This is a genomic window from Plesiocystis pacifica SIR-1 (assembly GCF_000170895.1).
GTDB classification, from domain to species: Bacteria; Myxococcota_A; Polyangia; order Nannocystales; family Nannocystaceae; genus Plesiocystis; species Plesiocystis pacifica.
The window spans coordinates 1-56,602 of the sequence record NZ_ABCS01000051.1 but is presented as its reverse complement, the minus strand read 5'-3'; the positions used below and the strand labels follow the sequence as shown (position 1 = coordinate 56,602).

At 70.2% G+C, this 56,602-nt stretch carries 48 protein-coding genes and 1 tRNA gene (1 of these 49 cut by a window edge); 20 read left to right on the top strand and 29 right to left on the bottom strand.

Annotated features, from left to right (window positions below; translation table 11 throughout):
- On the top strand, nt 1-243 hold the 3' end of the coding sequence (locus tag PPSIR1_RS23790; RefSeq protein WP_006973718.1) for an MBL fold metallo-hydrolase. The gene continues 552 nt to the left of window position 1, outside the view; the window shows 243 of its 795 coding nt (coding positions 553-795); the start codon falls outside the window, past its left edge; its stop codon occupies nt 241-243.
- A gap of 116 nt (nt 244-359) precedes the next feature.
- Nucleotides 360-1,223, top strand: coding sequence for a hypothetical protein (locus tag PPSIR1_RS23785; RefSeq protein WP_006973717.1), 864 nt, complete (start codon nt 360-362; stop codon nt 1,221-1,223).
- 17 nt (nt 1,224-1,240) lie between these two features.
- Here the strand turns inward: PPSIR1_RS23785 and PPSIR1_RS23780 are convergent, their stop codons facing one another.
- Both PPSIR1_RS23780 and PPSIR1_RS23775 read right to left on the bottom strand, forming a co-directional pair.
- On the bottom strand, nt 1,241-1,996 hold the full coding sequence (locus PPSIR1_RS23780) for an SDR family NAD(P)-dependent oxidoreductase (RefSeq protein WP_006973716.1): 756 nt from the start codon (nt 1,994-1,996) through the stop codon (nt 1,241-1,243).
- A gap of 27 nt (nt 1,997-2,023) precedes the next feature.
- A complete protein-coding gene (locus PPSIR1_RS23775; protein WP_006973715.1) occupies nt 2,024-2,338 on the bottom strand; it encodes a YhbY family RNA-binding protein in 315 nt (104 codons plus the stop codon).
- Nucleotides 2,339-2,444: 106 nt separating this feature from the next.
- On the opposite strand from PPSIR1_RS23775, the gene PPSIR1_RS23770 reads away from it, so the two are divergent.
- Both PPSIR1_RS23770 and PPSIR1_RS23765 read left to right on the top strand, forming a co-directional pair.
- On the top strand, nt 2,445-3,527 hold the full coding sequence (locus tag PPSIR1_RS23770) for a hypothetical protein (protein ID WP_006973714.1): 1,083 nt from the start codon (nt 2,445-2,447) through the stop codon (nt 3,525-3,527).
- Nucleotides 3,528-3,903: 376 nt separating this feature from the next.
- Nucleotides 3,904-5,361 (top strand): hypothetical protein, encoded by a 1,458-nt coding sequence (locus PPSIR1_RS23765; protein WP_006973713.1) that lies wholly within the window; start codon nt 3,904-3,906, stop codon nt 5,359-5,361.
- A 90-nt stretch (nt 5,362-5,451) separates the two neighbouring features.
- Here PPSIR1_RS23765 and PPSIR1_RS23760 read toward each other — a convergent pair whose 3' ends face one another.
- The 3 genes from PPSIR1_RS23760 to PPSIR1_RS23750 form a co-directional block, all read right to left on the bottom strand.
- Nucleotides 5,452-6,393, bottom strand: coding sequence for a Bpu10I family restriction endonuclease (locus PPSIR1_RS23760; RefSeq protein ID WP_006973712.1), 942 nt, complete (start codon nt 6,391-6,393; stop codon nt 5,452-5,454).
- Nucleotides 6,383-7,669, bottom strand: coding sequence for a DNA methyltransferase (locus PPSIR1_RS23755; RefSeq protein WP_086001644.1), 1,287 nt, complete (start codon nt 7,667-7,669; stop codon nt 6,383-6,385). Before PPSIR1_RS23755 ends, PPSIR1_RS23760 begins: the two co-directional genes overlap by 11 nt.
- 215 nt (nt 7,670-7,884) lie before the next feature.
- A tRNA-Phe gene (locus PPSIR1_RS23750) sits at nt 7,885-7,957 on the bottom strand.
- Between the two features lie 724 nt (nt 7,958-8,681).
- Here PPSIR1_RS23750 and PPSIR1_RS23745 point away from each other — a divergent pair.
- The 4 genes from PPSIR1_RS23745 to PPSIR1_RS23730 all read left to right on the top strand — a co-directional run bounded on the left by PPSIR1_RS23745 (nt 8,682) and on the right by PPSIR1_RS23730 (nt 11,623).
- On the top strand, nt 8,682-9,806 hold the full coding sequence (locus PPSIR1_RS23745; RefSeq protein ID WP_157595900.1) for a hypothetical protein: 1,125 nt from the start codon (nt 8,682-8,684) through the stop codon (nt 9,804-9,806).
- Nucleotides 9,803-10,168, top strand: a complete 366-nt coding sequence (locus PPSIR1_RS23740; RefSeq protein WP_086001643.1) for a helix-turn-helix domain-containing protein — start codon at nt 9,803-9,805, stop codon at nt 10,166-10,168. Before PPSIR1_RS23745 ends, PPSIR1_RS23740 begins: the two co-directional genes overlap by 4 nt.
- A gap of 190 nt (nt 10,169-10,358) precedes the next feature.
- The gene (locus PPSIR1_RS23735) at nt 10,359-11,198 is read left to right on the top strand and encodes an AraC family transcriptional regulator (protein ID WP_006973708.1); all 840 of its coding nucleotides are present in this window, start codon (nt 10,359-10,361) and stop codon (nt 11,196-11,198) included.
- On the top strand, nt 11,195-11,623 hold the full coding sequence (locus PPSIR1_RS23730) for a VOC family protein (RefSeq protein WP_006973707.1): 429 nt from the start codon (nt 11,195-11,197) through the stop codon (nt 11,621-11,623). Before PPSIR1_RS23735 ends, PPSIR1_RS23730 begins: the two co-directional genes overlap by 4 nt.
- Nucleotides 11,624-11,626: 3 nt before the next feature.
- Here PPSIR1_RS23730 and PPSIR1_RS43630 read toward each other — a convergent pair whose 3' ends face one another.
- Entirely contained in the window at nt 11,627-12,589 is a 963-nt protein-coding gene (locus PPSIR1_RS43630) for a hypothetical protein (protein ID WP_006973706.1), read from the bottom strand.
- A gap of 282 nt (nt 12,590-12,871) precedes the next feature.
- Between PPSIR1_RS43630 and trxB the strand changes: the two genes are divergently transcribed.
- Complete coding sequence (trxB, locus tag PPSIR1_RS23720; protein ID WP_006973705.1) at nt 12,872-13,807, top strand: thioredoxin-disulfide reductase; 936 nt, start codon at nt 12,872-12,874, stop codon at nt 13,805-13,807.
- Nucleotides 13,808-14,357: 550 nt separating this feature from the next.
- Here trxB and PPSIR1_RS23715 read toward each other — a convergent pair.
- Nucleotides 14,358-15,857 (bottom strand): hybrid sensor histidine kinase/response regulator, encoded by a 1,500-nt coding sequence (locus PPSIR1_RS23715; RefSeq protein WP_269744729.1) that lies wholly within the window; start codon nt 15,855-15,857, stop codon nt 14,358-14,360.
- Between the two features lie 67 nt (nt 15,858-15,924).
- Here PPSIR1_RS23715 and PPSIR1_RS43625 point away from each other — a divergent pair, with 67 nt between their 5' ends.
- On the top strand, nt 15,925-17,169 hold the full coding sequence (locus PPSIR1_RS43625; RefSeq protein WP_157595899.1) for a styrene monooxygenase/indole monooxygenase family protein: 1,245 nt from the start codon (nt 15,925-15,927) through the stop codon (nt 17,167-17,169).
- Between the two features lie 137 nt (nt 17,170-17,306).
- On the opposite strand, the gene PPSIR1_RS23705 is transcribed toward PPSIR1_RS43625, so the two are convergent.
- From PPSIR1_RS23705 to PPSIR1_RS23680, 6 genes are all read right to left on the bottom strand, one after another.
- Nucleotides 17,307-19,241: a hypothetical protein gene (locus PPSIR1_RS23705; RefSeq protein WP_157595898.1), complete on the bottom strand. Its 1,935-nt coding sequence runs from the start codon at nt 19,239-19,241 to the stop codon at nt 17,307-17,309.
- A 123-nt stretch (nt 19,242-19,364) separates the two neighbouring features.
- A complete protein-coding gene (locus PPSIR1_RS23700; protein WP_006973701.1) occupies nt 19,365-19,700 on the bottom strand; it encodes an ATP synthase F0 subunit C in 336 nt (111 codons plus the stop codon).
- A gap of 47 nt (nt 19,701-19,747) precedes the next feature.
- Entirely contained in the window at nt 19,748-20,566 is an 819-nt protein-coding gene (gene atpB / locus PPSIR1_RS23695; RefSeq protein ID WP_006973700.1) for a F0F1 ATP synthase subunit A, read from the bottom strand.
- Between the two features lie 375 nt (nt 20,567-20,941).
- Nucleotides 20,942-21,439 (bottom strand): DUF3329 domain-containing protein, encoded by a 498-nt coding sequence (locus PPSIR1_RS23690; RefSeq protein WP_006973699.1) that lies wholly within the window; start codon nt 21,437-21,439, stop codon nt 20,942-20,944.
- Nucleotides 21,436-21,840 (bottom strand): AtpZ/AtpI family protein, encoded by a 405-nt coding sequence (locus tag PPSIR1_RS23685; protein WP_006973698.1) that lies wholly within the window; start codon nt 21,838-21,840, stop codon nt 21,436-21,438. Before PPSIR1_RS23685 ends, PPSIR1_RS23690 begins: the two co-directional genes overlap by 4 nt.
- 34 nt (nt 21,841-21,874) lie before the next feature.
- Nucleotides 21,875-23,164, bottom strand: a complete 1,290-nt coding sequence (locus PPSIR1_RS23680) for a hypothetical protein (RefSeq protein ID WP_006973697.1) — start codon at nt 23,162-23,164, stop codon at nt 21,875-21,877.
- A gap of 116 nt (nt 23,165-23,280) precedes the next feature.
- On the opposite strand from PPSIR1_RS23680, the gene PPSIR1_RS23675 reads away from it, so the two are divergent.
- Nucleotides 23,281-23,730 (top strand): hypothetical protein, encoded by a 450-nt coding sequence (locus PPSIR1_RS23675; protein WP_006973696.1) that lies wholly within the window; start codon nt 23,281-23,283, stop codon nt 23,728-23,730.
- On the opposite strand, the gene PPSIR1_RS23670 is transcribed toward PPSIR1_RS23675, so the two are convergent.
- Nucleotides 23,724-24,359 carry a glutathione S-transferase family protein gene (locus PPSIR1_RS23670; RefSeq protein WP_006973695.1) on the bottom strand — a complete coding sequence of 212 codons (636 nt, stop codon included), beginning with the start codon at nt 24,357-24,359 and terminating at the stop codon, nt 23,724-23,726. The genes PPSIR1_RS23675 and PPSIR1_RS23670 overlap by 7 nt on opposite strands.
- A gap of 62 nt (nt 24,360-24,421) precedes the next feature.
- Here PPSIR1_RS23670 and PPSIR1_RS49535 point away from each other — a divergent pair, with 62 nt between their 5' ends.
- Nucleotides 24,422-25,381 (top strand): helix-turn-helix transcriptional regulator, encoded by a 960-nt coding sequence (locus tag PPSIR1_RS49535; protein WP_006973694.1) that lies wholly within the window; start codon nt 24,422-24,424, stop codon nt 25,379-25,381.
- Here the strand turns inward: PPSIR1_RS49535 and PPSIR1_RS23660 are convergent.
- The gene (locus PPSIR1_RS23660; protein ID WP_232296538.1) at nt 25,378-26,367 is read right to left on the bottom strand and encodes a tRNA threonylcarbamoyladenosine dehydratase; all 990 of its coding nucleotides are present in this window, start codon (nt 26,365-26,367) and stop codon (nt 25,378-25,380) included. The genes PPSIR1_RS49535 and PPSIR1_RS23660 overlap by 4 nt on opposite strands.
- 244 nt (nt 26,368-26,611) lie before the next feature.
- Between PPSIR1_RS23660 and PPSIR1_RS23655 the strand changes: the two genes are divergently transcribed.
- The 3 genes from PPSIR1_RS23655 to PPSIR1_RS48215 are packed head-to-tail and all read left to right on the top strand — an operon-like array spanning nt 26,612 to nt 33,443.
- Entirely contained in the window at nt 26,612-30,967 is a 4,356-nt protein-coding gene (locus tag PPSIR1_RS23655; RefSeq protein WP_006973692.1) for a VWA domain-containing protein, read from the top strand.
- A gap of 40 nt (nt 30,968-31,007) precedes the next feature.
- The gene (locus PPSIR1_RS23650) at nt 31,008-32,918 is read left to right on the top strand and encodes an IgGFc-binding protein (protein WP_157595896.1); all 1,911 of its coding nucleotides are present in this window, start codon (nt 31,008-31,010) and stop codon (nt 32,916-32,918) included.
- A gap of 30 nt (nt 32,919-32,948) precedes the next feature.
- Nucleotides 32,949-33,443 carry a hypothetical protein gene (locus PPSIR1_RS48215; RefSeq protein ID WP_157595895.1) on the top strand — a complete coding sequence of 165 codons (495 nt, stop codon included), beginning with the start codon at nt 32,949-32,951 and terminating at the stop codon, nt 33,441-33,443.
- Here PPSIR1_RS48215 and PPSIR1_RS23645 read toward each other — a convergent pair.
- From PPSIR1_RS23645 to PPSIR1_RS23635, 3 genes are all read right to left on the bottom strand, one after another.
- Nucleotides 33,421-34,428: a hypothetical protein gene (locus tag PPSIR1_RS23645; RefSeq protein ID WP_006973689.1), complete on the bottom strand. Its 1,008-nt coding sequence runs from the start codon at nt 34,426-34,428 to the stop codon at nt 33,421-33,423. The genes PPSIR1_RS48215 and PPSIR1_RS23645 overlap by 23 nt on opposite strands.
- Nucleotides 34,429-34,621: 193 nt before the next feature.
- Nucleotides 34,622-35,461 carry an alpha/beta hydrolase gene (locus PPSIR1_RS23640; protein WP_006973688.1) on the bottom strand — a complete coding sequence of 280 codons (840 nt, stop codon included), beginning with the start codon at nt 35,459-35,461 and terminating at the stop codon, nt 34,622-34,624.
- On the bottom strand, nt 35,458-36,243 hold the full coding sequence (locus tag PPSIR1_RS23635; RefSeq protein WP_086001640.1) for an aspartyl/asparaginyl beta-hydroxylase domain-containing protein: 786 nt from the start codon (nt 36,241-36,243) through the stop codon (nt 35,458-35,460). Before PPSIR1_RS23635 ends, PPSIR1_RS23640 begins: the two co-directional genes overlap by 4 nt.
- A 160-nt stretch (nt 36,244-36,403) precedes the next feature.
- Between PPSIR1_RS23635 and PPSIR1_RS23630 the strand changes: the two genes are divergently transcribed.
- The 3 genes from PPSIR1_RS23630 to PPSIR1_RS23620 all read left to right on the top strand — a co-directional run bounded on the left by PPSIR1_RS23630 (nt 36,404) and on the right by PPSIR1_RS23620 (nt 40,950).
- Nucleotides 36,404-37,192: a class I SAM-dependent methyltransferase gene (locus PPSIR1_RS23630; protein WP_006973686.1), complete on the top strand. Its 789-nt coding sequence runs from the start codon at nt 36,404-36,406 to the stop codon at nt 37,190-37,192.
- Nucleotides 37,193-37,262: 70 nt separating this feature from the next.
- Nucleotides 37,263-39,185, top strand: a complete 1,923-nt coding sequence (locus PPSIR1_RS23625) for a TlpA family protein disulfide reductase (RefSeq protein WP_157595894.1) — start codon at nt 37,263-37,265, stop codon at nt 39,183-39,185.
- 58 nt (nt 39,186-39,243) lie between these two features.
- Nucleotides 39,244-40,950 (top strand): peptide chain release factor 3, encoded by a 1,707-nt coding sequence (locus PPSIR1_RS23620; protein WP_006973684.1) that lies wholly within the window; start codon nt 39,244-39,246, stop codon nt 40,948-40,950.
- 254 nt (nt 40,951-41,204) lie between these two features.
- Here the strand turns inward: PPSIR1_RS23620 and PPSIR1_RS23615 are convergent, their stop codons facing one another.
- From PPSIR1_RS23615 to PPSIR1_RS23570, 10 genes are all read right to left on the bottom strand, one after another.
- The gene (locus PPSIR1_RS23615) at nt 41,205-43,289 is read right to left on the bottom strand and encodes a LamG-like jellyroll fold domain-containing protein (protein WP_006973683.1); all 2,085 of its coding nucleotides are present in this window, start codon (nt 43,287-43,289) and stop codon (nt 41,205-41,207) included.
- A 257-nt stretch (nt 43,290-43,546) separates the two neighbouring features.
- Nucleotides 43,547-44,605, bottom strand: a complete 1,059-nt coding sequence (locus PPSIR1_RS43620) for an STAS domain-containing protein (protein WP_006973682.1) — start codon at nt 44,603-44,605, stop codon at nt 43,547-43,549.
- A gap of 2 nt (nt 44,606-44,607) precedes the next feature.
- Entirely contained in the window at nt 44,608-45,273 is a 666-nt protein-coding gene (locus PPSIR1_RS23605; protein WP_006973681.1) for a XylR N-terminal domain-containing protein, read from the bottom strand.
- A gap of 731 nt (nt 45,274-46,004) precedes the next feature.
- Complete coding sequence (locus tag PPSIR1_RS23600) at nt 46,005-47,444, bottom strand: hypothetical protein (RefSeq protein ID WP_157595893.1); 1,440 nt, start codon at nt 47,442-47,444, stop codon at nt 46,005-46,007.
- Between the two features lie 39 nt (nt 47,445-47,483).
- Complete coding sequence (locus tag PPSIR1_RS23595) at nt 47,484-48,365, bottom strand: gamma-glutamylcyclotransferase family protein (protein WP_006973679.1); 882 nt, start codon at nt 48,363-48,365, stop codon at nt 47,484-47,486.
- 5 nt (nt 48,366-48,370) lie between these two features.
- Nucleotides 48,371-49,441, bottom strand: a complete 1,071-nt coding sequence (locus tag PPSIR1_RS23590) for an MlaD family protein (RefSeq protein WP_006973678.1) — start codon at nt 49,439-49,441, stop codon at nt 48,371-48,373.
- Nucleotides 49,442-49,472: 31 nt separating this feature from the next.
- On the bottom strand, nt 49,473-50,270 hold the full coding sequence (locus tag PPSIR1_RS23585; RefSeq protein ID WP_006973677.1) for an ABC transporter ATP-binding protein: 798 nt from the start codon (nt 50,268-50,270) through the stop codon (nt 49,473-49,475).
- An 18-nt stretch (nt 50,271-50,288) separates the two neighbouring features.
- On the bottom strand, nt 50,289-51,068 hold the full coding sequence (locus tag PPSIR1_RS23580) for an MlaE family ABC transporter permease (protein WP_006973676.1): 780 nt from the start codon (nt 51,066-51,068) through the stop codon (nt 50,289-50,291).
- On the bottom strand, nt 51,065-51,820 hold the full coding sequence (locus PPSIR1_RS23575; RefSeq protein WP_006973675.1) for an MlaE family ABC transporter permease: 756 nt from the start codon (nt 51,818-51,820) through the stop codon (nt 51,065-51,067). The genes PPSIR1_RS23580 and PPSIR1_RS23575 overlap by 4 nt, the downstream gene beginning before the upstream one ends.
- Before the next feature lie 12 nt (nt 51,821-51,832).
- The gene (locus tag PPSIR1_RS23570; RefSeq protein WP_006973674.1) at nt 51,833-52,429 is read right to left on the bottom strand and encodes a methylated-DNA--[protein]-cysteine S-methyltransferase; all 597 of its coding nucleotides are present in this window, start codon (nt 52,427-52,429) and stop codon (nt 51,833-51,835) included.
- A gap of 111 nt (nt 52,430-52,540) precedes the next feature.
- Here PPSIR1_RS23570 and PPSIR1_RS23565 point away from each other — a divergent pair, with 111 nt between their 5' ends.
- A complete protein-coding gene (locus PPSIR1_RS23565) occupies nt 52,541-54,193 on the top strand; it encodes a GDSL-type esterase/lipase family protein (RefSeq protein WP_006973673.1) in 1,653 nt (550 codons plus the stop codon).
- Nucleotide 54,194: 1 nt separating this feature from the next.
- Here PPSIR1_RS23565 and PPSIR1_RS23560 read toward each other — a convergent pair whose 3' ends face one another.
- The gene (locus PPSIR1_RS23560; RefSeq protein ID WP_006973672.1) at nt 54,195-54,761 is read right to left on the bottom strand and encodes a hypothetical protein; all 567 of its coding nucleotides are present in this window, start codon (nt 54,759-54,761) and stop codon (nt 54,195-54,197) included.
- Between the two features lie 133 nt (nt 54,762-54,894).
- Between PPSIR1_RS23560 and PPSIR1_RS48210 the strand changes: the two genes are divergently transcribed.
- Nucleotides 54,895-56,265 carry a DUF4215 domain-containing protein gene (locus PPSIR1_RS48210; protein WP_198154596.1) on the top strand — a complete coding sequence of 457 codons (1,371 nt, stop codon included), beginning with the start codon at nt 54,895-54,897 and terminating at the stop codon, nt 56,263-56,265.
- Nucleotides 56,266-56,602: the final 337 nt, after the last annotated feature.

Genomic DNA, 56,602 nt, shown 5'->3' with positions numbered 1-56,602 from the left:
TTGCTGGGGTTGCCGATCGTCATGGGCGGGGCGCGGAGCCTCGAAGCCGTGACTGCCCTCGAGCCGCGCTGGGTGCTGCCCACGGGCCTCGAACCCCAGAACACTCGGGGCTTGCTCGGGGCGTTACTGAGCACGGCCGGGAGCGCTCGCGACTTTGCTGATCGACTACGCGAGAGCGAGTCGAATGTGGAATTCGTCGAGCTCGAACCGGGTGCCAGCTTCACCGTGCCGGCGCGGGTTTAGGCCCCTGCAGCGCGGGTTCGCATTTGCGCGAGCGGCTGGTACCTTGCGCCGGCATGAGCGAGAGCCCTCCAAAATCCCGCGCTGCCCGTCGTCGTGAGAAGCTCCGCGACGAGGGCGTGAATCGTGAATTCCTGGTCGACAAGGCCGTCGACTTCGTCCTCATCTTCGTCGGCCTCTACGCCGCGACGGCGGTCCAGGGCCTGCAAGACAAGCGGGCCGAGCGCGACGAGTACGTGTCGATGCTCAAGGACTTCAAGCGCGAGCTGACGACCAACCTCGAGCAGGAGTCCTCGATCGTCAAGGATCTGGGCCCGATCACCGTCGACCAGGATCCGCCCGAGATCGGGGGCATGCGCGACACCTTCGACGCTTACTTCAAGGAGCTCCACGAGGACGAGGACATCGTCCACTGCCTCCACTCGGAGTTCACGGTCGAGGGCGGCCTCGACGAGGCGGGCAGGGCCAAGTGCCACGAGCTCTACTCGACCTTCCTCCACCACCACGAGCAGCCCGACGCCAACTTCGACTTCACGCCCGTGGTGCTCACGCCCTTTTACCGCTACGAGGTCTGGCAGATGTACCTCGCCAACGGCGTGCGCATCTTCCAGAACAAGGAGCTGGCTGTGAAGATCGGCGAGATCTACAACAACGCGCGGCTCATCGAGAAGCAGGTCGCCGAGATCGAGTCGGTCTACAACGACCAGTTCATGAAGCAGGTCGGCAAGACCGCGGCCACGGACCTCCAGCTCGCCGAGCTCGTCGAGGACGAGGAGGCGGAGCACGGCCTCTCGCCCCAGCGCAAGCAGCTGCTCGACCGCGTCGAGGAGCACATCAAGGACGAGCACTACGAGGTCAAGGAGATCAAGCTCGTGCTCGAGATGAACGTCGAGCGGATGAAGTCGACGGTCCTGCTGATGCGCGGGGAGATCGAGGCGGTCCAGGCCGAGATCGACGCCGAGCTGGCGGCGGTCGAGCGCTAGCCGTCCGAGCGGGTCCGCTACTTCTTGGTCTGGCGCATCATCGGCTCGAGCAGGGCCGAGGGCATCGCGCCCATGATCGGGCCGAACACGGTCATGGGCACGGGGAAGATGAACACGCCGCGGCCGCGGTGGATGGCTCGAACCACGCGCTGAGCCGCGTCCGCGGCCGTGACCTCGAAGGGCTTGTTGGGGATGCCGGCGGTCATCTCGGTCTCCACGAAGCCGGGCCGGATGTCGGTGACGCGGATCCCCGCGTGGTGCAGGTCGACGCGCAGGCTCTCGAGGAAGGTGCTCAGGAAGGCCTTGGACGCGCAGTAGGCCGCGCTGCTCGGCAGCCCGCGGTACTTGGCCACGCTCGACACGCCCACGAGGTGCCCGGCCCCGCGCTCGACCATGCCCGGGAGCGCGCCGGTGAGCGTGGCCACGGCCCCGCACACGTTGACGGACACGACCGTCTCCACGGCCTTCCAGCTCAGCTTGGGGCCCGGGGTGCTCTTGCTGACGCCGGCGTTGGCGATGACCAGGTCGAAGGCCAGCTCGCCGTCGAGCTCGCGGACGGTCGCCTCGGTGCGCTCGGGGTCGCTGACGTCGAGGACCTGGACGCGGACCTTGTCGGCGCCGTGGGCCTTGGCGATGGACTCGGCGACCTCGGCGAGCTTGTCCTCGCGCCGGGCCGCGAGCACGACGGAGCTGCCCTCGGCGGCGAGCGTGTGGGCGATGGCGGCTCCGATGCCGCTCGAGGCTCCGGTGATCAGGGCGCTGCGGAAGGCCACGGTCTGACTCCTTCGGGTTCGGGAGGCTCAGGGGAGCTGGATGCGCGGCTTGTCCGGGAGGTCCTTGCCGCGGGGCTTGTAGATCACCGCCACGCGCCCGAGCAGGGCCACGCGCAGGGCCTCGCTGCCCTCGATCAGGGTGTCGTAGAGCGCGTGGCGCTCCGCCGCGCTGTCGACCTTGGGCAGCTTGACCTTGATGAGCTCGTGGCGGCGCAGGGCCTCGGAGACCGCGGCGAACACCGACTCGGTCAGGCCGGCGGCGCCGACTTGGACCACGGGCGAGAGCGAGTGCGCCATCCCGCTGAGGAACTTGCGCTGCTTGGGACTGAGCTCGTAGGCCATGGCGGCGGAGTGTGGACCCGATCGGCCCGGGAGGCCAGCCCAGGGCGTTGCTTTTCCGAGCTTTTCGGGGCTCCGGCGGCGGGCGCGACGTTGGTATGATCCGGCCATGAACGAGCTCGTCACGCTGCACACGCAGTCCTTGCACGGCCCGATCGTTCCGACTTACCTCGACCTCCTGAACCGGGCCATGCGCACCGCCCGGCTCAACAACACCTTCCCCGACCGTCGCCGCCTCCAGGGCAGCATGGACACGATGAAGCGGTCGATGGAGGCCGAGCAGTACACCCAGGTCTACGTCGACTCCCGGGCCGGGCTGCCGAACATGGCGAGCTTCACCCGCGTGGTCACGGACCACGAGCTCGCCGAGGGCTCCCTCTCGCGCATGAGCGACCTGGCCCACTACGAGGCCAAGCAGGACGAGGCCGAGGTCTACGCGCGCATGCTCGTCAAGCGCCGCTACCTCGAGGCGATCAAGGACCAGCCCTACGCGCCCCTCGACGAGCACCGCGTCCAGCTGCGCCGCCACGATCCGAGCACGGGCACGGCCGAGTTCCGCATCGACCTGACCAAGCTCGACGCGACCGGCGTGTACATCCGCATCACCATCGAGCTGACCCAGGTGTCCTCGACCTGGCGGCGCAAGGTCATCGACCTCGACGCCGACGGCGAGAGCGCCGAGGCCAACCAGGCCTTCCACGCGACGGTCTACCGCAACGCCAGCTTCGACGCCGAGCACCTGTTCATCCACATGCACGACATCGAGGGCGTGAGCGTCGACCGGGTCCAGCGCGGCGTGGTCGGCCCGGCCGTGTTCGCCCTGACCACCCCCGACGGCCTGCGCGTGGTCCCGGCCGAGCCCCAAAAGGGCAACAGCCGCCTGGCCCACGCCTGGCGCCGGTGGCTCGACAGCCCCGCGGGCAACACCGGCAAGCCTGAGCTGCTCGTCACCTTCCAGACCGACATCGCCGCCCGCGACGTCCGGGAGGAGCGCAGCAACGATCCCCTCGAGGACCTGCTGTCCGCGAACATCCAGGACAGCGAGCGGGCCCGCTACAACCACACCCGCGAGCGCTTCCCCTTCAAGGTGTTCAAGGACCGCAAGTTCGTGGCGACCCGGGGGCTCGAGCCGCTGGCAAAGGCGCTGGGGCAGGCGGCGGGGACCAAGAACCTGGTCTACCGCCTGCGCTGAGTCTCTGCTTTGCCCCCACAGGCATCGGGGGACCGGGGGCGCTTCGTCGCTGCGCTCCTCCGCTTTGGCTTGGTGGGCAATGGGGTTCGTGCCTTCGAGAAGGCATGTGGTCGCCCCCGCTCGCGGGGGCGTAGTCTATCCCCACGGGGAGCTGGGGATTGGGGGCACTCTGGCTTGCATGGCGCCATTCACGACGGTCTGAGTCGTGGACGTGGGGCAGGGAGGGCGTGGCGTCGTCCACGACGGTCTGAGTCGTGGACGTGGGGCAGGGAGGGCGTGGCGTCGTCCACGACGGCGAAAATAGACAGAGGGACGGACAGGACTTGTTCTGGCCGACGCTCTGAGGTGCTTTGGCGGTTGGTTTACACTGAGCGCCATGAACCTGCGTGCCTCGAAGCTTCGCCTCGCCCATGTCGCTCTCGCCCTCGCCAGCGCGAGCCTGGCCGTGGCGTGCACGAGTCCGCCCGACGGGGATGGTGACGGCGACGGGCAGGACGAGGTCGGCGAGGACGAGGACGGCACCGACGACGCCGCGGATCAGAGCGAGGACGAGGGCGGCGAAGACCTGCGCCCGAACTGGCACCAGGACGTCGCGCCCTTGGTGGCCGAGGCCTGCGGCGGCTGTCACCTGGCTGGCGGCATCGCGCCCTTTTCCCTCGAGGACTACGCCAGCGCCTCGCCCTGGGCCGGGCTCATGGCCGACGCCGTCGAGGACCGGCGCATGCCGCCGTGGCACGCCGCCGAGACCGACGAGTGCGAGCCCGTCGCCCCCTACCGCCACGACCCGCGCCTGAGCGACGAACAGATCACCATGCTCCGCGACTGGTCCGAGCTCGGCGCGCCCGAGGGGGACCCCGAGCTCGCCGCGCCCTTGCCCGAGCCGCCCCTGCTCGAGCTCGCCAACCCGACCACGACGGTGCTCAACCCGACGCCCGTGGAGGTCGAGGCCCAGGGCAACGTGCTCGACTTCACCCACTGCTTGAGCTTCGACCCCGGCAACGACGAGGAGGTCTACCTCGACGGCCTGCAGGTCGTGCCCGGCAATCGCAAGGTGCTCCACCACGTGCTCATGTACGTCGACGAGAGCGCCGAGTCGGCCAGCTGGGAGGGCGGGGTCAAGTACGACTGCGGCGGCGGCTCGGGGCTCAGCGGCAGCGCGCCCTTGGTCGGCGCCTGGGTCCCCGGCAGCTTGCCCATCGAGACCCCAGACGGCGTCGCCGTGCCCCTGCCCGCGGGCGCGCGCATCGTCTACAACGTCCACTACCACGCCACCGGCGCGGGCCCAGAGACCGACATGAACACCGGCCTGGCCCTGCGCTGGACCGATCAGGCCCCGGAGTACACCGCCTTGTTCGCGCTCATCGGCGCCCCCGGCATCGGCGATCCGCTCACCGGCTTGCTGCACATCCCGCCCTACGCCGAAGGCCACGTCGAGGAGTACGAGTGGCCCGTGGAGGTCAACGGCCAGGGCATCCCCGCCATCCTCGACGTGCGCGTGTGGACCGTGGCCGCGCACATGCACAAGGTCGGCGTGGACATGCGCGTGTGGGTTGAAGACGGCCAGGGCGAGGACCACTGCCTCGTGCACACGCCCAGCTGGGACTTCAACTGGCAGCGCTTTTACACCTACGACCAGCCCATCGAGGACGACTACCGGATCACCAACGGCGACGTCGTGCGGCTGCGCTGCGAGTACGACAACACCCTGGACAACCCGGGGGTGGTGTCGGCGCTGTCGGAGCTGGGGTTGACCGAGCCGATCGACGTGTTCGTGGGCGAGGGGACCCTGGACGAGATGTGCCTGGCGGCGGTCGGGGTGGGCTACAAGTTCTGAGCCCAGATCAGGACTGTGAATGATTCACAGTCTCTGTCTTCTTTAGCCGTCGTGGACGACGCCACGCCCTCCCTGCCCCACGTCCACGACTCAGAAGAACCCGTCTGAGAGCGCCTTGTTGGTGTCCAGTCCGTCCGCTCTGACGACTTGTTCAATGTGAGACAGGAGGCGCTCAAAGACCTTGGATGAGAAGGGGTTGCCGTCCAGGTACTCGATGAAAGTCCCTCGGTTAGCTTTGCGGTCCGCGGCCTTTGAGAACGACTTCCTCGCGCTCGAGGGCAACCGCTTTGCCCGGCGCATGAGCAGTATCTCGTCAATTGGAGTCACGCTGGTCGAGATGGGCGTCATGTCGAGCCATTCGCAGAGTAGAAAGTACTTGGCGCCTGGCACGGCGGTCTTCACGTCCTGGGCAGTGGCCGCCGCCTCCTGAAACATGGTCTTGTCGAGGTTCGTCTTGCACTCGGCGGCGACATACGCGATGCGAGTTTCATGGGTGGTCGCATTTCGGAAGTCTTTATGGTGCGATGTCTTGAGGAATACGGGGCGCGAGATTGCGAAGTCTTGGTCCTTCGACTTCACCGCTGCGCCAGCGCCCTTCGACAGCTCGACGATGCTGGACTCAAAGCGCAGGTTCGAGAAGCAGGTCGTTGGACCGAGCTCGAAGATGTCGTCAGCCAAATCCTCGCCAAACACCGAGGTGACGAGGATTGGGAGAAACTCTTCGATGATCGAGTTGTCGAGTTTCGTCTGCCCCTTTTGTCGGTAGAGCCAGTCTGCGGGGCTGTCGAAGATGAGCTCAAGATCGATGTATCTCTTGTACTGTTGGAGCTGGGCGACGAGGGCCTGGATAACTTGCTCTCGTGTCCCCGAAACGCAGAGGCAGCTCTCGCGCCACATCTCGTAGACCTTGCGGGCTTTGTCGACGCGCTCTCTGTCAACCTCGGGGAGCTTTGAATTCTCGCGGAGCGCGGCGAGCTTCTCTCCGTGAGGCGTCGGCAGCTTCGGAAGACTCATTCCCATCTCACTCATCATGTTCGGCGGCCATCGGTGATGGTTGCACCGTCTCCAGCCGTATCAAGGCGCTGCCAATGTCTGCCCGACTCTCATCAGGGCAGCTTCGAAGCGCATCTTCGAGGACCCGCTTCGCAACACTACGGGCGTGCTCATGTCGGCGGCCGCGCGGCAGTACCTTGGAGCGCCGGGGGCGGGAGAGGTGGAGAATGTCCTCGTAGATATGCTGCCCGAAGCGGTTCAGGAACACGCGCTCTTGACGAAGGCATAGCTTCAGCCCCGTGGCTGTAGAGGCGACTTCGGCGAGCATCTCCCCGTTGAAGAAGCGGGTCTTTCGGACCATCGACTCGCGACCGACGACGACGACTGCGGACCCCCCAGGCTTCAAGACCCGTTCCATCTCGGCGAACACGTCCGCCATGTCCATGCAGAATTGAATCACCGTGAGGACCCGGTTCCCGCGGTGTTTCCGGTTGGACCCAATCTCGGAGCGCGCAGCCGCGAGTACATCCCAGCCCATGCTCTCCACCGAGCCGCGGTATTTTTGGTGGTAGTTGTAGACGTTCACGTACGGAGGTGATGTGACGATGAGATCGACGGAGCGGCTCTCGACTCCAGTCGCCCTCGCATCACCGAGCCTCACCCGAACATCGCAGTTCGGCCGGAAGGGGAGCGTGTTGAGGAGGCTGGACAGATGGGTGTGCGCCTTGCGCAAGCGATCGACCTTTAGCTCTCCCTTGGAGATGTCACAGAGGACGAGCAGGGCAGCGAGGTAGCGCGACAAGCCTCCTCCAGGCTCCGCATCTTTGGCCCGTGCCCACGCGCTCCGGAGCACGTGCGCAGGTGACGATGACGGGTGTTGAACCGAGGCGAACAGCGGTCCTTGGGTCCCAGTCATGCGGGCCACGAGCTCGCGGGCCGTGCCGAGGATGGCGTCGCGTTCGGGACCTGGGGTTCGAACCAGCTCATAGAAGGCCGCGAGATGATAGGCCGCCGGGTTCACCTCGACCCCTAGGGGAACCAGCCCCCGCCTCGCGGTCTCGAGCAAAACGGTCCCGCTGCCAACGAATGGGTCGAGTACCGTCGTCGCTCCGTCGGAGTAGAAGCCCAGAATCGCCTCGACGAGTTGAGGCGAGAACTGTCCCTTCCACTCCAGAGGGTTGGAGCGTTCTTTGTCTCGGATATCCAGGATATCCTGCGGGATGCTCACGCGGTCGAGAGGGAGTGAGTGGAGCGCTCCGTCCGGAAGGTGGCCCCGGCAGCTCTGGGGAGATCGGGTCTGTTCGGCGGTCTGCATCGGCCTGATTCGATCGCTTCGCGGCCCGAGAACGGCTCAACGTGCGCGAGCTGAGTTTCGGCCACGAGCGCACGCCCTCGCAAGCCCACGGGTGTCACAGCTTCAGCCCTGGGGAGACGGCGCGGAGCTCGGCGTTGGAGCGGTCGAGCGGCCAGCAGAGCGATGGAGGGCTGCCCCAATGAAAAACCCGCAGGAAGCTTTCCTGCGGGTTTAGGTGCCCAGAGACGGAATCGAACCGCCGACACGGGGATTTTCAGTCCCCTGCTCTACCGACTGAGCTATCTGGGCGTGCTCGTTGGCGGGCGGTAGTCCTAACCCCTTCCCCCAGCGGCGTCAAGCGAGGCTCCGGGAAGGGCTCCGGCGGGCCAAAGAAGGGCCAGGGGGCTGTGGGCGTTGGGCTCGGGCTGGGTTGGCGGGCGGCCGGGACCCGTGTCGGCGGTGGGCTCGAGGCGGGGCCCAGGCGCTGAATTGCCTGGACCGAGGGTTGGCTCACGTCCCGACGTGAGTGCTGCGCGCTTCCCGTGGGGGCATGGAGCCACCGAACTCCAGGGTCGACCCCCGGCGGGGATCGATGCGGGCGCGCCCGCGTTGCAAAGGGCCCTCGGCCGCAGTCGAGGGGGCGCCGTCACGGACAGCGTCACCAGTGCTCGAGGCTTCCAGGGAGCGCGGGCGCGCAGCGGGCCTTCGGGCGCGCGATCCGAGGATCGCCAGCCGCGTCGCGCGGCGTCGAGGCGCGCCCTCAAAGTGATCGCATTTCCCCAACGCGAGAATGTGATCACTCGAAGCGCGTGGTTCGCTGGGGTTGCGTCGGCGACGAGAACCCCAACCGGGGCGTGGGCGGGGGGCGAGCGCGGAAGAAAAACGGCTCTGGCGTCGTCTTGGGCGCTGTAATCGACTCCGTTCGGAACGGTTCGTTGGTTCGCGTAACCGTCCCTTCAGGTGATCACGCCGTGACTGCGAGGTCCCTGACCGTCAGCAGGGGGAGGCGACATATTGATGACGGTTGATAGCCATGCTGTTGCGATTGCCAAGCCCCGCCCAAGCCGCCGCCGCCGCGGCCAGTGTCCCAGCGACGCCCCCGCCTTCCGTCGAGCCCCACGCGGGGACGGCCACGGACGTCCAGGCGTCCCCGGAGCCCTCGCCTCGAGATCCGGGCGCTGAGGACGACCATGATCTCGGCGCCGCGATGCTGCGCGAGCGCGAGCTCGCGGTGCAGCTGGTCGGCTGCTTCGAGGGCTGGAGCCTGATCACCGTGGCCTGCAACCACGAGCCGACCTGGATGGCCAGCGAGCTCGCGCGCATCCTCGGCTTTGCGACGCCCCTCGAGCTGCTCGGGATCCTCGCCAAGCGCTGGTACGAGCGCTGCCCCGCCGGCGCGATCCACTACCTCGAGCACGGCGATCGCCGCGAGCTGCTCGAGCGCCTCGATCGGGCCCACGTCGTGCTCGCGCCGGACCACCGCCGCCGGCCGATCGTGCTGCTCAGCGCGGTCGCGGTCTACGAGCTCGTCAGCGCCCTCGACAGCGCCGTCGCTCGCAGCTTCGCCCGTCACCTGCGCGAGCAGGTCATCCCCGAGTTCCACGCCCACGAGCGCGCGGCCACGGCTCTCGAGCGGCCGCTGCTGTCGATCGACGCCGTGACCATCGCCGGCAACCGCCTCGAGTTCGAGCAGCGCTGCTTCGAGGCCGCGGTGCTCGAGCGCCTGCTCGATCGCCTCGAGCGGGCCGGGACCATCGACGCCGATCAGCTCATCGCCCACCGCGTCGTCGCCAGCGAGATCGCCCTCGGGGCGCGCCTGGTCGACTTCGAAGAGGAGCTCGCCCACGGCTGGATGACGCCCACGCAGGTCGCCGAGCGCTGGTGCGACATGACCCCGCTGCGCGTCGGTCGGCTCATCGCGCACTTGGGCCTCAAGGGCAGCCGCGCCCACTCGCGCGCCTTCCTGACCAAGGCCCGCGGCCAGCAGCGCACGGTGCTCGGCTACGTCTACAGCCCCAGCGCCGTCGCCCTGATCGAGCGAGAGCTGCGAAGCCGCGGGCTTCGGCGCTGCACCTGCGCCGAGGACTACGAGGCCGAGCTCGCCCAATCCCACCCCCCCCAAGCCCACACCCAAGCCCCCCAGGGAGGCCGGCGATGATGCTCACCCTCGGACCCCGCACGCACATCCAGCTGTCGATCGAAGACGACGAGCAGGCCGATCGCGTGATGACCCTGCTCGACGCCCTCGGCTACGAGGTCGAGCGCGCGCCCCACTTCGACTCGCGCCAGGCCCGGCTGCAGCTGCGCGTCGACGCGATCGTCGAGAAGGACTCGCTGACGCCGCGCGAGGCCGAGGTCCTCGGCCTGTTCGTCCACGGCGGCCTGCTCAACATCGAGATCGCCAAGGAGCTCGGCGTCGAGCTGTCGACGGTGAAGTGGCACATGCACAACATCTTCACCAAGACGGACACGAAGAACCGCGAGGCGCTGCTGCGCGCCGTGATCGGCGACTGGTTCTAGACATGCCCCCACAGGCGCCCCGAACCGGGGACGCCTCGTCGCTGTCCGCTCCTCCGCTCAGGCTGGTGGGCAATGGCGTTCGTACCTTCGAGGGGGCGTGTGGTCGCCCCCGGGGGGGGCGTTCGATCAGGGCCTGCTAGAGAGCACGGACGGTCAAGCGGGGCGCCGAGGTCCCCGCTAGGCTGGGTCCATGTCCAAGCGCGACCCTTGGGGCCAACGCATCCTCCGCGTCGTCGACCACGTCCAGGCCCACCTCGACGAGGACGTGGATCCCGAGACCCTCGCCGACATCGCCGGGCTCTCGCTGCACCACTTTCACCGGGTGTTCCGCGGGCTCACGGGCGAGTCGGTGATGGGCTTCGTCCGCCGCCTGCGGCTCGAGCGGGCGGCGATGCAGCTCAAGCTCGGGGAGGCCCCGGTCACCCAGGTCGCGCTCGAAGCGGGCTACGGCAGCCACGAGGCCTTCACCCGGGCCTTTCGCAACCGCTTCGGCGTGCCGCCCAGGGCCTACCGGGAGCAGACCCGGGTCGAGGTCGAGGTCGGCGTGCCGCGGGTCGAGCTTCGCGACGATCCTGCGCTGACTTGCATCGGGCTGCGCCACACGGGGTCTTACTCCGAGTGCGGGCAGACCTGGGGCGAGCTCATGGCCCACGCCGCGAAGGCGGGCTGGATGCCCCACGTGCTCGGCAGCGTCGGCCTGGCCTACGACGACCCCGACATCACGGCGGCCGAGCGGCTGCGCTACGACGCGTGCATGGTCATGGAGCCGGCCCGGGCCCGCGCGCTGTGTCGGCCGCCCTTCGTGCTCCGCGAGCTGCCCGCGGGGCGCTACGCCATCACCCTCCACCGGGGCGACTTCGAGTCCATCCTCGAGACCTACGTCGGCTTGATCGGCCGCGCGCTGCCCTTTCGCGGCGTCGAGCTGGCCAACGAGCCCGTCATCGAGCGCTACCTCGACGACCCCGCGACCGTGCCCCTCCACGAGCTGCGCACCGAGATCTGCGTGCGCATCGAGACGAGACCCTCATGACCCACCAAGACGTCCCCACGATCATCAACCACCTCTCGCTGGGCACCAACGACTTCGAGTCCGCGTGCGCCTTCTACGACGGGGTGCTCGCCACCCTCGGGGCCCGGCGCGTGCTCGAGCACCCCGGCGTCGTCGCCTACGGCCGCGCCTTCCCGGAGTTTTGGGTCCACGCCCCCTACGACGGCCAGCCGGCGACCGTCGGCAACGGAGCCCACGTCGCCTTCTTCGCCACCAGCAAGGCCCAGGTCCAGGCCTTCCACGCCAAGGCCATCGAGCTCGGCGGTCGAGACGACGGGCCGCCGGGTCCGCGCCCGGACTACGGCGACCCCTACTACGGCTGCTTCATCCGCGATCCCGACGGCCACAAGATCGAGGCGACCTTTTGGGACGCCCCGCCTCCGCCGCTGCCGTCGTCGGCGAGCTGAGCCTCACTGGCAGCTCAGGTGCAGGTCGACCAGCTCGCCCACGCCGCCGGCGTGGCCGAAGCTCGAGCGCTCGACCGCGCAGTTGCCCCGCTCGTCGCAGGTCGGCGCGTCGACGTGGCGCACGCTCAGGGCGTCGACCCCCGCCGCGCTCAGGGGCTCGAGCTCGGCCGGCGTCGAGCGGCGGTCCGCGTCGAGGTCCCGCCAGACCAGCAGCTCGCCGAAGCGGGGGTCCCGGCCGTCGACGAGGCCGTCGCCGTTGCCGTCGAACTCGGCCAGGGCGAGGAAGCCGTCGCTCGCCCGGGCGCCCGAGCGCAGCACCGTGCCCGAGCCGAACAGCTCGTGGCCGCCGTCGATGCTGCCGTTGCCGTCGAGGTCGACCGCCAGCCAGGGCGTGTCGGCGCTGGGCCAGTCCGTGGAGATGCAGCTGCTGTGGTCGTCGGCCATGGCGATGTCGAAGCTCGCCGCCGGGGTCGACTCGGCGGCGATCATGGTGATCGGCGCGTCGTCGAAGCGCAGCACCAGGGGCGTGTCGCCGCCTTCGTCCTCGCAGGAGGTCTGGGTCCAAAAGGGCCCGCTGTCGACGAGCACGCAGCTCGAGATCAGCGTCCCGCACCAGTCGTCGATCTCGCGGGTGTCGCCGGGGACACACTCGACCTCGGCGGCGGGCATGCACTCGCCAAAGTTGAACTCGAGGTCGTCGTTGGCCCAGTCGAACTGGCAAAAGGCGATGGACTCGCCGTCGAGGCAGGGCGCGGCCATGCCGTACTCGAGCTGGTCGCAGCTTTGGTCCGTGGGCTCGAGGTCGGGGTCGGGGGCGTCGATGAGCTCACCCTCGTACTCGAGCGCGCCGGCCTCTTGCTCGCCCGAGTGGATCGGGCCGGGGTCGCAAGCGGTGACCAGACCGGCCGCGGCCAGGGCGAGGAGGGAGAGGACGGTGACGCGGGGGGAGCGGGGGGAGATGGACATGACAGCCTCGCTCTATCCGTGCCACTCGCGCGGAGGATCGATCACCGGGAGCCTCCGTCGGCCCCGGAGCGAGGGCTGATCCAATGACCACGCGCGTTCCCCGTGATTCTGCCCACATCGGGTCTGGAGGTCTGAAAACGCCGCACAACCGCGGTTTTCAATCCCCCACGGAGAGCCGTGAAACATCCGTCGCGGGCACGCGAAGTTCCGCCCGACGCAACCCCCCGACGCGCCCGCGAGCGCGTCGACACCTCCGCCCACCCTGACTATTCTTCCCGACTCATGAGCGAGCCCCAACACCGCAAGGTCATCATCCTCGGCTCCGGCCCCTCCGGCTACACCGCGGCCATCTACGCCGCCCGAGCCAACCTCTCGCCCCTGGTGATCACCGGCAACGAGCCCGGCGGGCAGCTCATGACCACCACGGACGTCGAGAACTACCCCGGCTACCCCAAGGGCGTGACCGGCCCCGACATGATGGACGAGCTGCGCGAGCAGGCCGAGCGCTTCGGGACCGAGGTCCACTACGACATGGCGGTCGAGGCCCACCTCGGCGAGCGACCCTTCCGCCTCGTCGTCGACGGCGGCGAGGTGTTCACCTGCGACGCGCTGATCATCTCGACCGGCGCGAGCGCCCGCTACCTCGGCCTGCCCAGCGAGCAGCGCCTGCGCAACAAGGGCGTCACCGCCTGCGCGACCTGTGACGGGCACTTCTACAAGGACATGGAGGTCGCGGTCGTCGGCGGCGGCGACACGGCCATGGAGGAGGCCCAGTACCTCACGCGCATGTGCACGAAGGTCCACCTCATCCACCGCCGGGACAGCTTCCGCGCCAGCCAGATCATGCAGCAGCGGACCCTCGACAACGACAAGATCGAGGTCCACTGGAACCGCGTCGTCGACGAGGTCCTGGGCGCCGAGAGCGTCGAGGGCGTGCGCGTCAAGAGCACCGTCGACGACGCCGTGGAGGACATCGCCGTCAAGGGCTTCTTCCTCGCCATCGGCCACGTGCCCAACTCGCAGATCTTCAAGGGCCAGCTCGACATGGACGACGCGGGCTACCTGGTTGTCCAGCCCGGGACCACGCGGACCAACATCGAGGGCGTCTACGCGGCGGGTGACGTGGCGGACAAGATGTACCGCCAAGCGATCACGGCCGCGGGCACGGGCTGCATGGCGGCCATCGACGCCGAGCGCTGGCTGGCCGAGCAAGAGTAGATCCTCGGTGTGCTGTGAGGACTGGGGCGACGAGGGCGCCCTGGCCTACTTCAGCCGCTGCCTCGAGCTCGCGCCCGCGTTCGAGCTGGCCCTCGCCAGCGAGTGCTCACCGTCGGCGCGATCTGGTGGCCCCGCTAGCCCAGCCAAGGCTCAGATCAGCCATCACCGAAGTCGAGGCTTCGGCCTACCAAGGATGAAACAGCCCCCCGCGGACTACCGAGCGGTCAGTTTCTTATCAGCCATCACCGAAGTCGAGGCTTCGGCCTACCAAGGATGAAACAGCCCCCCGCGGACTACCGAGCGGTCAGTTTCGTATCAGATCAGCCATCACCGAAGCGAGGCTTCGGCCTACCAAGGATGAAGCGAGCCCTCGCTGACTACCGAGTGGTCAGTTTCTTATCAGAGCCCGTCAACGAATCCACGCCCCCGCTTGCGGGGGCGACCACGAGCCTCCTCAAAGGCACGAACTCCATTGCCCACCAAGCCAAAGCGGAGGAGCGGAGCGACGAAGCGCCCCCGGTCCCAGACGCCTGTGGGGGCAAAACAGAGCTCAGTGGGCGAGCGCGCGGCAAATCGCGACGGCGAGCTCGCTGGCGCAAAAGGGCTTCGAGAGCACCTCGATGTCGGCGTCGAGCAAGCCGCCGCGCATCAAGTGCTCGGCGCTGTAGCCCGACAGGTAGAGCACGCGCAGCTCGGGGTAGTCCTTCAGCAAGCTCGCGTAGAGCTGGGTCCCCGTCTGACCGGGCATGATCACGTCGGTGATCAGCAGCGTCGCGCCGGACTGCCCGACGAGCTCCGCCGCGTTCGCGACCTCGGCCAGGACTGCGTTGGCGCCGAGGCTCTCGACCGTGCGCGTGACGACACCCCCGACGAGGGGGTCGTCGTCGACGATGACCACGTCGAGCGTGGTGAAGTCGGCCTCGGGCGGAGGGCGCTCGGCTTCGAGCTTGGACAGCGCCTGCGACTCGTCGCGGCAGGGAAGGAACACGCGAAAGCTCGTGCCGCACCCGGGCTCGCTGTAGACCACGATCTCGCCGCCGTGTTGCTTGACGATGCCGTAGGCGCTGGCGAGGCCGAGCCCGGTCCCGCCGCAGCCTTTGGTCGTGAAGAAGGGCTCGAAGATCCGGGCGCGCGTGGCCGCGTCCATCCCGATCCCGTCGTCCTCGACGAGGACCTCGACGTAGGCGCCCGGGGAGAGCCCGTGTTGACTCTCCCAGCCCTCGAGCGCGCGCCGGCGCATCTCGACCGCGATGTGTCCGCCTTCGGGCAGCGCGTCGCGGGCGTTGAGCACCAAGTTGACGAGGATCTGCTCGAGCGGCGAGGCCTCGCCCTCGACGAGCAGAGGCTCGTCCCCGAACACCGACTTCATCGTGATCGCCTTGGGTAGCAGCCGCTCGATGAGGGGCAGCACGCGGACGGCGAGCTCGCGCAGATCGACGAGCTGGCGGCGGATCGCCCGGCTGCGACTGAACGAGAGCAGCTGCGTGGTCAGATCTCGAGCTCGACTCGCGGCCGCGAGGATGTCCTCGAACGCCGCCTCGACCGCGGCCGGGTCGGAGGCGAGCTGGCCGAGCTCGGCGCTGCACATGACCACGGACAGCATGTTGTTGAAGTCGTGGGCGATGCCCCCGGCGAGGCGCCCGAGCGCGTCCATCCGCTGGGACTCCGCGAGCTTCTCGCGCAGCCGGACTTTCTCGGTGATGTCGGTCAGGCTCGAGCACGCGTAGGTCTCCCCGTCGAGCTCGATTCCAACCCCGTAGACCGCGACGTCGAAGCGCCCACCGTCGGCGCGCAGCCCCTGGGCCTCGCCCCAGTACTCTTCGCCACGAGCGAGCGCCGCCCGAAATGCGTCGAACACGTCGATCGACTCTGGCGCGATGAAGTCGTGCGGCGACATGTCGAGCATCTGCTCGCGGGACCAACCATGGAGTGCGCAGGCCGCAGGGTTGATGTCGACGAGCCGGCCTTCGAGCGAATACACAAACATCGCGCTCGAGGTCGCCTCAAACATCTGCGCATACCAGGCCGCTCTGGTGTGCTCGGTCGCCATGGCCGGCAAATTACCACGTAGGCGCGACCCATGGACATGCGCGGGCGCTCGCAAGACCATGGTCGACATGCGGAAGATCGCAATCATTGGTGCCGGCCAAGCCGGCCTGCAGTTGGGCTTCGGCCTGCTCCGTGCGGGCTACTCGGTCACGCTGTGCTCGGACAAGTCCGCGCGCGAGCTCGAACAAGCCGGGCCACGCCCGGTCACGATCCAGTTTGGTCCCTCGGTTCTGCTCGAGCAGGCCCTCGACCTGTGTCTGTGGCGCGTCAACCCCCTCGCCCGCGTCGACGAGGTCTACATGAGTGTGTTCGCGCCCGATGGCCAGCGTCTCATGCGGATCGAAGCCGAGCTCTCGGAGCCTGCCCAGAGCATGGATCTGCGCCTCAAATTCGGCCGCTGGCTGCGGCTGTTCGCCGATCAGGGTGGAGAGGTCGCGATCGGGCGCTGCGGAGTCGACGAGCTCGAGCGCTTGGCCCAGAGCCACGACTTGGTCGTGGTCTCGGCTGGGCGGGGGCAGTTCACCGAACTGTTCGCCCCCGATCCTTCGCGCTGCGAGTTCGATCAGCCCCAGCGCCAGGTGGCGATGTTCTACACCCGAGGTTGCGACATGCGGGTTGGCCTCGACGGGGTCGAAGGTCGGCAGGTCAGTCGCTACAGCATCGTCGCGGGCGTCGGCGAGGTGATCATGTCGCCCTTCCTCAGCCGCTCGGGCGAGGAGCACCACTATGTGCAGTTCGAGGCCATCCCCGACCAGGGGATGGACATGTTCGATCGCAAGGCCGACGTCGGCGAGCAATACGACCAGGCCAAGGCCTGGCTCGCGCAGCACCAGGCCGAGATCCACGCCCTCGTCGAGCGCTCGAGCCTGACGCCCGAGCGAGAGTGGGTCTGTGGACGGATCCAACCCAAGGTCCGCGAACCCGTCGGCGCGCTCCCGAGCGGCGCCGTGGTGATGGGCATCGGCGACGCGGTGATCGTCAACGACCCGGTCATGGCCCAGGGCCTCAACAGCGCGTCGAAGTGGGCGGCTCACGCTGTCCAGTCGATCCAGGCCCGCGGGGACGCGGCGTTTTCCGAGGCATGGATGCGCGAGAGCTTCGAGGCCTACTGGGCGCGGGCCCAGTTCAGCAACAAGCTGACCAACACGGTCTTGTGTCCGCTCGGGCCCGTTCAGCAACAGCTGCTCGGCTTCGCCAGCCAAAACCCCCGCTTCGCCAAGATGTTCGTCGAGGGGATCGGTCAGGCCGAGGTCTTCGACCCCTGGTTTTGGGACGAGGACGCGGCCAAGGCGATGATGGCTCGCTACGCCTGAGCGAGGCCGCTGAGTCGAGGACGTGGGGCAGGGAGGGCGTGGCGTCGTCCACGAAGAGGGGCGGACAGGACTTGCTCTGGCCGACCCGCTGAGGGCTCGGAGACGCCGACATTCCCGGCCCGGGCGGCGGCCCGGCTTCATCGAATCCTCAGCCGCAGCTGCGGTCCTTCAGCGGACTGCGACGCTTGAACTTGCAGTCCCCAATCCCCAAATAACCCCGCCGCGTCCCCAAGCTCTCGCTTCAGCTCTGGGACGCCCTCGATGGCCCGTCGGACGTTCGCAACCTCCAGATAAGCCAGCGGCGCCGCCCCATCGTCCCGGGGCTGCTCGAACAACCACCGCAGCCGCGCCTCGTCGTCCGCGAGCACGGCCCAGCCCCACTCGCCCGTGTCGGCCTTGGGGTCGTAGACGGCGTAGTAGCTGCCCTCGACCTCGTCGTTGGGCAGCTTGGTCGTCTCGATGCGTCCCGGGATCGCGTCGATCTCCAGCCCCTCGAGGCGCACGTCGATCAGGCCCATGAAGCCCGCGAGGGTGTTGAGGTCGAGGGCGGTGCTGCGAGCGTAGAGCAGCCACTGCTCGCCGAAGGGCTGGCCCTCGCCGGCGTCGCGGACGGACAGGCCAAAGCCCAGGGCGCGGTCGGTGACGCCGAGGGCGTTGCGGGCGACCATGGCTTCGGGGCCGGTCATGAGGCTGCCGGGGAGGTGCCCGGCGGCGCCGAGGAGGTTGGGCCAGGTCTCGAGGGCGGCGATGAGCAGGGCCGCGCGCTCGTGGTCTTCGAACAGCTCGCCGAGGACCTTGGGGTCGGTGTAGACGCCGGTGGCGAGCTCGGACAGGCGGTGGCGGTTGGGCAGGCCGCGGCCTCGGGCGCAGAGCAGGGCGCCCTCGCACAAGGCGGCGACGCTGGGGACGTCGGCGTCGACCTCGAGCAGCTCGAAGGCGGCGAGGCGCTCGCTGGTCTCGCCGCTGGCGATGGGCAGCCAGCGGACCAGGGCGGTGGTGCCGGCGTCGCCCTCGTCGTCGATCTCGAGGGCGAGGCCCTGGAAGACCCGGGCGGTGTCGCGGAGCTTGGCGAGGGCGTCGAGGGCTTCGGCCTCGGCGTCGACGGCGTCCAGGCCGAGGCGGGGGAGCGCGTCGACGCCCTCGCGGATCGCGAGGGCCTTGAGCAGCTCGACCGTCGCGGGGCCGTCGACGTAGACGTTGGCGTCGCCGCGCAGGCTGGTGAGGTAGGGGGTGGCGAAGGCGGCCGGCTCGGCGAGGACGCGGGCGAGCTCGGCCCGGCGGCGGTCGGTGTCGGGCTCGTCGACGTCCCCGAAGCTCAGGTAGAGGTCGATCTGCACGCCGTCCTCGAGCTCCCGGCCGATGGCGAGCTCCCCCCGGCCGCCGCCGCACAGGCGGACGTTGGACGCCCGCGCCTTCATGTCCGCGCAGGCGGTGCTCCACAGGTCGTCCTGCGCCAGGGCGCCGAGGGCCCACAGCGCGTCGAACTGCTCGGGGCCGACCTTGGGGATGTGGATCCGGACGTGGGCTCCGAGGGTGTTGGCCTGGTCGAGGAGGTGCCAGGCTTCGGAGGAGTAGATCGGGCGGCCCGTCTTGGGGTCGCGCTCGACGGGCTCGGCCCCGTCTTCGGTCAGCGCCGGCTCGCCGGCGAGCTCGCGGACCTCGGGGCCCCGGGCGCCGAGGGCTTTGTGCACGGCGGCGGCCTGGCCAAACACGGGCCGGGCCGAGACGCTCACCCGGGCGTCGCCGAGCGCCTGGCCCTTGCCGAGCACGACGTCGAGGCCGGCCAGGGCTTCGCCCACGCGCGGCGCGGTCTGCAGGTTCTCGAGTATGCGCTGCGCCACGCCGAGCTCCACGCTCGCGTAGACGAAGGCGTCGTTCATGTAGGCCGGCTGGATCGCCACGGGCTCGCCCGCGAAGGCGGGGATGCGATCGTCCGGGGCGGGGGCGCTGGGCGCCTTGGACGGGAGGACCTCCTCCTCGCCGCCGGCGTCCGCGGCCTCCTTTTTTGCCGGGCAGCCCGCGAGCCCCACGACCAAGCCAGCGAGCCCTGCGACCTTCGAAAGCCTGCGCACGGCGGGATTCTAAACCCCGCGGGTCGGAGCGAAGGGCAACCAAAAGCAAACCCCGAACCAGCATCGCTGGCTCGGGGTTCTAGGGATCCGAGTCCCGTCTTGCCTAGAGTCGGCTCGTGGGGCTCAGCCGCCCACCTTGCCGAGGAGCAGGAGGTCGACGACGAGGGCGAAGATGACCAGCGACTCGATGAAGGCCAGGCCGAGGATGAAGGGGGTGTTGACCTCCTTGGCCGAGCTGGGGTTGCGGCAGATGCCCTCGAAGGCGGCAGCCGCGGCGCGGCCCTGACCCAGGGCGCCACCGAGGGCGGCCAGGCCGATGCCGAGGCACATGGCGAGGGCCACGAGCTCGTTGACGGGCGCGGGGGCGGCACCCTCGGCGGCCGGAGCAGCCAGAGCGAGGGCCGGGAGCAGGAGGACGGTCGCCAGGGCGACGATGGGGGCGATGATGCGCTTGCTCATGATGATTCCTGAGTGGACTTGGAAGTCGGGATTCGGACAGGTGAGGCTCAGTGGTGCTCTTCGTCGTGTTCGAGAGCGAGAGCCAGGTAGATGACGGTCAGCAGGGTGAACACGAGGGTCTGAACGATGCAGACCAGCGTACCCAGCAGGAGGAAGGGGATCGGGAGGGCCAGCGGGACCAGCATCAGCATGGCGCCCACGACCTTGTGGTCGGCGACCATGTTGCCCATCAGGCGCAGCGACAGCGAGATCGGCCGGGCGATGTGGCTGGCGAGCTCGATGGGCAGCATCAGCGGGAACAGCCAGCGGAACTCGGGCAGGCCGAAGACGCTGAACTTGGGGCCGCACAGGTGCTGCACGTAGCCGACCAGGCCCTGCTCCTTGATCGCGACGACGTTGTAGACGAGGAAGACGAGCAGCGCGAGGGCGAGGTTCGTCTTGAGGGTGTCGGTCGCGGGCAGCAGGCCGGGGATCAGGCCCTGGATGTTGCAGCAGAAGATGAACAGCGCGAAGGTGCCGATGAAGGGCAGCCACTTCTTGGCGTTGTCTTCGCCCATGACGTCGGCCGTCAGGTTGAAGGTCGCGTTGACGAAGTTGCCGGTCATCGCCGCCAGGTTCCAGCTGCTCGGCGGGACGACGCCCTCGCTCTCATCCTGGAGGCTGTTGCGGTAGATCGACGCCGCGATGATGATGAAGACCGCGGCGAGCAGGGCCGCCACCACATGCGTGAGCGTGTAGTGGGTCTCCTGGAACATCAGCGCCTTCCAGTGACGCTCACCGATGACGGGGGTCTCTGCGGCGGTCCGCGTCAGCCGGGCCCAGAACTCGGGCATCAGCAGGGTGTAGAAGGTGTCGTGTTCGCCCATCTCGGCGGCTCTCGGAGCGGGGATTTGCGGCGCTTGGGCGCCTCAAACCGGCGATTTCGGGTCTGATTGGGGTCTTCGGACCCTTCGTCGCGCGGGCATGTACCAAAGGATTTCGGCGGTGGCAAGCCGGCCAAGGAGGGCTCCGATCGCGCTCTAACGCGGTCTCAGACCCCGCTGGGCGTCAATCGTGAGCAGGCTACCGCTCCTCGGGGGCCCCGCTGGACGGCGGCGGAGATCGGCCCAACGCGCCTGAGGCCCAACAGCAAAGCTTGCGCGCTCGATCAGGCTCGAGGGTCTTGATTCACAGCTCCGACTCGGGCGGGGCGCAGCTCGCTCCCCAGGCCCATCAAAGCCCCGAATCTGGCGGGGTCGGCATCAATGCGAGTTTCGTCGCATGGCGGCGACGGCCAGCCCGGCCAGGGACACGATCACCCCGATGGCGATGCCGCCTGGCTGCGCGGGCCGGAGCAGAAAGAGCCCCGCCGCGGCCGCCACGACCAGGCCCAGGCGGGTCAGGGCGCCGAAGCCCTTGGGCAGCTCGACCAGCTTGGGATCCGTCGCGCGCGGGTCTTCCGCGCCGATCTCCGTACCTTTTAGCTGGGCGTCGAGCTCGGCGAGGCTGGGCTCGCCCCGCTCGCGGCGGGAGGCGTCGATGCCCTCGAGGGTCTTGGAGATCCCCGCGCTGACGCCCCGGGCGAGCATGGCGATGTTGAGCCAGCCCAGCATCGCGCCGAGGGCCACGGCCAGGGCCCAGTCGAGCTGGGCAAAGGCGAGCAGGGCCACGCAGGGCAGGGCGAGCAGGGCCAGGGTCCAAATCAGGGCCGAGCGGGCGAGGTCACGGCCCTGGCCGGAAATCTCCGAGGGGTTGCTCACGATGGCTCCCCGGGCTCGTCTGGCCCCGCGTCGGCGGCTGCGGCCTCGGCCGCGGCCTTCTTGGCCTCCCGCTGGGCGATCTCGCGCTCCGTGTCCCGGATCGTGCGCGCGACGGCGTTGACCGCCGCGCCCATCCCGACGGCCAGGCCGATGAGCATCGTCCACGGCGACCAGTGGGTGTAGTTGTTCTCCAGCCACATCCCGAGCAGCGTGAACAGCACGATCGAGACGCAGATCTCGATGCCCACCGACGCCGAGTTGGAGTGGTGGAACCACGCCGCGCGGCCAAACTGGGCGCGGCGGTCGGGGTTGCCGTAGACGTGCTTTTTGACCAGCTCGGCGTGGCGCTCCTCGTCGATGGGCTCGGGCGTGTCGCCGGTCTTGGACTCGGGCTCGGTCACGGCCCGGGGAGGGTAGGTCCCCTCGCCCCGAGACTCAACAGGGGCAGAACCAGTCGGCGTCGACGCTGCCCTCGCTGACCACGAGCCAGCCCGGCCCCTCGTCGGGCCCCGCGCTGGGGAGCTCCTCGTAGACGGTCCAGCTCGGGCCCCACTCGTCCGCGTCGTCGTAGAAGAGCTCCCAGTTGCCGTCGAGGTCGCTGTCGAACACGGCCACGATCTGCGCGCTCATGCCGACGTCGACGAGCTCGGCGCCTCGGACCCGCTCGACCACGGAGTGGTAGCTGTCGAAGCCGTCGCCGCAGCTCTCCCCGGCGTAGCCGAACTCGAAGGCCGTGAGCACGGGGCGGCCCTTGGCGTCGCTCCACACCCGGGTGGAGGGGCCGTCTTGCTCGAGCAGCTCGTCCCAGGTGGGCTCGTAGTCGCCGTAGCCCTCGGCCTCGAGCTCGGCCCGGTACGCGGCGTAGTCTGCGGCGGCGGCCTCGAAGGTCTCGGAGGCGAGGAAGCGCCGCTCGTGCTGGCGGGTGAGCCTCAGGGCGGGGGGGGTGGCGCGCTCGGTGGCGATGGCGGGCGCGGGCAAGGCGGGGCTGCGGGCCCACAGCGCGCGGCGGACGTCTTCGTCGGTACAGTCTTCGCCGTACTCGACGACCGCGCTGAGCCAGGCCGGCTCGTGATCCCAGATCAGCGCGAGGCGCTCGCCCTCGTCGAGCAGGTACTCGCCGGTCTCCCAGTCGTAGATGCCCTCGTCGAAGGAGTTGAGCTCCTCGCCTTGGTACTGGGCCACGAGCTCGAGGGCCCCGGCTCGAGCCGAGCACAGCTTGCCCTCGACGCCGTAGAGGTCGACGGCGCGGCCGGCCTGGACGTAGTGCTCGAGGGGCAGGGCCTCGAGCTCCACGGCCTTGGCCGCGATGAAGTCGACGGTGCCCTCGCCCGCGTAGAGCTCGCCCGGGGCCCAGGCCTCGACGTCTTCGTCGGCGAGCTTGGTCGAGAACACCAGCCGGTCATCGATGAGGGGCGCGAACTCGAGGGCGTGGGTGCTCGGGTCGACCTCGACCTGGACCTCGACCTGCTCGACGACGATCTGCGGCGCCGAAGGATCGACGCACATGCCGATGTGCCCGGCGTCGTCTTCGCCCGGCTCCTCGGCCTCGACCTCCACCGCGACCTCGGCGGCCGCCGGCGCCGCGACCTCGGGCACGACCACCGAGGGCACGCTCAGCCCCGGGCCCGGGAGGGTCAGGGCGTAGACGAGCGGGCCGAGCAAGAGCCCGCAGCCAACGAGGAACTCGACCCGGGGATGGCGAAGGAGGGCGCGGGCGCGTCGCATGTCCTGGCTACGCGCAGCGATCGGCCCACATTCCCGCACCCGTGAACACGCGTTGAGCTCGCTCTTGGTGGCCCGCGGACCGTCAGATCCCGCCGGGCGTTCGCAAACGAGCTGGCATGACGCGCACCCGTTTTGCCCGCCTCCTCTCCGCCTGCTCGCTGCTCGTCGGCCTGAGCGCCTGCGGCCCCGAAGCGCTCGGACCCGACGAGACCTTTCGCGGTGTCGAGCTCGAGGATCTCGAGCCCGGCCAGTGCGCGCCCCTCCACGAAGGGATCGAGGCCGTGACCGCCGAGAAGTGGCGCGTCGCCAAGGGCCTGCCCGAAGGCATCGTCATCGACGACCACTTGCTCTTGACCTCGGTGTTCGAGGACAACGTGATGCTCCGCGTCTCGGGGCCCGCGACCAGCGAGGGCGAGGTCTTGATGGTCGAGACCGCGACCGCGATCTACAACCATCCCCTGCTCGACGACCCCTGCGACGGCTTTTGCGACGGGATCTGCATCGACGGCGAGTGCTACATGAACATCCCGCCCTACTCCGTGACCGTCGAGGGGATCTGCTACTGAGCTGGGCTTTCGCCCCAGGCCGCCGCGTAGGCGTCGCGGGCCGTGAAGCGGTTCACCCACGCCTCGACGCGGGGGTGAGCCGCGAGCGGCACGCCGGTGAACGCGGCGTAGCTGACGGCGCTGCCCACGATGACGTCCAGGAGCGAGAAGGCGTCGCCGAGCAGGTGCGCGCGGCCCTCGAGTCGGGCCTCGAGCAGCGCGAGGTGGGACTGGAGCTGCTCGCTGGCGAGCTTGGCCTGGGCCGCGTTGTGGCACTTTGCGGGGAAGCGCGGGCTGGTCGCGTGGATGAGCCGCTGCTGGGTCCCCCCGAAGGTCACGTAGGTCCAGGTCGACCACGACAGCGCCTCGAAGCGCGCGGCCGTGTCGGCGGCGGGCCACAGGCCACGCTCGACCCCGAAGCGCTCGCCGAGCCACTGCAAGATCGCCAGGGCCTCGAACATCGGCTCGCCGTCGATGACGAGGGTCGGGACCTTGCCGTTGGGGTTGAGGGCGAGGAAGGCGGGCTTGCGTTGGTCGCCAGCGGCGAGGTCGAGGTCGATGCGCTCGTGGGGCACGTCGAGCTCGAGGAGCGCGAGGGCCACGGGGATGGCGCTCGACAGGGGAGAGGCGTAGAGGACCAGCTCGTTCATGCTGGGGACCCTAATTTCAATCGCGGACAGTTTCGGTCCTCAATCGAAGTTAGGATTCGCGGGTGGTCGGGACCTCCGCGCGGCTGCTCCGGTTGTTGGCCTTGCTGCAATCCCGGGGCTTTTGGTCCGGGGCCGAGCTCGCCGAGCGCCTCGAGGTGACCGAGCGGACCGTGCGGCGGGACGTCGAGCGGCTGCGCAGCCTCGGCTACCCGGTGAACTCGAGCGTGGGGGTGGCGGGCGGCTACCAGCTCGGGGCCGGGGCTTCGCTCCCGCCGCTGCATCTGGACGACGAGGAGGCGCTCGCGGTCGCCGTCGCCCTGCGGACGGCTGCCGTCGGGAACGTGGTGGGTGTCGAGCAGGCGGCGCTGCGGGCGATGGCGAAGCTCGAGGCGGTGCTGCCCAAGCGGCTGCGACGGCGCATCGCCGCGCTGCACGAGAGCGTCGCGCCGATGTACGTCGAGACCCCGCGGGTCCGCCCCGAGGTTCTGTCGGCCTTGGCCGCGGCGTGCCGGAACCATCGGCAGGCTGCGTTTCGATACGCCGACGGCCGTGGTCGGGTGAGCGAGCGCGCGACCCAACCCCACGGCGTCGTGCACACGGGCTGGCGCTGGTACCTCGCCGCCTTTGACGAGGGCCGCGACGACTGGCGGACCTTTCGGCTCGATCGGATCGAGGGCGAGGTGTCGCTCGGCGGGCGCTTCACGCCGCGGGTGATCCCGGGAGGGGACGCGGCCGCCTACGTCTCGAGCTCGGTCTCGTCGCGGACCCATCGGTACCGCGGGCGCGTGCTGATCCATGCGCCCGTCGAGCGAGTCCGGGGGCGCATGTCTGCGCTGGCGGGGGAGCTTCGCCGCGTCGACGCGCAGCGCTGCCGCCTGGAGTTCGGCGCGAGCGAGCTGTCGACGATCGCGATCTACGTCGTCGCGCTCGGTGAGGAGTTCGAGGTCGAGGATCCGCCAGAGCTGCGCCGAGAGCTCGACGAACTCGCTGCACGCATTCGCCGTTCAGTCGAGTCGAACTAGGCTTGAATCAGCCGCTGCACCGCCGCGCTCGCGCAGGCGAAGCCAAAGCTGCCGGTCACGAAGCCCGCGGTCCCATAGATGAGGTTGCGCTGGTCGCAGGTGTGCTTGCCGTTGTCGCCCTGGGGGCACACGCAGCGAAAGCCCGTGCCGGCGTCGTAGGCCAGGGGCATGGGCGAGGCCGCGGGCTCGAGGGAGTGGACGGTGGCGATGCCCCAAGCCGGCGCGTTGGCGCCCGACTCCGCCGGGGTGCGCGGCGCGGCCGGGAAGCCGTGGCGCTTTCGCAGCAGCTTGCGCAGCGAGGCGAGGAAGGGGTCGCCGGTCGCCTGGGCCAGATCGCCCAGGCGCACCTGGGTCGGATCCATGCGCCCCGAAGCGCCGCCGGAGACCACCAGGGGCACGCCCCGCTCGCGGCACTGCGCGATCAGGTGGGCCTTGGCGGTGAGGTTGTCGATGGCGTCGATGATCAGGTCGGGCCCGCGCTCGAACAGGGACTCGCTGGTCTCGGCCTCGTAAAAGGAGCGCACGGCCTCCACGGCGCAGGTCGGGTGGATCAGGCGCAGGCGCTCGGCCATGACCGTGGCCTTGGGCTTGCCCGTGGTCCCGCGCATGGCGTGGAGCTGGCGGTTGGCGTTGGTGACACAGACCAGGTCGAAGTCGACGAGGCTCAGCTTGCCCACGCCCGCGCGCGCGAGGGCCTCGGCCGCCCAGCTGCCCACGCCGCCGAGCCCGATGACCATGACGTGGCTGGCGAGCAGGCGCTCCATGGCCGCGTCGCCGACGAGTCGGCCCATGCGATCGAAGCGGCGATGGAGGCGGTAGCTCGACTCGTCCGTGGGCTCGGAAGCTCGCTCGCTTTTGGGCTCACCCACGCGCGCGACCGAGTCCACGGCCGGCATGCGCAGCGCGGTCAGCCCGGCTGGCCCCGGCTCGGAGTGGGGCGTCTCGCGCTCCCACGGCAGTCGCTGATCCCCTGGTTGCTCACTCATGGCCATGGCCCGTCGGCGGCGGAGTATGGCACGAGCGCTGGAATTGGCCGTACTGTGACCAAATAGGGACCAAATTGGCGGGCTCACGGCCAAGAACTGCAAAGTGTCGGGAACAGCGCGCGTTGGAGGCCGAGCCGGCGTAAAATCCGCTGACCGCGCGAGCGCCCCCCGCGAACGTCCGAAAGCCGAAGCCCCCGTGAGCCAAGCCCAGCCCTCCCCGTCGTCGCCCTCCCCCCGCGCCCGCATGCGCCGCACCGGGAGCGCCCTGTTCGCCCTCGCCACGACCCTTGGCCTGCTCACCGCCGTCGGTACCGCGACCTCGTGTCACAAGGAGCCCGCGGCGCAGACCGTCGCGCCCCTGGGCGCCAGCCTCGAGCTCGCCGCCGGCGAGGTCAAGCTCGAGGGCAGCGAAGGCGGCGAGCGCTTGTTGTCGCGGACGCCCCTGCCCCTGGGCGCGACCCTCTCGACGGGCCCGGGCGCGCGGGCGCTGATCCGCCTGGGCGACGGCACCCGCGTGTTCATGCGCGACAACACCCGGCTGACCCTCGGCGACGGCCTGCAGCTCGAGGCCGGGCACGTGTGGATCGAGGCGCCGCCCCTGTCCGAGGGTCGCCAGGCCACGGTCCACGAGCTCGGCGAGGTCGGCGTGTCGATCAGCGACGGCGGCGCGAGCTTGAGCCTGGTCGAGGGCGAGGCCGAGGTCTACGTCGCCAGCGGGCTGGCGATCGTCAACGCCAACAAGCGCCGCGAGGTCAACCCCGGCGAGCGCGCGAAGGTCGGGAGCGACGGCGAGCCGACGGTCGAGCCGGTCAAGTTCTGGGACGACTGGACCGGGGGCATGGGCGACGTCGCGGGGGCCAGCGCCGAGGCGATCGGCCAGAGCCTCGAGGGCTCGGGCAGCCTCTACGCCATCGACCACATGGCAGGCGCTGCGGCCATGCCCCTGTCGATCCAGCGCCAGACCGTCAAGGTCGTCATCGACGAGCAGATCGCCGAGACCGCCGTCGATCAGGAATTCTTCAACCCCGGCGGCAGCGAGGTCGAGGGCTACTACTGGTTCACCATCCCCGAGGACGCGATGCTCGTGGGCTTCGCCCTCGAGGTCGACGGGGAGCTGATCGAGGGCGAGGTCGTCGAGCGGCGCCTGGCGGCGGCGGAGTACGAGGCGCGGATCGTCCGGGCCGTCGACCCGGCCCTGCTCGAGTGGATCGACGCGAGGACCGTGCGCGCCCGCATCTACCCCATCCCGGCCGCGGGCACGCGCCGCGTCGTCGTGCGCTACCAACAATTGCTCAGCGAGACCGAGGGCAAGCTGCGCTACCGCTACCCCATGGCCGCGCCGGCGGGCCGGGACGAGGCGGCGATCGAAGAGTTCGGCCTCGAGGTCCAGCTGCGCGGCGAGATGGCCACGGACTTCGTGCCGGCGACGCGCAGCGAGGCGCGCATCGAGGGCCGGGACCGCGACCGCGTGGCCATGCGCCGCAGCGGCTACACGCCCCGGGCGGACTTCGAGCTCGAGCTCAACCGCCGCCACGAGCGAGACGAGGATCGGCCCGAGGCGCTGCGCGTCGATCTGCTCCACCCCAATGGCGGCGGGCACGGCGAGGAGGCCGACGAGGCCGACTACTTCATGCTCCGCTGGCTGCCCGACGAGCGCCTCGACCTGTCCAAGGCGGAGGTCCCCAAGGGCGAGGTCGTGGTCGTGGTCGACACCTCCGCGGGCAGCGACCCGGGCGAGCACCAGGCCAAGCTCGCCGTCGCCGAGGCCCTGCTGCGCTCGCTCAGCGAGAGCGACCGCTTCGCCCTGGTCAGCGCAGACCTGCGCGCCGACGTGCTCTACCCCGACGCCGAGCAAAAGGACGAAGACGGCGAGCCCAAGCGCTTGATCGAGGCGAGCCCCGACGCGATCTCCGAGGCCCTCGAGCGCCTCGCCGAGCGCGGCGCGGGCGGGGCCACGGACCTGGGCGCGGTCATCAAGCAGTCCCTCGAGCGCGTCCACGGCCTCGAGCAGCCCGCGGTGGTCTACATCGGCGACGGCCTGGCGACCTCGGGCGAGGTCAGCGGCGAGGCCCTGGCCGAGGACCTGCAGCGCTCCTTGGCGGGCTCGCGCGCGCGCCTGTTCACCGTGGCCCTCGGCCGCGAGGTCGACGAGGCCCTGCTGACCAAGCTCGCCGAGGTCGGCGGCGGCCGGAGCCTGCGCGTCGACGACCCCAGCCTCGCCGTGCTCCAGGCCCTCGAGCTGTCCGGCGCCCTCAAGACCCCGACGATCACCGACCTGAGCGTGGACCTGGGCGAGGGCCCGAGCCAGGTCATGTCCAACGTCGCGGGCAAGCTGTCCCGGGGCGACGAGCTCGTGCTGCTCGCCCGGACCCACGACGAGCTGCCCGAGCTGATCACCGTCAGCGGGCACTTCGCGGGCGAGGACTTCAGCCACCAATTCTCCATCAAGGCGGGCAAGGACGACGCCGAGAAGACGCGCTACCGGATCAACCGCGAGGGCCTGGTCCCGCGGATGATCCCCCGGCTGTGGGCGCGGGCCTACGTCGACCACCTGCTCACGGACACCCGCGGGCCCGATGCGGTGCGCGGCAAGGTCCTGACCCTCGGCTACGACTACGGGCTGATGACGCCCTTCACCTCCTTCCTCGTCCTCGACAGCGAGGGGGCCTACCGCGACGCGGGCATCGAGCGGCGCCAGCGGAGCTTCCCGCAGCTGACGGACGGGAGCTGGGTCTCGACGCCGGTGGACACCCGCGTCGGGTCGCCTGAGTCGCCCACCGTGCTCTCGATGTTCACCGCCGCCCTGCTCGCGCCCTGGGGCTGCGCCATGGAAGAAGCCGCGAGCGAGGCCAACGTCGACGCCGACGTCCCGAGCGGGGGCGGCCACGCCTTCGGGCAGCCGTTGACCAGCGAGCGCACGCCGGCGCCCTCGGCCACGCCGATCACCGGCAAGCTCCAGAGCCAGACCCAGCCCGCGGCCGATCCCAACGCCCCGGCCTTCAACGAGCGCGGGGGCTGGGCCGGCGGCGGCGAGGACATCCCGGCGCGGGAGGCCTTCGCCCGGGACGCGACCACCTGGGGCGTGTTCCGTCTCGAGGCCGAGAAGACCGAGGAGGAGGAGATGCTCGCGGGCGCGGGCATCCGCGCCGCCGCGCCGCCGCCGTGGGTGCGCGAGACCACCGAGGCCGAGCTCATGCGCCGGGGCCTCGTGGGCAGCCCGCGGCTGAGCCCCTCGGGCGTCGGGCCGACGGCCCCGAGCGCGTGCAGCGACGCGGCCACCCGCGGGCTGAACACGCGCCGTCGCCTGTGGGCCAAGCAGCTCGACCGCAGCGTGGCCATGACCGCGCGCCTGCAGTCCTACGAGGCCGCCAAGGCGACCTGCGAGATCCGGCGCTGGCGCGATCAAAAGGCCTTCCTCGACCTGCTCCAGCAGCGCGCGTCGACGGAGGCGGAGATCCGCCTGCTGCTCGGCCACTTCGCCGACGACCCCGACGCGAAGACCTTCCTGACCCAGGCCCTGCTGCGCCGGCTCATCGACCCGAGCCTGATCGCCACGGTGATCTACGCCGAGTACGGGGCCGTGGACTGGTTCGAGGTCGACGCGCGCTTGCAGGCCGCGAAGACCGCCCAGGCGCGGCTCGAGATCCTCGACCAGGCCCTGCGCGCGGCCCCGGGCGACCCCGACGGCGAGCGCCGGATGATCCGCGAGTTCGTGGCCATCGGTCGCGTCGACGAGGCGATCACCCGCGGGCAGAACCTGCGCAACCAGGGCCTGCTGACCCCGGACCTCATCGTGCTCGTGGGCGATCTGCTCGCCCGCGAGGGCCGCGACGAGGAGGCTCGCCGGCTCTACTCCGAGCTGGTCGAGTACGCCCCGGACTCCGAGGCCAGCCGCCGCCTGCTCGGCGACCTGTTCCTGCGCCACGGCTGGTACGCCGACGCCTTCCGCCAGTACGAGCTGCTCTTCGACATGCGCGAGACCCCGGTGACGGCGATCCGCATGGCCCGGGCCGCGGCGGGCAACGAGCGCGGCGACAAGGCTCGGCGCCTGCTCGAGCGGGTGTTCTCCGGCGAGGGTCGGCCCGGCGCCGACGATCCGCGCCGCTGGGCCCGGCTCCACGCCGCGGCGATCCTCGCGGCCTCCGTCGAGGACGAGGAGCACAAAAAGGCCGTCGCCGCCGAGCTCAAGGCCCTCAACCTGTTCGACGGCCCCGGCACCTGGGAGCTGCTTTCGTGGGACGACCTCGGCGCGACCTTGGTGCTCGCGCCGCCGCCCACCGAGCCCGGCTCGGACGAGCGACGCCTGCCCGACGCCGATCGGGTCGAGGCCAAGGGCACGGGCCTGTTCGCGGTCTTGCCGGCCGCGGCCGAGGGCGACCCGGACCTGGTCGTGCGCCACGCGGGCCTGGTCCCCGATCGCGACGTGCGCTGGAAGCGAATTCGCCTGAGCTACGACGGCGAGACCTTCACGGCGGTCTTCATCGAGGACACCATCGAAGCCCGCCAGGTGAAGGCGGAGCCCGAGCAGCCCGCGGAGGGCAGCGAGGACGACGCGGCCGAGCCCGCCGACGAAAATCCCCAAGAAGACAGCGGGAATTGACTCACGGTCATCAGGTGCCGGGCGGTGATACAACCGCTCGATGCACGCCCTTGGATTTGGTCTGACGCCGCCCCTTCGATGGGCGCCCCTCGCCCTCGCCTGCGCGGGCATGGTCGCCTGCAACAACGACGGCGGCGGGTCGATCTTCACGGACTCGACGGACTCGACGTTGACCGCGAACGACGACGAGGCCAGCGACGCCACGACGAATTCGTCGACCGACACCGAGGGCCCCTGCAACACCTGCGAGGCCAACATCTACACGCCCTGCGAGGGCGACCCCGTCGACTGCGGCGAGCTCGGTGAGGTGTGCGTCGAGGGTCAAGGCTGCGTGCCCTGCATCCCCGGCGAGCCGACCTGCGAGGGCAACAGCGTGGTCGAGTGCGACGAGAGCGGCCAGCCCGGCGAGCTCATCGAAGACTGCGACTCGGCCTCGGGCTCGGTCTGCGCCGAGGGCGAGTGCGTCGACGCCTGCGCCGTCGCCGACGACACCCCGTCCAACATCGGGTGCGAGTTTTGGGCCGTCGACCTGCCCAACTCCCGGGGCATCGACGACGCGTCCATGCAGGCCTGGGGGGTCGTCCTGGCCAACGCCGGCGAGACCCCGGCGAGCGTGATCATCGAGCGCAACATCGCCGAGCTCGGCGAGCCCGAGAGCCTGTTCGTGGTCGCCCAGACCACCATCCCCTCCGGCGAGCTCGAGACCATCGAGCTGCCCCGGGCCGAGCTCACCGGCTGGACCGAGGCGACCGAGGAGCCCCCGGGCCCGCCCGGCACCTGGAAGTCCAACAACGCCTTTCGGATCACCGCGACCGCGCCCATCGTCGTCTACCAGTTCAACACCTTCACCAACGACTTCAGCAACGACGCCTCGCTGCTCTTGCCCTCCTCGGGCCTGGGCAAGGTCCACCGCGCGATCGGCTACGCGACCGCCAACCCCATCGCCCCGATCCCCATCGCCGGCATCCCCGACCGCTCCTCGGTCACCGTGGTCGCCATCGAGGACGGGACCAACATCGAGATCCGCCCGGGCACGACCACGCTCTCGGACATGGTCGGCATCCCCGTGGGCATGCCCGGGCAGCCCTTCGACGTGTACCTGAACCGCTGGGAGGTCGTGAACATCGCGAGCTCCGGCATCCCCGGCGACATGACCGGCACCGTCGTCGAGGCCGACAAGCCCGTCGCCGTGTTCTCCTCGGGCGAGCGGGCCATCGCCCCCACCTACGACATCCCCGGCATGCCCGAGCCGCCCAACTGGGACGGCGAGCTGTGCTGCACCGACCACATCGAGGAGCAGGTCTTCCCCGCCAGCTCCCTCGGCAGCCAGTTCGTCATCACCCACAGCCCCGAGCGCAGCGGCGGCGGCTGGGTCGAGCCCGACCTGCTGCGCTTCATGGCCGTGGCCGAGCCCGCCTCGGTGACCACCAGCTTGCCGCCGCCCCGGGACCAGTTCGAGCTCCAGCCCGGCGAGGTGTTCGACACCTGGGCCCAGGAGGACTTCGTGGTCGAGTCCTCGACGCCGATCATGGTCGCGCAGATCCTGGTCAGCCAGGGCTACACCATGGCCTTCACCGGCGACCCGGCGCTGACCTACTTCCCCTCCATCGACCAGTACCGCGAGCGCTACGTGTTCCTGACCCCGCCCAGCTGGACCAGCAACTACTTCGTGCTGTCCACGCCCTACGAGCAGGGCGGCGACGGGCCGAGCCTCGGCAACATCACCCTCGACGGCGGGGCGCTCCCGGGCGGCTGCGTGGAGCAGGCCGCGGGCACGCTGGAGGCCACGGAGTACTGGTCGATCGTGTGCCCCGTGGGCGAGGGGGCGCACCTCGTCGAGGGCGACAACGCCTTCGGGTTGACGGTCTATGGCTACGGGCCGGCGGGTTCCTACGCCTACACGGGCGGGGCGGACGTCAAGCCGATCTACGAGGTGCCGCCGATCCCCTGAGCGAGGAGCGACGGCCCGATCGGTCTCGGAGTGCGGGGGGTCCTCGCCGTTGCCTGCGTCGATGACGTCGGCCCCGACGCCAGAGTCGATGGTGTCGTCGCCGTTGCCGGTGGTGATGTCGTCGAGTCCGTCGCCAGAGTCGATGATGGCCGTGCCGTCTTCGACGATGATCTCGTCGTCGCCGTCGTGGGTGGTGATGTGGCTGGTCTGGTAGGCCCTCGAGAAGATCCAGTCGTCGCCCCCGCCAGTGGTGACGTCGAGCCGCAGCCCGTGCCAGAACTCGATATCGTCGTTGCCGGAGTTGCCGATGACCCCGGCGTCCTTGATGCCGCCGTACAGCACGACGGTGTCGTTTTGGCGACCTCGGAGGAGGAAGTGACGACGAGTTATAGTTTGTTCGCGGCGACATCGAGGGCCACTCGAGTCGCGCGTGAAGCAACACACCGCGGGGTTCAACTGTGCGGAATGAAATGGGCGCTCGCGGACACGCGGAGCCCGCGAGTCAACCGAGGGCGAGCCAGCTGAGCGAGACGTCGTGGACGCGCTCGGGCTGCGGCGGCTCGAAGCGCGGGGCGAAGGCCAGCGCCTCGTCGAGGCTGCCGAGCTTCCGATCCCAGCGCTCGTCCGGACGCTCCTCGCCGCGGCCGAGCCACAGCGCGTCGCCGGGGCCTCGCCACAGCCCGAACACCAACCCAGGCCCGCTGGCGTGGGCTTCCAGGGTGACGCCGGTGGGTCCGCGGCGAAAGCGTGCCACGTGGTAGCGGCGGCGCTCGGTCGCCTCGTCGCCGTGCGTGGCCGCGTAGACCCAGACCTCAGAGCTCCCGACCCGAGCGAGGTGGCTACCGATCGTCACGGCAGGGAACTGGTCGGCGGTCGCCCCTTCGAGCTCGAGGTCCCGCCGCCAGCGGGTCGGCGCGAGCTCGGGCTTGGCCCACTCGCCCACGAGCACGGCGACCCGCGCGTCCTCGCCGGTGCACACGAGGGTCAGGCTGTCCGCGGACGCCACGTCGGCGAAGCGATCGATCCACTCGATGCCGTCGATCTGCCCCCCGTAGGCCCGCCACAGCAAGCTGCCACCGAGGCTCCAGGCCTGGACCTCGTTGCCGACGACGGACACACCCTGCTCGGCGGCTTCGCGGATCAGCACGACCGCGCCCGGCACCCAGCGCTGATCGAGGACGGCTCCGCAGCCGACGGTCGTCGCGTCGGACAGCGGCACCTGCTCGAACGCTGCGCCCTCCACGGGCGGGAAGGCGGTCGAGAGCAGCACGGGCTCTTCGTCGTCTCCGAGGCCGGCGAGCAGCCACATCTGCCCGCGCTCGACGTCGACCTGGACGGCGAGGGCGAGGACCGGGCGCTGCTGGTCGTCGATGACCGCGAGCTCGAAGCGGCGCCCATCTGCGGTCTGGAGCTCGAGGCGCTCGCCGTGGCAGCACGCCCGGATGGGCGCCTGGGCCTCGACTGCAGCGCGGGTGAGCGGGGAGTGGATCCATGTGGCGCAAATGGGCATGGCAGTGACTCGCTCGCTTCGCGGAGGGGAATGAGCACCAGAGAGTTTTACACACCTCGTACGCCGATTACCGGAACTGAGCGGTAGCGAAGCTCGACTATTGACATCGGTGTGCGGATCACGATGCCGTGTTCCCGGCCGGAGCGGCGGAGCACGGCGTCGAGCCACCGCGCCAGCCAGTCGAGGCCCTCGCTCAGGGGGTCTGGCCCACCGCCGCGGGGGTGCTCTCGATGCTGGCGCCCTGGCGGGTCAGGAACTCGGCGACGCGATCAGCCACCTCGCGCTCGCGCCCGTCGATCCACAGGTGCGAGGAGCGGATCGTCCACAGCTCGACCGCGTCGGTCATCGGCGGGGCCTCGACGAAGGGGTCGCCCTCGTTGACCAGCCACAGCTGCGGGAGGTTGGGCGTGGGGATGAAGGGCATGCGCGCGCTGCAGGTGGCGGCGATGCGGCGCTGGACCCAGCCGTCTTGCTCGCGCACGCGCCGATCCGTCTGCTCGATGGTCGCCCGCTCCCCGGGCACGAGGGCGATCCAGGCCCGGGTGGCGATGCGCTGGACGCCGGCGAGGAGCGGGTCGGGGACGGCCCGCGCGGTCGCGTTTAGCAAGGCGGCGCCGCGGTAGCGCCCCGCCGGCGTGGCCAGGACCAGCCCGACGGGGCGGGGCTCGAAGCCGTCGTTGAACAGCGCCCGGGTCCAGCCCGTGGCCAGGCAAAAGGCGAACACCGAGTAGGCGCCGGCTCGCAGCCCGAAGGCCTCGATGACCACGCCGAGCTCGCGGGCGAAGGCCTCGATGGAGTAGGCGCCGGGGACCCGCGGGCGGTCCGAGCCGCCGTGACCCCGGGCCTCGAGCACGATCACCCGGGCGTGGCGGGCGAGCTCGACGGCGACGGTCTGCTTCTCTTCGGCGCTCGACAGCCAGCCCGGGACCATCACGACGGTGTGCGCCGGCTCCGGGGGGCCCTCGTGGATCACGCAGCGCACGCGGATGCGGGGGCTCTCGCGGGTCTGCACCCAGCGCTCGGTGACGGTCACGCTCGCCTCCCGCGGCGGACTCGGTCGCGGATCTGGCGGGCGAACTTGCTGCGCCCGCCAGCGCGGATCATCGCCCGGTTGAGCCAGCGGTAGGGGGCCCGGATCGGGCGCTCGATGTCGATCAGCAAGATCACGCGCTCGCCCACCCGGCCCTGCTCGACGCCGTGGGGGTAGGTGTCGTCGAACACGAGCAGCTCGCCCTCGGCCCAGCTCCGGGTCTCGCCGCCGACGGTGATCGAGCACGGCCCGTCCCCCGGCGGGAGCACGAGGCCGAGGTGCACGCGGATCAAGCCGCGAAAGATCCCCCGGTGCACGGGCACGCGCTTGGGCCCTCGCATGATCGAAAAGGAGGCCGAGACCACGCCGGGAATGCTCGCGAGCACTCGCGCGGTCTCGGGGCAGCGGGCGAGGTTGGACTCGACGGGGCCGAAGGCGTGGAGGGCGAAGACCTTCCAGTTGCGGTCGCCCCCGATCCGCGCTTGCCCGGGCTCGAGCTCGGCGAAGCTCGGGACCTCGCGGGTCGCCATGACGGCCAGGGCCTCGCGTTGGATCGCCTCGAAGTTGGGTCGCAGGCTGTCGAGGCCCGGGACGTCACCGACGCCGAGGAAGGGGCGAAGGGGCGCTTTGGAGCCCCGGCATACGAGGGCCTCGAGGGCCGCCCAGGCTCTCGAGTAGACCAGCCCGACGAGCACCCGGTCACGGAGGGTGTCGAGGGTGCCGGGAGGTCGACGCAGGCGTTGGAGTGTCTGGGCCTCGAGGGAGGTGCTCGCCGCGGTTGGCATCGGCCCGATAGAGTGTGCGGGCTTCCGGGAGATCACGACAACGACAAAAAGTCTCGGGAGCGTCTCGGGCCGAGGGGCGCGAGCGCCCAGCCCGCTGAGGGCGCCGACGGGACGGTCGACGCTATGGAAGAGGGTCGCGCTTGGGTTAAGCTCGTCGTAGATGGAGTACTACTTCGATCACGAGTGGAGTGAAGAGCGGGAGCGCCTGCGCGAGCTCGAGCGCTTTTGTGATCCGATCACGCAGGGGCATTGCGAGCGCGTTGGCATCTCGCCGGGGTGGCGCTGCCTCGAATTTGGCGGCGGCGGCGGTTCGGTCGCCGAGTGGCTGGCCTGGCGTGTGGGGCCGACGGGGCACGTGCTCGCCACCGACCTCGAGACCCGCTTCCTCGAGCCCCTCGCGGGGCCCAACCTCGAGGTCAAGGCGCACCGCATGGGCACGGACCCCCTGCCGGCGAACCGCTTCGACCTGGTCCACTCGCGGGCGGTGCTGGAGCACCAGCCCGACCGCATGCCGGTGCTCCGCCAGGTCCTCGACATCCTCCGCCCCGGGGGCTGGGCCGTGCTGGAGTCCTCCGACTTCTCGTCGATGGTCGCGGCCCGCCCCGAGCACGAGGCGCTGTTCGACAAGGGCTGGGGCGCGCTCGACGAGCTGCTGGCCGCGGGGGGCTTTCGCTCCGACTGCGGCCGCCACCTCAGCTGCGAGATGGAGGACGCTGGCTTCCAGAACGTGAGCTACTCGGGGCTGGTCTACGAGTGGGGCGGCTCCTTGCCGCTGACCAAGTTCTACGTGCAGACCTTCGAGCGCATCGGCCAGGCCCTCCCGCACGTCGAGGGCATCGACATCACCGACGAGGAGTTCCGCGCCTTCATCGAGATGTGCAAGCTGCCGAATTTCCGCGCGACCTCCAACGTGATCGTCTCGCTGACCGGCCAAAAGCGCCGCGATTGACCTCGGCGCGAGGTGTCGCGCTGGCGGGCTGCTAAGCTGGGCCGGTCTGGCCTTGGCCCACTGGACCTGCATGCGACACCTCCCCCGCTCGTTCCCCCGCCAGGTGTCGCGCCTGGCAGCCTCGACCCTCGCCGCGTTCGCCCTGGCCTGCGCGACCCCGGCGGACCCGGAGGGCGGCGCGACGGCTCCCGGGGCGGACGCGACCGCCGACGCGCAGACCCAGGGCCCCACCACCTTGCGCGGGAGCGTCGTGGGTCACGACGGCGAGCGCATGGCCCTGGCCCACGCCCACATCGTGCGCAGCGTTCGGGCGCCCGCCGAGCCCGTCGACGTGGACGCTGACGGGCGCTTCGAGCTGAGCCTCGAGGGCCAGGGCTTCATCGAGCTGATGTTCACGGGCGTCGGCCATGCCCAGGCGAGCGTGCACGTGCCGCTGGATGGGGGCGTGCACGAGCTGCAGGTCACCCTGGGCACCCACGAGCGGCCCGAGAGCTACGCCGAGCGCGAGTCCATCGCCGGCTTTGGCTTTTTTCAGGGCTGGCCGGAGCTGGAAGCCGAAGCAGAAGCCGAAGCCGAAGCCAAGGCCGACGCGACCCCCGGAGCGGGGGAGGGGCAGGGCAAGCCCGCGCCTTCGCCCGGAGAGCGCGTCGGCTTCGAGTTCGAGCCCCAGGCCGACGGCACCTTCCTCGCCAAGGTCAAGCTCAACCCGGCGGACCTCGAGCTCGGGGCCACGGAGTTTCGCTACCAGCTCGCGTCGGCGACGAACTCGAGCCGGACCATCAACGGCACCGAGGCGGCGAGCTTCGTCTACGACGGCGGCGGCGACTACTTCAGCGTCGTCCGCGTCGAGCCCGGCGCCGAGACCCTCGAGCTGCGCTTCGACCCCGCCGCGATGACGCCCCCCGGGCTGCCCGGGAAGGTCGCGGCCTCGACCCCCGACGATCCGAGCTCGGACTTTGGGGCCATCGTCGCGCTGGACTGGCGGCTGAGCGCCCTGTCCAGCGAGCTGTGGGCCGAGGCCATGGCCGAGAGCGAGGCCGAGCCCGAGGAGGCCGACGCGCTGCGTGAGCGGGTGCAGCAGGCCGTCATCGATCAGACCGCGGACGCGGTGCGGACGCTCGAGGGGGCCGTGCGCACCGCGGGCCTGGTGATCTGGGCCGAGCAGCTCGCCCCGGAGTTCGAGGCCGACGCCGCCCTGGTCGACGAGCTCTTCGCCACCCTCGAGCCCGACGACGCGGCGTGGTCGCTGCGCCCTTGGGCCCTGAGCCAGGCCCTCAAGCTCAGCCCCAAGCCGGACTACCGCGACCGAGCCGTGCGCGAGCACCCCGACGCCAAGGTCGTCGGCGCGGTCTTGCTGGGTATTTTGTGGGCCAACCAAAGCCCTGACGAGGCCGCGGTCCAGGCCAGCAAGGCGGCCTACGAGGCCCTCCAGGACCCGCGCTTCGAGGGCACGATGTACGCCCACATGGCCGGGCAGTACGACCCCGACCGGGCCACGGCGCCGGGCAAGGCCATGCCCGCGTTCAGCCTCCCGCGCCTGGGCGGCGGCGACCCGATCACCTCCGAGGGCATGGCCGGGCAGGTCTACGCCCTCGACTTTTGGGCGACCTGGTGTGCCCCCTGCGTCGCCGACCTGCCCGAGCTGCACGCGGTCTATGCCGCGCTCAACGGGGCCGAGGTCGCGCCGGCCAAGGCTGGTGAGGCCCCCGCCCCGGCCGACTACCGCGCGCTCGACCTGGGCGCGCGCCGGGTCGAGATCATCTCCGTGTCCTGGGACGACGCGGGCGAGACCGTGAGCCGCTACCGCGAGAACGACTGGCCCATGCCCTGGCTGCACTCCGTCCCGAGCATGGAGGAGCGGCAGGTGCTCTCGGAGCGCTTCAACGTCATCGGCGTGCCGACGATGATCGTCGTCGACGGGGAGGGCACGATCCTCGCCTCGGGCCTGTCCGTGCGCGCGAAACAGCTGGGCGAGCTCTTGAGCGAGGGTTGAGGCCTACTCGGGCGCCGCTCTGGCTAGGGGGGCGATGCTCTGCCATCCTCCGCGCACCGTGAAGGCTCCCGAGCAAGCCAAGGCGGAGGTCGCGCGTCGGCGCACCTTTGCGATCATCAGCCACCCCGACGCGGGCAAGACCACCTTGACCGAAAAGCTGCTGCTGTTCGGCGGCGCGATCCAGATGGCCGGGGCCATCCGCGCGCGCAAGGCCAGCCGCCACGCCGTGTCCGACTGGATGAAGATGGAGCAAGAGCGCGGCATCTCGGTCACGACCTCGGTGATGAGCTTCGAGTTCCCCATCCCCGGTCGCCCCGAGGACGCCCCGGACTTCGAGCGCCTCGCCAACGTCAACCTCCTCGACACCCCCGGCCACGCCGACTTCGGCGAGGACACCTACCGCGTGCTCACGGCCGTCGACTCGGCGCTGATGGTCATCGACGGGGCCAAGGGCGTCGAGTCGCGCACGGAGAAGCTCATCGAGATCTGTCGCATGCGCGACACCCCGGTGATCACCTTCGTCAACAAGTTCGACCGCGAGTGCAAGAACCCCCTCGAGCTCCTCGACGAGATCGAGGACAAGCTCGGCATCCCCTGCGTGCCCTGGACCTGGCCCGTGGGCATGGGCAAGGGCTTCAAGGGCGTCTACCACCTCGTCGAGCGCGAGCTGCACGTGTTCAAGCCCAGCGACGAGGGCACCATCGCCGCGGGCATCCCCGTCGAGGGCATCGACGACCCCAAGCTCGACGAGCTGCTCGGGGAGGAGGCCGTCGAGGAGCTGCGCGAGGCCGTCGAGCTGCTCGAGGGCGCGGGCGTCGAGTACGACCGCGAGGAATTCCTGGCCGGCAAGCAGACCCCCCTGCTGTTCGGCTCGGCCATGAACAACTTCGGCGTCCGCGAGCTGCTGCGCGCCTTCGTCAGCCTGGCCCCCGCGCCCCAAGAGCGCCAGGCCGTGGTCGGCAAGGCCGCGGTCGAGGCCCCCAAGCCCGGCGACCCCGTCGAGACCCGCATGGTCGACGCCGACGAGGCGGCCTTCTCGGGCTTCGTGTTCAAGATCCAGGCGAACATGGACCCCAAGCACCGCGACCGCATGGCCTTCTTGCGGATCTGCTCGGGACGCTTCAGCCGCGGCATGAAGGCCCACCACGTGCGCCTGGGCCGGGACGTCGCCATGGGCAACGCCCTGGCGTTTTTGGCCCGCTCCCGCGAGCTCGTGGAGGAGGCCTGGCCCGGGGACATCATCGGCATCCCCAACCACGGCACCATCAAGATCGGCGACACCTTCTCCGAGGGCAAGAAGCTGCGCTTCACCGGCATCCCCAGCTTCGCCCCCGAGCTGTTCCGCCGCGTGATCCTCAAGACCCCGCTCAAGGCCAAGCAGCTGGCCAAGGGCCTGCGCCAGCTGTCCGAGGAGGGCGCCATCCAGGTGTTCAAGCCCCTGCTCGGGGCCACCTGGGTCGTCGGCGCCGTCGGTCAGCTGCAGCTCGAGGTCATGAAGCACCGCCTCGAGGACGAGTACTCGGTGGTCGCCATCTACGAGCCCGTCGAGTACTCCATGGCGCGGTGGATCACCCCGGACCTCGAGCACCACGACAAGGTGACGCTGGACAAGGTGATGGCGAACTTCAAGCGCAAGTGCGAGGAGAACCTCTACGTCGACGGGCACGACGACTTGGTCTATCTGGCGCCGAACAAGTGGAACCTGAGCAAGACGGCGGAGCGCTTCCCCGAGCTCAAGTTCGAGGCGACGCGCGAGCATTCCTGAGAGGCCCCCGCAGGCGTTGGGGGACCGGGGGCGCTTCGTCGCTGTCCGCTCCTCCGCTTTGGTCGTGGGGCAATGGCGTTCGTGCCTCCTCAGACCGCATGTGGTCACCCCCGTTCCGGGGGTGTTGTCTGGCGGGGGTGAGGGCCCTCAGGGGTCCTGCAGGCGTTGGGGACGAGCCGCGAACACGCTCAAAGGCCCGAGCGCCCGACCCCTGGGGGCCGGCCGCTGGGGCTTGGGGTTCTCAACGGTGATGCTCAGCGAGCCATCAGGGCTTCGATCTGCGCCTGGCTCAGGCCGCGGTCGAAGATGTTGAGGTCGTCGACGGCGCCCGCGAAGAAGTTGTCGTAGGGGGCGGCGGCGCCCCGGCGACCGATGTAGAGCGGGGAGTCGTTGTGGGTGTTGGGCCCGGTCGTGTCGGTGACGTCGCCGCCTTGCTGCTGGCCGTCGATGTACAGGCGCAGCGCGTCGCCGGACTTGACGAAGGCGACGTGGTGAAACTGCCCGTCGTTGATGGTCGCGGTCGAGAGCACGCTGGGGTGCTTCGAGCCGTCGTAGCGCGCGGCGACGATCTTGCCGACGTTGCCGCTGTTTTGGTTGATGTAGCGGATCACGAAGGGGTAGCCGCCCCCGCCGCTCCACTTCTCGACCACGTCGTTGTCGGGCTTGGACAGGTCGAGCTGCTCGTCCGCGCGGACCCACAAGGCGACGGTGAAGTCCTCGTCGCCGTAGGACACGTCCGGGCCGTTGGGCAAGGTGGCGTAGCCGCTGGTGCCGTCGAGCTCGAGGGCGCCGCGGTTGTAGGTGGTGATCGGCGCGGCCTCGGTAGAGAACAGGGCCCCGCCGACCACGCTCGCGGCGTCGCCGTCGCTGGCGTTGGCGCCCGAGTCGTCGAGCAGCAGGCTGGAGATCGGATCGAGGGTGACGGCGCCGAGCAGGGGGCGGGTCAGCGTCGTGCTCGCGGGCAGGTCGCCCAGGTAGTCCGCCGAGACCCACTGCTTGGCGACGACGTCGTAGTACTCGACGTAGATGGCGTCGACGGAGTAGACGACGTTGTCGGTCTGGATCGACACGCCCTCGGGCTCGAACAGCTCGCCGAAGTCCATGCCGAGGTGGGACTGGCCCAAGACGTCGGCGTCGAAGGTCTTCCACATCGTGGTGGTGTCGCCGTCGAAGGCGTTGGCGGGCAGCGACCAGGACCGGGAGTCGCCGCTGTCGAAGGCCTCGCCGTCGGTCCGCGGGCTCAGGCAGCCGGCGTCCTCGCAAAAGGCCATCTCGCGCACGACGATCTGCCCGGTGTTCTCCTGGACGGCGGCGTTGCGGACTCGCCAGCGGGTGGGGAAGCGCTCGCGCTGGGCGAGGGGGCGGACCAGCTCGCTGGAGGCGGGGAGCTTGCCGAGGTAGTCGTAGGTCACCCACTGCTCGGCGACGACGTCGTAGTACTCGACGTAGATGGCGTCGACGGAGTAGACGACGTTGTCGGTCTGGATGGACAGACCGCCGATCTCGGTGATCTCGCCGAAGTCCATGCCGAGGTGGGACTGGCCCTCGACGTCGGCGTCGAAGGTCTTCCACATCGTGGTGGTCTCGCCGTCGAAGGCGTTGGCGGGCAGCGACCAGGACTGGGAGTCGCCGCTGTCGAAGGCGACGCCGTCGGTCAGGGGCTCGGCACACTCGGCGTCGGCGCAAAAGGCCATCTCGCGCACGACGATCTGCCCGGTGTTCTCCTGGACGGCGGCGTTGCGCACCCGCCACTGCGTGGGGAAGGCCTCGCGGGCCTGGACCGCGCGGGTCGAGGTGGCCTGGGCGGGGAGCTTGGCCAGGTAGTCGGCGGTGACCCACTCCTGAGCGGCCTCGTCGTAGTACTCGACGTAGATGGAGTCGACGGAGTAGACGACGTTGTCGCCCTGCAGGCGGAGCCCGGCGACGCTCGTGGGCTGGCCAAAGTCGAGGCCGATGTAGGACTGGCCGGCGACGTCGGTGTCGAAGGTCTTCCACATCGTGGCGGTGTCGCCGTCGAAGGCGTTGGCGGGGAGCGACCAGGACTGGGAGTCGCCGCTGTCGAAGGCGACCCCGCCGGTCAGGGGGCTGTCGCACTCGGCGTCGGCGCAAAAGGCCATCTCACGGATGACCCACTGCCCCGTGTTGGCCTGGGCGGCGGCGTTGCGGATGCGCCACTTGCTGGCGGCGGGTCCCGGGAGGTTTCCCTCGCGCAGGTCGGCGTCGGCGAACTCGTCGTCGAGCTCGGGGGATTCGCCCGTGTCACAGCCGAGCGTCAGCGAGAGGGCGGACGCGAGGGTGCCGAGGACGAGGAGCTTGGGGAGGGTGCTGTTCTTGGTCATGGTCTGAACTCACTCCGGCGAACCGGTGTCATGGCCGACCGCGTCTCGATGAGCGGCGGCGAGCATCCAGGGAGTGACCAGGCCGAGGGTCTTCATTCAGAAAGTGTTGAATTTAAATATGTCGATTCAAATATCCGTGCTTTGTGGTTGGGTGGGGAGAAATGGTAAGTGATTACATTCGTGATTGCGGGAGGGTGTCACTGGCAAAAAGGTCAGCGAGGCGTCACGCGGGCCCGTGTGATGGCATCGAGCCGCGGCTAGCGCTTCAACCGACGCAGGCACTCTTCCAGGCCCGCGCCGAGGGTCGGCAAGGTCGCGAGCTTCGCGATGCCGGTGTCGAGCCCGACCAGGGACAGCGCGAGGGCAGGGCCGATCCCCGTCAGCACGCAGGTCGAGCCGAGCAGCTCGCAGGTGCGCGCGAGGCTGACGAGGTAGTTCGCCATCCACGGGTTGACCTGCTCGACCCCGGTGAGGTCGAGCAGGACGTAGCTCGACTTGCGCTGGTTGATCTCGTCCATGAGCCGCCTCGAGATCAATTCTCCGCGGCTCGGATCCACGGTCCCGATGATCGGCAGCGCCAGGACCTCGGCGTGCAGCTGCAAGATCGGCGTGGACAGCCGCGTGATCTCGTCGCGCTGCGAGGCGATGATCGAGAGCTTGACGTCGAGCTCGTCGAAGGCGGCCTGCTTTTTTGCGGCCTCTTCGGCGGCGAGCTGGGCTCGCTGCTCGGCGACGCGCTGCTGGGCGGCCCGCTCGGCGGAGGCCTCGGCGCTGGCGTAGGCCATCGCGGCGAGGCCGACCGCCGAGGACAGGAAGGCCAGCTCGGCCTCGAAGATGGGCTCGCCCGAGAGCTTTGGGCCCAGCACGAGGAGGCCGAGGGGCTCCTCGTGGAGCAGGATCGCCACGGCCACGATGCCCTCCTCGAGGGCCGCGGGGACCTGCGGCCAGCGATCGCGCAGCGCCTCGCGGTCGAGGCAGACGGGCTCGCGCGCGTCGATCAGCTCGCGCCACAGCTCGCAGGCGACGGGTTCGAGCAGGGCCGCGTCTTCGCCCACGCCCTCTCGCGCCCCGAGGGCCAGCGCCCCGGTCTCGCGCTCGAGGGTGAGGGTCAGGCGCGCCGGCGCGTCGAGGAAGGTCCCGCTCAGCGCGCTGAGGGTGTCGCCGATCGCCTCCGGCTCGTTCAGGTCGAGGGTCGAGAAGGTCCTCGCCATCAGCTGGATGAAGCGCATCGCCTCCCCGAGGCGGCGCTGCTCCACCTCGGAGCGGCGCTGCTCCACCTCGGAGCGGCGCGGCTCCACCTCGGAGCGAGCGCTCATCCTCACAGCCCCCGCTTGGCCTTGAACGCGTCGCGCAGGCGCGAAAAATTGCGCGGGTGGGCCATGACGAAGACGCACTGCTCGTCCCCGCAGGCGCGGCAGCTCAGCTCCTCGGCCTTGAGGTCGACGCCGTAGCTGACCTGGCACCAGCCCGTGGAGTAGCCCGCGTTCATGTGGCACACCGGCGCCTTGCTGCTCAGTCCGTTGTCGACGTAGGCGGCGGCCTCGAAGGAGTAGGGGTGGTCGTAGGCCAGGAAGTAGTCCTCGTTGGGCTGAGGCGCGCTCTCTTCGAAGATGTCGACGTTGGCCCAGCCGACGTGGGCGAAGTGCACGGGGCCGAGGGCCAGGCGCATGTCGGGGTCCTCCACGCCGAGGCGCTCCGCGAACAGCTTGGCGTCGCGCATGCCGCAGGCCTTGGCGAGCTTGTAGCGGATCTGCCGGGCACCGGTCTCGCCGAAGGTCTTGCGCAGCTCCTCGTGGAGCTCGATGGCCATGGAGTCCGTGCGCACGAGCATGTAGCGGACGCCCTGGATGTGCAGCTGCCCCTTCTCGGGCTCCCGCTGGAGGTCGGTGAAGAAGCCCTCCATGATGCGCTCGGCCGCGCTGAACAGCGGCGCGAAGGGAGGGGGGCAGCGGACGACGTTCGTGGGTGAGGGCTCGTCGGACATCGGGGGACTCCGTGGGCGGCCTCGTTCGAGCGCAACCTGGGTCGCATGGGCCGAGGTCAACGTATGGCTATTGCAGCATCTTGGCACGGCTTTCGTTGGTCCTTCGTCGCGAGGGAAGATGAGCGGACACGCTCTGTTTTCGCGGGACCGATCCGCCCCGAGCGCAGGGCCAGGCGACGGCACGACGAAATCGCGCGACGCCATCGCCATCGCCCCGCGTTCAGCTCGAGCGCACCCAGATCGTGGACTGGAGCTTTCGCCCCCTGGAGGGGTCCGGCTGTGGAGCTCAGAACCCCCGCGAGGTCAGTCTGAGGCCACGCGGAGCCAACCATGGGTGTGGGACGCGGACCGGGCCGACGACGCGCCGGTCGGGTGCTCTCGACCACGTGAGCGCTCCCGTCGTCTGCCCGTGAAACCCTCGGCCGCCGCGACCCACTAAACATGCACCCGTCGACGACGAGCTGACGCGGGCGGCTCACTTTTTTCACCTTCGTGCCATTCTCGAATCCATGCAAGCCGAACCTCGATTGAGAATCGCAGCGTCGCTGTCCCTGGCCGCGCTGGCGATGACCCTGTCCGCTTGTCCCGTTCCGGGCGCTCCGCCGACCAACCAGCCTCCTCCGGGAGCCCCACCGACGGACCAAGCTCCGCCCGGCGCCCCGCCGACGGATCAGCCCCCGCCGGGGCAGCCGCCGACGGATCAGCCTCCGCCCGGCTCCCCGCCGGAGCACTCACAGTAGGCCGAGCACGGCGCCCGCGAGGCCCAAGATCGCAGGGATGGCCACGAACAGCCGGCGCCGCAGCAAGGCGCGTCGAAGGCTGGCCTCGGGGTCCTCGCTGCCGGCCGCGAACACCACGGCCGGTCCGCTGTCTCCGCCGACTAGCCGCGTCGCCATCGTCCCTTCGCCCCGGCGCAGCTTCCCGAGCGCGGCCACGCGATCGCCCGCGTCGATGCGCTCGACGGTCCCGCCCACGACCCCGTGCTTGGGCGGGCGCGGGCCGCCCCAGTCCTTGCCCCGGCTCTGCGCCCGGCCAAACCATCGCTCGCGCGGGGCCGCCCAGATCGCGCCGCCGAGGCTGACCTCCACGGGCCCCAGGGCGGTGTCGAGGGTGAGCACCTGGGCGCCGCCGACGTGGCGGATGCCGCAGCCGTAGTGGGTGGTCTCGTTGGCCTGGACCGTCTGGCTGTTGCCGTCGCTGTCGGTGATGGTCTTGGTGACCTGGCGGGTCTCGGACCAGATCTTCATGACGACCTCGCGCCAGGCCAGGGGCCGGTCGCGGGCCTCCCCGGAGGCGGTCCCGACCACCCGGCCTTCGGTGATCTCGGCGGCGGCGATGCGATCGCGGATCGATGCAGCGCCGAGCAGGCGCCGGACCTCGGCGGCCGAGAGGCGATCGTGAAGGTAGAGCAACACCGCCGCGACGACGCCGGCCAGGCCGAGGTAGGCCGCGCTGACCAGCGGCTCGAACATCGGCAGGCCCGCGCCGACGGCCAGCACCAGCCAGCCCCCCAAGGTGATCAGCACGGCCTCCCACTTGTCGCGCTGGGGCGCGCGCTCGAGGGCCCCGGTGCTCAGCGTGCCGGGGTCGTCGGGCTTGCCAAAGCCTGGGGCGTGAAAGCGCGGCAAGGGGTGGTGCTGGGCGTGCACGTAGGCGGCGACGAGGACGTGGAGCATCACCCACTGGGCCGAGAACACCCAGGCCTCGGCGCCGCCGTAGAGCATCAGGGCGGGCCCCAAAATGCCCAGGCCCAGCCAGACCTTCGCGGCGTGGCGGAAGGTGAAGCGGTGGATGCGGGCGCTCCGGCTCAGCTCGGGCTCGGGCGCTTTGGCGCTGCCCTTGCCGCGGGCCGTGGGGGCGACGAGGCGCTTGGCCAGGGCCGTCGCCGGGACCCACTCCTCGCCGTCGTCGGTCGAGACTTGGAAGGCGCCCACGTGGGTGCCGATCACCGTGCCAGGCACGAAGCTCGACCCGCGCTCGACGAGGACCGCGTCGCCCTTGCGCGGCTGGTCGTGCTCGGAGCACAGGACCGCCAGCTCGGCCCGGGCGCAGGCGAGGTACTCCCCGTCTTCGCGGATGACGTGCACGCCCGCATCGTCGGTGTGGGTGACCGTCCCGCGGGCGTAGCTGGAGCCCACGAGCACGGCGGTATTGGGCTGCAGCGATCTCACCCCGCCATGGTCGCCGCTGGCCTCGGGGGCTGGCAACGACTACTGAGCGTCGAGGAAATCTTGCAGCCGCCCGACGATGACCCCGCCCCCGTGGAGGAGGTGATCGAGGTTCTGGCGCAGGAACTCGCGCTCGTCCTCGGAGCAGTCGGCGACCCGCGGGAGCGGGTGAAAGCCCGGCTGGCCGTGGCGGATGTCGTTGCCGTCGACGCTCTGGCCGCGGACGTGCAACAGGTTGCGGCGGGTGATGGTGTGCCCGCGCCACGAGCGAAAGAAGGACTCGTAGCGCACGACGTAGCCGAGGGCGGAGGTGTGCGCGGGCTTTTGGGGGTCCGAGCCGTCGAAGGCCGCGAGCTCTTCGGCGGTCCAGCGCCGGTCTCGGCGGGCCGGGTCCGCCTCGAACTCGGCGATCCACGCCTCGCTCTGGGCGCGGACCTCGGGCGCGGTGAGGTGGTGGGGCAGGGCGTCGAGGCGAGCGACGTGCTCGGGGTCCAGGCCGGCCTCTCGGGCGCCGCGCTGGATCAGCCGGAGGTAGCGCTTGGACGGGAGGCCGCCGTGGCCCGGGCGGGCGCGGCCGGGCTTGGGCACGTACAGGCCCACGCCCTCGAAGCGCTCGCCGGTGTAGGACTCGAAGCGGACCGGGGCGACGTCGTAGCCGCCCTCTTGGCGGTCGAGGCCCTCGGCCTCGGCGGCGCTGACCTCGAAGGCGGCGCCGTGCAGCACCGCGCTCGGGTCTTCGCGCACGCACGCGAACGCAGGATCGACGTGGGGGATGCCGGGCAGGTCGAAGGTCAGCGCCCAGCCGCGCACCCGGCCCACGAGGTGGCGCGTCGGCGCGAGCTGCTTTTTGGTCCGCAGGTTGTCGAGGCTGATGTTCGAGGCGTAGCCAAAGCGCCACACCGAGGGTTTGCCGAGGTCGGCCATGGGCTCTACTCCTCCAGCGCCTCGATGCGGTCCTTGGCGTTCTTGCGCTTGCCTCCGCCCACGCGCACGAGCACGCCCTCTTCCTGGAGGAACTTGCGCACGGTCAGCTCGTCGATGGCCGCGGCCCGGCGGGCGAGCAGGGACAGGTTGCTGACCAGCGGACCCACGTCCTCGCCGATGCCCTCGAGGTCCTTGGAGATCTTGGCCAGGTTGTCGCTGGCCACGGCGACGTCGTCGATGATCTCGCCGACCTTGTCCATGCGCTCGGGGGTCAGCTCGTCGGTCACGCGCTCGACCTTGGCCAGGGCGTTGTCGGCCCGGGTCAGGGTCTGGTCGGCCTTGCTGAGCAGGCCGGGCAGGCGGTTGGCGGTGGTCGTGGTGATGCGGTCGAGGTTGCCGATGATGCGGTCGACGCGGGGGTCGTCCATGAGCTCGTTGACGTTGTCGATGAGCAGCTTGACGCCGTCCTTGTTCTCCTCGGTGATCTCCTTGACGGCGGTCACGGTGGCCATGGCGTCGTCGAGGGTCTTGCTGATCTCCTCGCGGGTGACGACGGGCTCGCCCCCGTCCTCGCCGGCCGCCTTGGCGACCAGGCCGTCGACGCGGCCGATGAGGGGCTTGAGCGCAGCGCCGATCGAGTCCTCGCCGCCGAGCACGGGCTCGAGGGCGTTGAGCACCTGGTCGACCTCGAAGGTCGAGCGCACGTTGACGATCTCGCCGCCCTCGGCGAGCAGCGGCGCGTCCTCGGTGCCGGGGTCGAGCTGCAGGTACTTCTCGCCCAGCAGGCTCTTGGCGCGGACCCGGGCGACGGCGTCCTCGTGGAGCTCGACGTCCTGCTCGAGGCGCAGGGTCAGCTGGGCGCCGTCGGGGGTCACGGCGATGTCTTCGACCACGCCGACCTTGACCCCGGCGACCTTGACCGCGTTGTCGCGGACCAGGCCCGCGGCCTGATCGAGGGAGACGACATAGCGCTGGCCCTTGCCGCCACCGAGGGCGCCGATGCTCTGCGCGAGGTAGAGCAGCAGGCCCAGGGTGATGACCATGAAGGCCCCGAGGAAGATGTGTTTGCGGTTCACGGCTTGGACGACCTTGCCTAGACGACTTTGCCTAGACGACTTTGATGGGCCCGACGGTCTGGCGGGTGAAGAATTGCTCGAGGGCGGGGTGGTTCTCGGCGAACACCTGATCGGCCGGGCCGAAGGTGACCAGCTTGCCGTTGGCGAGCATGCCGATGTACTGGGCGACCATGCGCGCCTCGGCGGTGTCGTGGCTGATGATGATGAAGGTCATGCCCAGGGTCCGGTGGAGCTCGAGGATGAGCTCGTCGAGGGTGGCGGACATGACCGGGTCGAGGCCCGAGGAGGGCTCGTCGCACAGCACGATGTCGGGGTCGATGGCGATGGCCCGGGCGAAGGCGACGCGCTTGCGCATGCCGCCGGACAGCTCGCTGGGGAACTTGTCCTCGGCGTGGGCGACCCCGACCCGGGCGAGGCGGTCGCGGACCTTCTCGCGGATCTCGTCCTCGCGCATCTTGGTGTGCAGGCGCATGGGGAAGGCGACGTTGTCGAACACGCTCATGTCGTCGAACAGCGCGCCGTCCTGAAACAGCATGCCGAAGCGACGGCGCACGGCGAACAGGCGGTCGCGGTCCCGGGCTCGTTTTTCGTCGAGCTCGGCCACGTTCTCGCCGAACACGAGCACGCGGCCGGTGTCGGGGCGGAGCAGGCCGACGAGGCAGCGCAAGAGCACGGACTTGCCCGTGCCCGAGGGGCCGAGCATCACGCAGATCGTGCCCCGGGGGATGGTCAGGTTGACGCCGTCGAGGACCGTGTGCGAGCCGAAGGACTTGCTGACGTTCTCGAGCACGACCGCGGGGGTGTCGTCGCGTTGCTTGGGGGCGCTCATGGGCAAATCACCCGCACTTCATCCGTAGATCAGCCAGGACAGGAACAGGTTGACGACGATGCAGGTCACCGCGCCGTGGACGATGGCGAGGTTGGTCGAGATCCCGACCCCGTCGGCGCCGTCGCGCTTGGACACGCTGTAGCCGTGGAAGCAGGCGATGACCGCGACCAGCCAGCCCATGATCAGGCCCTTGAGCATGCCCGCGCCGATGTCGACGAGGCCGACCTGCTCTTGGATCTGGGTCATGAAGCTGCCGGCGTCGAGGTCGAGCTGGTAGACGGCGCCGGCGTAGCTGGCCGCGATCCCGACGACGTCGGCGTAGCCGCACAACAGCGGCAGCGCGAGGGTCACGGCCCACAGCCGCGGCGAGATCAGGTAGTCGAGGGGGTCGACGGCCATCACCTCGAGGGCCTCGATCTGCTCGGAGATGCGCATGTTGGCCAGGCTCGCCGCCAAGTTGGCGCCGATGCGCGCGCCGCAGACGACGGCCGCCATGACCGGGTAGAGCTCGCGCACCCCGCCCACGCCGGCGAACATGCCCAGCAGGTCCTGGCCGCCGAAGCGCTCGAAGGAGGCGTAGCTCTGGACGCTGAGGTTCAGGCCCGCGAACGCGGTGAGCATGGTCAGCAGGGCCAGAGAGCCCCAGCCGGCGTCGACGAACTGGGTGATGAACACGTCCCGGGGCGGGACGCGGGTGAACTGCACGCGCAGCGCCAGGCCCACGAAGCGGACGAAGTCGACGAGCTTGGTCAGCGAGCGCTCGACGCTCGCGATCAGGCCCTCGTCCGGGCCGCTCACAGGCCGGCCCCCAGCAGCGCCATGCTGACGACGTAGTCGGTGAACAGGATCAGCACGATGGTGCTGACCACGGTGTCGTTGGCGGCCTTGCCGACGTCGGCGGCCCCGCGCCCGACGTTGAGCCCGAGGTAGCCGGCGATCATCCCGACGCCGAGGCCAAAGACCGCGCACTTGCCCAGGCCGACCCACAGGTCCATGGGCGTGATCTGGGCGGTGAGGTTGTCCATGAACGCGCCGTGGTCGACCCCGCCCAGGGGCACGGCGAAGATCCAGCCCGAGAGGATGCCGAGCAAGTTGGTGACCACGCTGAGCAGGGGCGTGACGAGGACGCAGGCGAGCACGCCGGGGACGACGACGTAGCGCACCGGGTCGACGGACATGACCGCGAGGGCGTCGATCTGCCCGCGGACCTTCATGGTGCCGATGCGCGCGGCGATCGACGAGCCGGCCTGGGCCGCGACCATGACCGAGGCCAGGGCCGGGCTGTACTCGCGGATGATCGCCGTGCCCAGGAAGGCCGAGAGCATGCGCTCGGCGCCGAAGAGCTTGAACACCGCGATGCCCTGGAGGGAGATCACCGCGCCCACGGGGGCGACGGCCAGGCCCACGGGCACGATGCAGCGCTGGACCAGGATCGCCATGATGTCGAGGGTCTGGCGCAGGTAAAAGGGCCGGCTGAAGGTCGCGCGGGCGACCTGAGCCATGAACACCACCAGTCCCCCGATGGTCTGGAGCATGCGCAGCAAGGCCACGGCGCGCCCTCGCTAGAGCCCCAGGCTCAGTTGGTTGTCGGGGACCGGCGCCGAGGGGCCCGCGTCGGGGCGCAGGCGCACGCCCTCGTGGGCCAGGAGCCAGCGCTTGCGCGAGAGCCCGCCGGTGAAGCCGGTGAGGGAGCCGTCGCTGCCGATGATCCGGTGGCAGGGGACGACGACGGCGACGGGGTTGCGGCCGTTGGCCCGACCCACGGCCCGGGCCGCGCCGGGCTTGCCGAGCATGCGCGCTTGCTGGCCGTAGCTGCGCACCTCGCCAAAGGGGATGGCGCACAGGGCCTCCCAGGCGGCCTGCTCGAAGGCGCTCGCGGCGGGGTCGGCGAGGATCTCGAGCTCGAAGTCGCGGCGGGTGCCGGCGAGGTACTCCTCGAGCTGGCGCAGGGCGGCCGAGGGGCGGCCACCGCCGCTTCGGGTCAGCCGCGCACCCCGTCGCCTGGCGAGGGCCTCGAGCACGCTGGTCTCGCGCACCGTGATCCCGGCCACGCGCCCCTCGGGGCTCGTCGCGACCCACGCGGGCAAGGCCGGATGATCGAGGCGCTCGAGGATCCACTCCTCGCCTTCGGCTGAAGGTACGAAACCGACGCTCGCCATGGGTTGCAGTTGTAACAGTCCCAGGGGCTGGGCGGGAGGGTTAGTACGGGCGCTAGAGCCCCTTCTGGGGGCAAATTTGACTTGCCGCGGCGCCCCAGACACAACTCGAGGGTGAGCTCCTCGGCCGAAGGCGATCTTCCCGGCGAGCGCGCGCCCGCGCCTGGATCCAAGGCGGCGGGCTTCGGCGCGTATCTGGGCGTGGTCGTGCTCGGGCTCGGACTGGGCCTGAGCGCCTGCTCCAAGCCCCCGTCCATGCCGGGCGCCGGGGTCGACGACACCGAGGTCGCCCCCCTGCCGGCGACGGCCGAGGGCGCCGCGGAGCCGAGCCCCGTCGATCCGGCCGACGCCGACGCGGACGAGGTCCTGCCCGCCTACACCCCCGAGGCCCTCGCGGCTCGGGTCACGGCGCAGCTGGCCTTCCTCGACGAGGACGAGCTGTTCGAGGACGAGCAGGGCCGGCCCCTCGCGCCCAAGCTCCCCGCGCCCAAGGAAGGCGACGCGCCGGCCCCGGGCTCCGTCGAGGACGACCTGCTCGCGGCGCTGCCGGGCTCGTCGGGCATGGGCATGGGCGGCGGCGAGGGGGGGGACCCGGCGGTCGTCAACGGCAACGCCCTGGGCCTCTACGTGCCCATCGAAGAGCCGGCCGCGGGCGACTCCCTGGCCCACTTCCACCAGGCCCTGCGCGACCTGAAGGCCGGCCGCGACGCCGACGGCAAGGTCCGCCTGGCGATCTACGGGGCCTCGCACACCCAGGCCGACGTCTACCCGGGCTACATGCGGGTCTACTTCCAAGAGCGCTTCGGCGACGGCGGGCCGGGCTTCATCGCGACCACCAAGATCAACAAGTGGCACCGCTACGCCGACTGGTCCATCGAGCAGACCAAGGGCTGGAAGGTCGAGCACGCCCAGCGCTCGACGGCGCGCAAGGACGGCCTCTACGGGCTGATCGGCGTCAGCGGCTCGAGCAGCAGCAAGCGCGACCGGACCAAGCTCAAGCCGCGCAGCGCCTACCCCCGCGCCAGCCAGTACGAGCTGTTCTTCCTGCGCCAGCCCGACGGCGGCACGGCCAAGCTCTACGTCGACGGTAAGAAGCTCGGCGTCGTCGACACGGACTCGAAGACCGGGGACTACACCGCCGGCTACCACCCCTTCAGCCTCGACGCGGAGACCGGCCACGAGCTCGAGCTGCGCGTCGTCGGGGACGGCGAGGTCCGGCTGTTCGGCGTGGCCATGGAGCGCGAGCAGCCCGGCGTGGTCGTCGACACCCTCGGCATCTCGGGGACGCGGGCGGCCAACATGCTCAAGTGGAACGAGCAGGTCTGGTCCGACACCTTCAGCCACCGCCAGCCCGACCTGTGGACCATGTTCTACGGGACCAACGAGGCGACCGACGAGAACCAGCCCATCTCGGCCTACCGCGCCGACCTGCGCGAGGTCATCACCCGGCTCCAGCGCGCCGCGCCCGAGGCCAGCTGCCTGATCATCGGCCCCGGCGACTTCCCCCGCCAGGTCGAGGACGGCGTGTGGGTGCCCCGACCGCGGGTCGCCGCGATCATCGAGACCCAGCGGGATCTGGCCTACGAGATGGGCTGCGGCTTTTGGGACGCGCTGGCCTTCATGGGCGGCGTCAACAGCATGCACACCTGGGCGACCGCGGTGCCCCAGATGGGCAGCCGCGACCACATCCACTTCACGCGCCGCGGCTACGTGCGCCTGGGCATGGCCGTCGTCGACGCGATGATGGCCGACTTCGACCGGGAGTAGCTCAGGGCTCGATGGGCTCGCAGCCCTCGTCGAGGGTGAGCAGCTCGCCGTCCGTGCACGTGCGCAGGGCCGCGATCAGCTCGGTCACGAGGGCGTCGGCAGGGGCGAGCTCCGCGGGCGGGTTGCTGAACTCGTAATTGTGCTCGGTCGACTGGCCCTCGCGGATCAAGGTGATCCGGCTCGCGCCGCCGTCGTCACAGTCCGGGCAGCCGTAGGTCTCGTCGAGCGCGACGCCGACGAGCGCGACCGCGGCAGCGTCGATCTGCTCGCGCCCCGCGGCGGTCAGCGTGCCGGTGTTGCCGACGGTGGTCTGGGTCTCCCAGTCGAGGATCGCCAGGTCGAGGGCGTCGTCCGCCGCGAGCGTCAAGGTGCCCGAGCACTTGCCCAGGCACTCGCCGAAGGACCAGCCGGCCGCGCTGATCGTCGCGTCGGCTTCGCCGCCCTCATCCCCCTCGGCTCGCTCGTCGCCCTCGTCGGTCCCGTCGTCAGCGCAGCCTGGACCCGCGCACGCGAGGATCAGCGCAGCCGTACACAGCGAGCGGAGCAGTCGAGGGGCGCGGGCGAGCATGGCCCATGATCGCCGGGCGTTCCCGGGAGTTCAATCTCCGAGTTCGCGGCCTGCCGCGCTGGGGCGAGTCCCGCCTGCGGGCTGTGAGCGAGCGTGGTTTGCGCGAACGGTCCTCGTGCGCTCTCATGGGCCCATGCGATCTTGCTCCATCCCGTTGCTGACCGCCCTCTCGCTGGCGGCCTGTCCCGCTCCGTCCGAGGACACCGACGTTGGGGTCGAAGCCGGCTCCGACGACGAGGTCGGCGAGTCGACGACAGACTCTAGAGCCGAGGCGAGCTCGGACACCGAGGCGAGCACCGAGGGCGAGACGAGCTCGGACACCGACACGGGCACGGACACCGAGACGAGCTCGGACACCGAGACGAGCACCGAGGGCGACGCGGGCACGGAGACGGAGACCGGCGGCGGCCCGGCGTGCGGCGACGGCGTGGTCGAGGGCGACGAGGCTTGCGACGACGGCAACACCCTGCCCGGGGACGGCTGCGGCCCCAACTGCATGGTCTCGGGCACGGCGCTGTGGGAGGTGTTCGTCAGCGGCGAGAACCCCGGCCCCGACAGCTTCCGCGAGATCGCCGTGGACCAGCTCGGCCACGTCGCCGTCGTTGGCTACCAGCACCCCGACGTGCGCTGGTACGGCCGCTTCGACGGCAGCAGCGGCGACATGCTGTGGGGCGAGGTGTGGCCGGGGCAGCAGGCCGCCATGTGGGACGTGGGCGCCAACAGCGGGGAGCTCATCGCCCTCGCTATCTCCGCGGGCACGCCCATCGACTCGGCCCGGCTCGTCACCTTCGACGGGGACGGCGTGATGGGCTGGCAGCACACCCTGCCGATGGACTCCGCGTTCACCTCGGTCGTGCTCACCCCCGAGGACGACGTGATCGTCGGCGGCCACGTCGAGGACGTCTTCCACCTGCGGCGCTACGACTCCGAGGGCAACCTCGAGTGGATCGGGCCCGAGATGGGCGACAGCGCCTTCGACCTCGCGCTGCGCCCCGACGGGTCGATCGTCGCAGCGACCGTCGGGTCGCCCCCCAGGGTCGTCTCGATCTCGGCCCAGGGGGAGCACGAGTGGACCGCCGCGCCGCTCGAGTGGATCTCTTACTACGCCGAGCTCACCGCGGACGAGGGGGGGCGGGCCTACGTCGTGGGCTACGAAGGTTCCCCGGCCCACGCGGCGGTCGTCGCCCTCGACACCGACGGCAGCGTGCTGTGGACCTGGGTCGACGAGGAGGAGGGCCAGGGCTGGGGCATCGTGTCCACGGGCCAGGGCCTGCTCGCGGGTGGGGAGCGCTTTGGCCGGGTGCAGTCCAGCGGCTGGCTGGGGTGGTTCGACCTCGACGGCGAGCTGACCCACGAGCAGCTGATCGCCCACCCGGACTTCCCAGACTTCCAGGTCAGCGTCCGCGACCTCGAGCGCAGCCCCGACGGCTACGGCGTCCTCGGCGGCGTCCACTACCAGCCCGACGAGGCCGGCGACATGTGGCTGCGCAAGTTCGAGCTGTGAGCCGCTCAGGTCCGCCGGGTCTTGAAGGACAGGAGGAACTGAGCTCTGTTTTGCCCCCACAGCCACCTGGGACCGGGGACGCTTCGTCGCTCCGCTCCCCCGCTTTAGCTTGGTGGGCAATGGAGCTCGTGCCTTGGAGAAGGCTGGTGGTCGCCCCCGCGAGCGGGGGCGTGGATTCGTTGGCAATCGCTGAGTCGTGGACGTGGGGCAGGGAGGGCGTGGCGTCGTCCACGACGGCTAAAGTAGACAGGGACTGTGAAAACTTCACAGTCCCCTGAGTCGTGGACGTGGGGCAGGGAGGGCGTGGCGTCGTCCACGACGGCTAGAGTAGACAGAG

Excerpts from the sequence above, each read along its gene's own strand:
- PPSIR1_RS23775 (WP_006973715.1), bottom strand. The coding sequence starts at position 2,338 with ATGGCCTACGAGCTCAGTCCCAAGCAGCGCAAGTTCCTCAGCGGGATG.
- PPSIR1_RS23770 (WP_006973714.1), top strand. The coding sequence starts at position 2,445 with ATGAACGAGCTCGTCACGCTGCACACGCAGTCCTTGCACGGCCCGATC.
- PPSIR1_RS23765 (WP_006973713.1), top strand. The coding sequence starts at position 3,904 with ATGAACCTGCGTGCCTCGAAGCTTCGCCTCGCCCATGTCGCTCTCGCC.
- PPSIR1_RS23760 (WP_006973712.1), bottom strand. The coding sequence starts at position 6,393 with ATGATGAGTGAGATGGGAATGAGTCTTCCGAAGCTGCCGACGCCTCAC.
- PPSIR1_RS23755 (WP_086001644.1), bottom strand. The coding sequence starts at position 7,669 with ATGCAGACCGCCGAACAGACCCGATCTCCCCAGAGCTGCCGGGGCCAC.
- PPSIR1_RS23745 (WP_157595900.1), top strand. The coding sequence starts at position 8,682 with ATGCTGTTGCGATTGCCAAGCCCCGCCCAAGCCGCCGCCGCCGCGGCC.
- PPSIR1_RS23740 (WP_086001643.1), top strand. The coding sequence starts at position 9,803 with ATGATGCTCACCCTCGGACCCCGCACGCACATCCAGCTGTCGATCGAA.
- PPSIR1_RS23735 (WP_006973708.1), top strand. The coding sequence starts at position 10,359 with ATGTCCAAGCGCGACCCTTGGGGCCAACGCATCCTCCGCGTCGTCGAC.
- PPSIR1_RS23730 (WP_006973707.1), top strand. The coding sequence starts at position 11,195 with ATGACCCACCAAGACGTCCCCACGATCATCAACCACCTCTCGCTGGGC.
- PPSIR1_RS43630 (WP_006973706.1), bottom strand. The coding sequence starts at position 12,589 with ATGTCCATCTCCCCCCGCTCCCCCCGCGTCACCGTCCTCTCCCTCCTC.
- trxB (WP_006973705.1), top strand. The coding sequence starts at position 12,872 with ATGAGCGAGCCCCAACACCGCAAGGTCATCATCCTCGGCTCCGGCCCC.
- PPSIR1_RS23715 (WP_269744729.1), bottom strand. The coding sequence starts at position 15,857 with ATGGCGACCGAGCACACCAGAGCGGCCTGGTATGCGCAGATGTTTGAG.
- PPSIR1_RS43625 (WP_157595899.1), top strand. The coding sequence starts at position 15,925 with ATGCGGAAGATCGCAATCATTGGTGCCGGCCAAGCCGGCCTGCAGTTG.
- PPSIR1_RS23700 (WP_006973701.1), bottom strand. The coding sequence starts at position 19,700 with ATGAGCAAGCGCATCATCGCCCCCATCGTCGCCCTGGCGACCGTCCTC.
- atpB (WP_006973700.1), bottom strand. The coding sequence starts at position 20,566 with ATGGGCGAACACGACACCTTCTACACCCTGCTGATGCCCGAGTTCTGG.
- PPSIR1_RS23680 (WP_006973697.1), bottom strand. The coding sequence starts at position 23,164 with ATGCGACGCGCCCGCGCCCTCCTTCGCCATCCCCGGGTCGAGTTCCTC.
- PPSIR1_RS23675 (WP_006973696.1), top strand. The coding sequence starts at position 23,281 with ATGACGCGCACCCGTTTTGCCCGCCTCCTCTCCGCCTGCTCGCTGCTC.
- PPSIR1_RS23670 (WP_006973695.1), bottom strand. The coding sequence starts at position 24,359 with ATGAACGAGCTGGTCCTCTACGCCTCTCCCCTGTCGAGCGCCATCCCC.
- PPSIR1_RS23660 (WP_232296538.1), bottom strand. The coding sequence starts at position 26,367 with ATGAGTGAGCAACCAGGGGATCAGCGACTGCCGTGGGAGCGCGAGACG.
- PPSIR1_RS23655 (WP_006973692.1), top strand. The coding sequence starts at position 26,612 with ATGCGCCGCACCGGGAGCGCCCTGTTCGCCCTCGCCACGACCCTTGGC.
- PPSIR1_RS23650 (WP_157595896.1), top strand. The coding sequence starts at position 31,008 with ATGCACGCCCTTGGATTTGGTCTGACGCCGCCCCTTCGATGGGCGCCC.
- PPSIR1_RS23645 (WP_006973689.1), bottom strand. The coding sequence starts at position 34,428 with ATGCCCATTTGCGCCACATGGATCCACTCCCCGCTCACCCGCGCTGCA.
- PPSIR1_RS23635 (WP_086001640.1), bottom strand. The coding sequence starts at position 36,243 with ATGCCAACCGCGGCGAGCACCTCCCTCGAGGCCCAGACACTCCAACGC.
- PPSIR1_RS23630 (WP_006973686.1), top strand. The coding sequence starts at position 36,404 with ATGGAGTACTACTTCGATCACGAGTGGAGTGAAGAGCGGGAGCGCCTG.
- PPSIR1_RS23625 (WP_157595894.1), top strand. The coding sequence starts at position 37,263 with ATGCGACACCTCCCCCGCTCGTTCCCCCGCCAGGTGTCGCGCCTGGCA.
- PPSIR1_RS23615 (WP_006973683.1), bottom strand. The coding sequence starts at position 43,289 with ATGACCAAGAACAGCACCCTCCCCAAGCTCCTCGTCCTCGGCACCCTC.
- PPSIR1_RS43620 (WP_006973682.1), bottom strand. The coding sequence starts at position 44,605 with ATGAGCGCTCGCTCCGAGGTGGAGCCGCGCCGCTCCGAGGTGGAGCAG.
- PPSIR1_RS23605 (WP_006973681.1), bottom strand. The coding sequence starts at position 45,273 with ATGTCCGACGAGCCCTCACCCACGAACGTCGTCCGCTGCCCCCCTCCC.
- PPSIR1_RS23595 (WP_006973679.1), bottom strand. The coding sequence starts at position 48,365 with ATGGCCGACCTCGGCAAACCCTCGGTGTGGCGCTTTGGCTACGCCTCG.
- PPSIR1_RS23585 (WP_006973677.1), bottom strand. The coding sequence starts at position 50,270 with ATGAGCGCCCCCAAGCAACGCGACGACACCCCCGCGGTCGTGCTCGAG.
- PPSIR1_RS23570 (WP_006973674.1), bottom strand. The coding sequence starts at position 52,429 with ATGGCGAGCGTCGGTTTCGTACCTTCAGCCGAAGGCGAGGAGTGGATC.
- PPSIR1_RS23560 (WP_006973672.1), bottom strand. The coding sequence starts at position 54,761 with ATGCTCGCCCGCGCCCCTCGACTGCTCCGCTCGCTGTGTACGGCTGCG.
- PPSIR1_RS48210 (WP_198154596.1), top strand. The coding sequence starts at position 54,895 with ATGCGATCTTGCTCCATCCCGTTGCTGACCGCCCTCTCGCTGGCGGCC.